We start from the raw sequence: 55437 nt of genomic DNA on the forward strand, positions 1-55437 counted from the left end.
GGATGGGGTCGTGTGAAGCACATCTCCCTCTCCCTTTAGGGGGAGGGCCGGGGTGGGGGCGACGTCAGTCTCGTTCTCACAAATTTATCGCCCATGCCCCCACCCTACCCTCCCCCTAAAGGGAGAGGGTTTTTGGCAGGTGCCAATCAATCCTTCGTAATGCGTTCCGTCGTCTGATCCGGTTCGGCGCTGCCGTAGATCTGCTGTTCGGCGCGGAAGGCGGCGATGGATTGGTCGACCTCCCGCTCGCCGCGGCCCATGCGTTGCAGCATGCTGGTGCCAAGTGCCAGGCCGATTTCGATATCCTCCGGGATCGCCTCGTTGACACCGCGTTCAGCCAGGCGCTTGGCGTGGCCCGCATCCCAGGCGCGGGCGACGATGGTGAGGTTGGGGACCGCATCACGCAAAGCTTCCGCCATGCGTTCGGCGATCGCGGGATTGTCCATGGCAATGACGGCAAGCGACGCGCGCTCGACGCCGGCGGCCTTCAGCACATCGAGACGGCCGGCATCGCCGAAATAGACCGGCAGGCCGCGCGATCTCGCATGCACCACGCGCTGGACGTTGAGATCGAGCGCCACATAGCTGATCTCGGCATTGTCGAGCAGGCGGCAGACGGCCTGACCGACGCGGCCATAGCCGGCCACCAGCACATGTTCGGCAAGGCGTTCCGATTCCGCTTCGATGCTGCTGGCCTTGCGGCCGCGGCGGTCGCGGATGATCCTGGCAAGGCGCGCACCCAAATAGGCCAGCAAGGGGGTGAGGCAGATGCTGAGCACGATGGCGGCGTTGAGAGTGAGGATGGTGGCGGGGGTGAAAATCCCGCCACCGCCGGCAAGGCCCGTCATGACGAAGCCGAACTCGCTGCCCTGGGCGAGCAGGAGGGCGGCGCGCAAAGCCGTTTCCGATTTGAGCCCGAAGGCCCGCGCCACCAGCGTGGTGAGAATGATCTTGACCATGACGAAGGCCGCCGTGAGCGCCAGGATCACGGCCAAATCGGCCGCAACGGCGGAGAGGTCGAAGGTCATGCCGACGGTGACGAAAAAGAGGCCGAGCAGCAGGCCGCGGAAGGGCTGGATGTCGGCTTCGATCTGGTGGCGATAGGGCGTGCCCGCGAGCAGCATGCCAGCGAGGAACGCCCCCAGGCTCATCGACATGCCGGCTTCGCGCGTCACCCAGCCCAGGCCCAGCAGGATGAACAGGCTGGCCGCGGTGAAGAGTTCCGAATTGCCGGTGGCGGCGATCTGGCGGAACAAGGGACGGATGAGGAAGCGGCCGGCCAGTACGATGAAGCCCAGGGCCAGCATCGCCTTGATGAAGGCAAGCCCCAAGGCGAACCACAGGCCGGCGCCGGTCCCGCCCAGCAAGGGAATGAGCGCCAGCATCGGCACCACCGCCAGATCCTGCAGCAGCAGGATGGCAACCGTGATGCGGCCGAACCGCGCCGCCGCTTCGCCGCGATCGACCAGCAGTTTCAGGACGGTGGCGGTCGAGGAGAGGGCAAGAATGCTGCCGATGACGATGGCAGCGCCTGGCGCCGCCCCCAGCGCGTAGGCGGCCCCGGCCAGCACCAGTGTGGTTGCCACCATCTGCCCTGTGCCCAGGCCAAAGACGTAATAGCGCATGGTCTTCAGCCGTTCGAGCGGCAGCTCAAGCCCGATCGCAAACAGCATGAAGACGACGCCAAGCTCAGCCAGCCAAGCTGCTTCCGCCGGATCGCCGATGGCCTTGAGGCCGGAGGGACCGATCACGACGCCGACGGCCAGATAGCCCAGGACCGAGGAAATGCCAAAGCGATGCAGCAGCGGCACGATCACCAGGGCCGCGGTGAGCACGATCAGGATGTCGGTGATGGCATCGCTGTGCAAAGAGGCTTCCTGCGGCTATGTGATCGTTGAAATACTCGGTGGTCTTATGCGGCAATCCGTGGATCCCCGGGCTTGACCCGGGGATCCGCACGACGAAAAAGACTCGGCACCCCATTAACCCGACCGCCGCCCACCCTGGCAAGCGGGGCTTGTCTTTTGCGCGCCTTTGTCCCAGCTTGCGGAACCTTGTGGCGGGACCCATCTATCAGGTCTTCGTCTCCCCCGTCCGTGCCCCAACTGATGAAAGCCCGCATGACCAGCCTCGATCAGGAAGCCCTTCTCGATACCGTGCTCACCAAGGCCAAGGCCGCCGGCGCCGATGCGGCCGATGCGTTGATCGGCCGCAGCATTTCGCTGTCCATCGGCGAACGCCTGGGCGCCAAGGAAAAGCTGGAGCGGGCCGAAAGCCAGGATCTGGGCCTCCGCGTGTTCGTGGGCAAGCGGCAGGCGATCGTCTCGACCAGCGACTTCACCCCCTCCTCCCTGGCCGATCTCACCGCCCGCGCCGTCGCCATGGCGAAAGCCGTGCCGGAAGATCCGCATTGCGGCCTCGCCGATTCCAGCCAATTGGCCAAGAACTGGCCGAAGCTCGACATGTGCGACAACACCGACCCTTCGGAAGCGCAGCTCACGGATCTGGTGCGGGCCGCCGAGGATGCGGCGCGCAGCGTCAAGGGCGTCACCAATTCCGAAGGCGCCGAGGCCGGCTATGGCCGCTCAGACGTCGCCATCGCCGCCACCAACGGCTTTCATGGCGCTTATTCCAGCAGCAGCTTCGGCCTCTCGGTCTCGGTGCTGGCCGGCGAAGGCACCGGCATGGAACGCGACTATGATTACAGCTCGACCGTCTATCTGGCCGACCTCGAAGACCCGGTGAAATTGGGCTTGGCGGCCGGCGAGCGCGCCGTGCGGCGATTGAATCCGCGCAAGGCCAAGACGGCGGTGGTGCCGGTGATCTTCGATCCCCGCATCAGCAACTCCATCGTCGGCCATCTGGTGGGCGCCATCAACGGGGCCGGCATCGCGCGCGGCACCTCGTTCCTCAAAGACAGTCTGGGCAAGGATATCTTTGCCGCCGGCATCGACATCATCGACGATCCGCATCGCGACCGCGGCCTCCGTTCGCGCCCCTTCGATGGCGAGGGACTGCCGACCACGCAGGCCAAGCTCATCGACAATGGGCGCCTTACCATGTGGCTGCTCGATTGCCGCTCCGCGCGGCAGCTGGGCCTCGTCTCCAACGGCCATGCCTCGCGCGGCACGTCGAGCCCACCTTCGCCCGCCCCCGCCAACGTGCATATGGCGGCCGGCAAGATCAGCCGGCAGCAGCTGATCGGCGAGATCAAACAGGGTCTTTACGTGACCGAGATGATCGGGTCGGGCGTCAATGGCGTCACCGGCGATTACAGCCGCGGGGCCGCCGGTTTCTGGATCGAGAATGGCGAGCTCACCTATCCCGTCTCGGAAGTGACGCTGGCCAGCAATCTCAAGGACATGTTCAAGGCGATCACGGCGGCCGACGACCTCACCTTCAAATACGGCACCAACGCCCCTACCCTGCGCATCGACGGCATGACCCTGGCCGGGGCCTCCTAGTTCGGGCAATTCTGATAAGGTGCGCATGGGGAACGCGTCCCCTCTCCCTTCAGGGGGGAGGGGCCCGTCGGCGAACGCCGACCTACGTCGGCGGTGTGGGGGCATGGGTGAAGATTGTGTGGGAGCGGGATTGAAACCGCCCCCACCCCGGCCCTCCCCCTGAAGGGAGAGGGAGAAGAATGCGGACCAAAGGACATGAAGCAGAACTCATCGCGCAGGATCTTGCCTGCCGGCGGTCCGAGCGTCTGCTGTTCCGCAACCTCAATTTTACGCTGGCGCCGGGTCAGGTCTTGTTGCTGCGCGGGCCCAATGGCAGCGGTAAATCGAGCCTGCTGCGGCTGCTGGCAGGGCTGCTGCCGCCCGAAGCCGGCACGCTCAATTGGCGTGGCAAGAATGTCGCACAGGACCGCGCCCTTTACCGTGGAGATTTGGCCTATCTCGGGCATCTCGATGCGCTGAAACCGCAGCTGCTGGTGCGCGAAAATCTGCAATTCTGGGCCGAGCTCATTGGTGCCACGGTCGCCGTCGAAAATGCTTTGACGAAAGTGGGCCTTGGCCCCTGCGCCGACTTTCCGGCACAACAGCTTTCGGCCGGACAGCGGCGGCGCTTTGGCCTGGCGCGCCTGCTGTTGAAGCCGGTGCCGATCTGGCTGCTCGACGAACCAAGCACGGCATTAGACACGGCCGGGCACAAGCTGGTGCTTGATCTTATCAGCCGCCATCGCGCCGCCGGCGGCCTTGCGGTGATATCGAGTCATGACGATCTCGACTTGCCGCAGGCGACAACGCTCCGCCTCGGCTCGGGTGACATGGGCCTCCGGGTGAGTGCATGAACGCATTTTCGGCACTCCTGCGCCGCGATTTGCGTCTCGGTTTCCGTCAAGGAATCGATGCGCTCGTCGTGGTGCTGTTCTTCCTTGCCGCCGGCGCGTTGTTCCCCTTTGCGCTGGGACCGGAGCCACAGCTGCTTGCCCGCATTGCCGCCGGCATCATCATGGCCATGGCGGCGCTATCGGCACTCCTATCGCTCGACCGGCTATTCGCCGGCGACTTCGAAGATGGCAGCCTGGATGGCCTTGCCCTCTCGCCTTTGTCCCTGGAGATGGTGGCACTGGCCAAGGTCGTGGGCCATTGGCTGATGACCGGCCTGCCGCTGCTGATCGCCGCCCCCATCCTGGGCCTGCTCCTCAACCTGCCCAGCCATCTTTACCCGATTCTGCTGCTCTCTCTCATTGCCGTGACGCCGGCGCTGTCATTGCTGGGCGGGCTGGGTGCTGCCCTGACGCTGGGCTCGCGCCGCGGCGGGCTGCTGCTGGCCTTCCTCATCTTGCCGCTATTTATTCCTATTCTCATCCTCGGCATGGGGGCGGTGAGCGCGGTCGCGATGGGTGAAAACCCAGGGAGCGCCTTGCAATTGCTGGCGGCCCTCGACCTTGCCTTCCTGGCCCTGGTGCCCTGGGCCATGGCAATGGCGCTCCGCCAGGTTCTGCGCTGAAACCTGGGCAGATGACTTGAACCGGAATGCCGGATGGGACGACAAACCGATCACCTCCCGCTGCTGCGGCAGTCTTGTGGCTTATCTGCAACAGCTGCGGGCATTTTGACACAGGTCGCGTAAGACAACCCGATTCAACGTGGATTCCTTAAGTTGAATCGGCTTATGCTTAATCATCCGGTATTTAAATGCCGGGCGGTCGCGATCCGCTGTCATCGCACCTCTTCACGTGAACGTCCCAGGGGGTTTCAAACCATGAACCGTTATTTCAAACTCGCGCTGCTCGGCACGGCTTTGCTTGCCGTCACCGCGTGCGCCGCACCGAACCGTGAACCGGACCTGTCGAACATTCAGGCGAATGTCGACAAGACCCGCGAAGGCGATTTCGGCGAACTGCTCTACAACTTGAACGAAGCCGGCGACAAGTCGCGCCGCGCCGAAGAAATCAAGGCCGATATCGACGCCGACGCGCCCTACCTCTACACCAACCTGCCGTTGCGTCAGGAAGGCGTGAAGCTCGCCGAAGAAGCCGCCGAGCACCGCGCCAAGGCTGAAGCCGCACTCAATCGTTTCCTTGATCCGATCCGTGCGCGTCTCGCCTATCTCGAATCGCTGCATGTCCCGCAGGATGTGGGCCCGCAGAAGACGTCGATCTACTTCGACACCGGTAGCGCCAAGGTTCGCGACAGCGAAGCCGCCGCTCTCACCGATGCCGGCAACTTCCTCAGCCAGTACCCGATTGCTCACGTGCAGATCGACGCCTACACCGACACCGTCGGTTCGGCGAATTCGAACAAGGCGCTGGCTCAGCGTCGCGCGAAGGCCGTCATGGCTGCCCTCGGCGATGCCGGCGTGCCGCTCGCGGCCGACGTCTCGGTGAAGGCCGTTGGCGAAGCCGACGGTGCCGACAACACGGAGAACCAGGAAAACCGTCGCGTCGACGTCATCGTGCAGCCGCATGGTACCTTCAACAAGGGCATGTAAGCGCACGACGATCCGACCGACCAATTTCTGGTCTATCGGTTGAAGTGTTAACCCAAGGGCGTCATCGCAAGATGGCGCCCTTGGCGTTTGTGGCCCCCTCTCCCTAACCCTCCCCACGTTGGGGGGAGGGAATTCCAGCCAGTTTGAACCCGATACCCGATCCAGACTCGATTGAGTCCCCTCCCCCCAACGTGGGGAGGGTTAGGGAGAGAGGGCTGCTACCTGCGCCACCGTGCCTCTGGCACTGGACTCCCTAGCCTTGTATAACCGCGGCCATGCATCGTTTTGCCAATCCCGGCCGGTTCCTGCGTCTGGCCACCCGGATCCAGCCCTGGCTTAAAGCCTTGACCGCGCTGGCTTTTGCCGTTGGCCTGTATTTGGCCCTGTGGAGCTCGCCGCCCGACTACCAGCAGGGCGAGACGGTCCGCATCATGTATCTGCATGTGCCGGCGGCCTGGATGGCGCTGCTGGCCTACCTGCTGATGGGCCTTGCCAGCGCCAGCGCGCTCATCTGGCGGCACCCTCTTGCCGATATCGCGGCGGAAGCCATGTCACCGGTAGGTGCCGCCTTCACGCTTCTCGCCCTCATCACCGGATCGCTCTGGGGCAAGCCGATGTGGGGCACCTATTGGGTCTGGGATGCGCGCCTGACCTCGTTCCTGCTGCTGTTCTTCCTCTATCTCGGCCACATGGCCCTTCTGGGCGCCTTCGACGATCGCAGTCGCGGCCGGCGCTCGGCGGCGGTCCTGGCCCTGGTCGGCCTCATCAACCTGCCGGTCATCAAATTTTCGGTCGATTGGTGGAACACGCTGCATCAGCCGGCCTCGATCGTGCGCATGAACGGGCCCAGCATCGATCCCAGCATGTTGTGGCCGCTGTTCATCATGGCGGCAGCCTTTCATCTGTTCCTGCTCGCCACCGTGATCGAGCGGATGCGCACGCTGCTRCTGGAAGCGCGATTGCGCAACCAGCGCCTCGCCGCCTTCGATCGCCTGCAACCGGATGGGCAGCAATGAACGATTTTGGCAGCTTCCTCGCCATGGGTGGTTATGCCGCCTATGTTTGGCCGGCCTACGGCGCGGGCCTGATCATCCTCGCTGCCATCTGGTGGGACGGCGTGCGCCGCCGCCGCGCGGTCGAACGCGCGCTCGCTGCCAGTTATGAAGCACGCCAGGACGATGCCTAGATCATGAAGCGGAAAACCCTGCGGCTTTACCTCGTCCTCATCAGCCTGGGGTTGCTCGGCATCGCGACGGCTTTGGTGTTGAATGCCTTCGACCGCGAACTGGTGTTCTTCTTCAGTCCCAGCGAGATCGCCGCGGAGACCCCGGTGCCCGGCCGGACTATTCGATTGGGTGGACTGGTCGAGACTGGCAGCGTCAAGAAATTGGGCGACGGTGCCACCGTCAGTTTCCGCGTGACCGACCTTAAGGCCAGCACCGAGATCGCCTATCGTGGTGTCCTGCCGGACCTGTTCCGCGAAGGGCAAGGCGTCGTCGTGCAAGGTGCCTTCAACCAGAGCGGCAATTTCGTCGCCACTGAAGTGCTTGCCAAGCATGATGAGAATTATCTGCCGCCGGAAGTGGCAAAGGCGCTGAAAGCGTCGGGCCGCTGGCAGGAAGGGGCCGGAACCTTGCCCACACCGGATAAGACGCCATCGACTGGTGCCACGAACGGTACGACAGGAGAGAGCCAGTGATCACCGAAATCGGCCATTACGCCCTGGTGCTGGCCCTGGTCCTTGCTATCGCGCAGGCAACCTTGCCGCTCATCGGTGCCCATCATGGCATCCGTGCCTGGATGGCGCTGGCCAAGCCTGCGGCCATCGGCCAGTTCGTCTTTCTGCTGCTGGCATTCACGGCCCTGGTCCATGCCTTCGTGGTGAGCGATTTCTCGGTGTCGGTGGTCTATCTGCATTCGCATTCGCAGACGCCGCTGATCTACAAGGTGGCGGCCGCCTGGGGCCAGCATGAAGGATCGCTGCTGCTGTGGGTGCTGATCCTCGCGTTCTTCGGTGCGCTGGTGGCACTCTTTGGCGATAATCTGCCGCCGCGCTTGAAGGCCCGCGCCTTGGCCGTGCAGGGCATGATCGGCGTCGCCTTCATGCTGTTCACGCTCTTCACCTCGAACCCGTTTGCGCGGTTGTTTCCGGCTCCCACCGAAGGGCAGGAACTCAATCCGCTGCTGCAGGATCCCGGCCTCGCCTTCCATCCGCCGATGCTCTATGTCGGCTATGTCGGCTTCTCGATGGCCTTCTCATTCGCTGTGGCCGCGTTAATCGAGGGCAAGATCGATGCGGCCTGGGCGCGCTGGGTGCGGCCCTGGACCCTCCTCTCCTGGACGTGTCTTACCGCCGGCATCGCGCTCGGCGCACGCTGGGCCTATTACGAATTGGGCTGGGGCGGCTGGTGGTTCTGGGACCCGGTCGAGAATGCGAGCTTCATGCCCTGGTTGATGGGCACGGCCCTTCTTCATTCGGCGATCGTCGTCGAGAAGCGCGACGCGCTCAAGGCCTGGACCTTGCTGCTCGCCATCCTCACCTTCGGCTTTTCCATGCTGGGCACGTTCCTGGTGCGCTCCGGCGTCATCACCTCGGTCCATGCCTTCGCACAGGATCCGGCACGCGGCCTCTTCATCCTGGCCATTCTTGCCATCGCCATGGGCGGGTCACTCACCTTGTTCGCCTGGCGGGCGCCTGGCATGAAGGCCGGCGGCCTGTTCGCACCGGTGAGCCGTGAAGGCGCCTTGATGCTGAACAATCTGCTGCTGGCGACAGCAACAGCCACCGTGCTCCTCGGCACGCTTTATCCGCTCGCCCTCGACATCATGGGCGGCGGCTCGGTCTCGGTGGGGACACCCTATTACACCGCGACCTTCGTACCGCTGGTGATGCCGCTCATTGCGCTTGCCGCCATCGGCCCGTTCCTCGGCTGGAAGCGGGGCGATGCGCTGGGTGCCCTCCAGCATCTGTGGGGCGCTGGCGCCCTTGCCCTCGTCGCCATGGGGATTGCGCTGTGGATCGATTTCGGCGCCCAGGCATTGGCTGCCGGCGGCATCGGCATCGGCGTCTGGCTGTTCACCGCCACGTTCCTGGAATGGGCCGAACGCATCCGCCTGTTCCGCATCGGGTTAGGCGCATCCTTGCGCCGCGCCATTCATCTGCCGCGCGCCGCCTATGGCATGAGCCTCGCGCATGCCGGCCTCGCCGTGGCCATCATCGGTATCACCGCGAGCAGCGCGTGGAAGAGCGAAGAAGTACGCCAGATGAAGCCCAATGACAGTATCGAGGTGGGCAACTTCACTTATGTGCTGAAAGAAGTAGGCCCGGCGCGGGGCGAGAATTACATCGCCGAGCGTGCGCATTTCCAGGTGCTGAAAGACGGCAAGCCCTATACCGATCTCTATCCGGAGCGGCGGCAATATATGGTGCAGCCGATGCCCACCACCGAGGCTGCCATCCAATCGCACATCTTCGGCGATCTCTATGCGGTCATCGGCGAAGGTGACGGCAAAGGTGCCTGGACCGTGCGCATCTACGAGGAACCGCTGGTGCCGTGGATCTGGTCCGGCTGCCTGCTGATGGCACTGGGCGGGGTTGTTTCGATCAGCGACCGGCGCTACCGCGTCGGTGCGCCGAACCGCACATCGGTGCCGCAGGCGGCGCCAGCTGCCGGCGAATAGCCCGCGATGAATCATTAGGAACCGTCGGTCATGCGTCGCTTGTTCTTCATTCTGCCGCTCCTATGCCTTCTTGGCCTGATGGCGCTCTTCTGGCGCGGCCTCGATCCGGCACGCAATCCGTCGAGCCTGCCCTCGGCTCTCATCGGCAAGAAGATGGCGGACATCGATCTGCCGGGCCTCGGCGGCCGGCCGGGCATCGCCACCAAGGAGATGGCTGGCCAGGTGACCGTGCTCAATTTCTTTGCGTCCTGGTGCGCACCCTGCCGGGCCGAGCATCCCTTGATCAAGGAACTGGCCACCATTCCCGGCATCCGCGTCATCGGCATCACCTTCAAGGACGCGCCGGCGGATTCGGAAAAATACCTGGCCGAGCTTGGCAACCCCTATGCCGCCATCGGCGTCGACGATAGCGGCCGCGCCGGCATGGAATTCGGCCTGACCGGCGTACCGGAAACCTATGTCATCGACCGGCAGGGCATCATCCGCTATCGCCTGGCGCAACCACTGGATCCTTCGCGGCTGACCAAGGAACTGAAGCCGCTGCTGGCGGAGCTGACCAAATGAAGATGGCCACATGAAGCAGGTCCGATGAAAAAAATCCGGCCGTTCATCCTGCTGTTGCTCTGCCTTGGCGCCTTTGCGGCCGTGGGCACGGTGACGTTGCCTCATATGGCTGTTGCCCAAGACATCAAGCCCGATGTGCCGCTTGCCGATCCTGCCCTGGAAGCGCGCGCGCGCAAGCTGATGAAGGATGTGCGCTGCGTGGTGTGCCAGGCGCAGTCGATCGATGAATCGGATGCCGGCATCGCCAGCGACATGCGCCGCCTGATCCGCACCGAAATCGCCGCCGGCAAGGCGGATGACGAGATCCTCACCTATCTCAGCGACCGCTACGGCGATTTCGTCTTGTTCAAGCCGCCGTTCAAGGCCAGCACGGCCCTGCTGTGGGCGGGACCGTTCCTGTTGCTGGCATTGGGAGCCGGGATCATCCTGGTGTTCTTCCGCAAGCGCAGTACGGCGCCGATCCAGGTCGGTCTCAGCGCCGAAGAATCGCGCCGGGTCGAGGCGGCCTTGCAAGATTCCGCGGAAGCCGGCAAAAGTCCGGATGGTGTGAGCCCAGAAGTTAGGGACAGGGTATGATTAGGAACTGGGCATGATTTTCGTCTGGTTGGTTTTTGCCGTGATGACGCTGGGCACGGCGGTGCTGTTGGCCCTGCCCTTGTTCTATACGCGCAAGATCAAGAATGAATCGGTGTTTGCGCTCGCCGTCTATCGCGACCAGATCCAGGAACTGAACCGCGATGCCGAGGCTGGCCTCATTGCCCCCGACCAGGCGAAATCGGCGCAGATCGAAATCGAGCGCCGGGTGCTGGCGCTGACCGAAAGCCCGCAATGGAAGCCCGGCCGGGCGCCCTCGCATGGCATGCTGATCACCGCTGCCGTGGCGTTGCCGCTCCTCGGCTTTGGCCTCTATTTGCTGCTGGGATCACCCGGCCTGCCGGCCCAGCCCTTCTCGGCCAGCCGGGCTGAAAAGCCCGTGACCAGCCCGGAACTCGCGGCACTTGAAGCACAGGTGACGGCCAAGCCCACCGATGCCAAGGCCTGGGCAGCACTGGCCGCCGGCTATGATGCCGCCGACCGCCCGCAGGATGCCGCCACCGCCTACGGCAAAGCCGTTGGCCTGGGTGCCCAGGATGCGACCACGCTTGCAGCCTTCGGCCAGGCATTGCTGCTCGCCAATCTGGGTGAAATGAACCAGGCCGCCGGCGATGCCTTTCGGCGCGCCATCGCGGTCGACCCCAGCAATCCCACAGCGCGCTTCTTCCTGGCGCTCGGCAAGGCCCAGGCCGACGATGTCGAAGGCGCCTTGACCGACTGGCTGGCGCTGGAAAAAGACACGCCGGCCGACGCCCCCTGGCGCGCAACGCTGGAAAGCCACATCGCCAAGGCGGCACAGCGGCTGGGCAAGGATGTGCCGGCTGCCACGGCAGGTGGGAACAGTGCGGCCACGCTCAACGCAACCCCCGGTCCGAGCGAAGCCGATATCGCCGCCGCCGAGGCCATGACACCGGAACAGCGCGCCGCCTTCGTCAACGACATGGTCGGGCGCCTGGCTGAAAAGCTGAAGGCCGATCCCGACGATCTCGACGGCTGGGTGCGTCTGGCGCGCGCCTATCAGGTGCTGGCGCGCATCGAGGATTCCCGGGCTGCCTGGGCGAAGGCCGCGGCCCTGGCCCCGGCCCGTCTTGACGTGCAGCTGGACTATGCCGATGCCATCATCGCCGGGCGCTCCGACCTTGATCGCTATCTGCCGCCGGAATTCGTCGAAGCAGTGGGCCGCGTGCGGACGCTCGACCCCAAGAACCCTCTCGGCCTCTATTATGGCGGCCTGGTCGCGCGCCTCGCCGGCGACAAAGCCGAAGCCCGGAAGCTGTGGCAACAGGTGCTCGACCAATTGCCGGCAGATTCACCCCAGCGCGCCGAATTAAGCAAAGAGCTGGATTCACTGCTGCCTTGAAATCCGCAAGGGAGACCAGCCCGCCGGATCTGGCGCAGCATTCGATTAGTCTTACAATAGTTCCGTGATTTCAGCGCGTTAAGCCTTAACCCCAACGCCTGCATTTAACCATTGCTTCACCATCTTTGCCGACAATGCGCTAGACATTGCGCGCGGGAACCGAGGCACGGATTGAGACGAGGCAAGACAGCGCATGCGCCAACCATCATCGGACAAGGTCATGCCTTCGCCCGCAATCGCGCTTGGGCGTGGGCTGCCGCCGTCAGCCTGATCGGCATCCTGTTTTGCGCCTATGTGGCGGCCCTGCTGCACAATCAGTCCCAGGACGCGGCGCTGCAGCGCTTCAACTATCTCATTGAACGGTTTGAAAAGCGGCTTGGCGACCGGTTCACCTCGTTCGACCTGGTGGTCAACATGGGCATGGGCATGGCGACGCTCGGCGATGATATTTCGCGCGCCGACTGGCAGCGTTTTGTCTCCGGCCTCAACTGGCGCGACATGTCCGGCGGCATGGGGCTGAGCCTCATCGAGCGCGTGAAGCGGACGGATCTGCCCAGCTTTCGCGAACGCGCCGCGCGCCTCAATGGCGAGCCGCTCGATGTCCGCAATTTCAGCAGCACCAACCTCGCCCCCATCGACGATCTTTATGTGCTGCGTCTGTCCGAGCCGATGTCGCTCATGCGCGTGGCCCTTGGGCTCGATCTTGCGAGCGAGATCAGCCGCCGCCGGGTGCTGGATTGGGCCATGCTCAACGGTGAAGTCACCATGAGCGGCATCATCCCGATCATCATCAACAAGCAGAGCCGCCCCGGCCTGCTGCTGGTGGCACCTGTCTATGAACGCGATTCGGCACCAGCCACCTATGACGAGCGGCGCGCGCATCTCAAAGGCTGGGTGGTGATGCCGATCGCCATCGGAACCGCCGTCGAAGGGGCGCTGCAGGATATCGGCAATGAGCTCGACGTCATCCTCTACATGGGTGCCAATACCGATTCCGACCGCCTGATCTTCGACAGCCGCCGCCGTGATGCCGTGGCCACCACGCCAAGGGGACCTCGCGACAGCAGCCTCTTTCGCCGCGCGCACACCATGATCTTCTCGGGCCAGAGCCTCAGTGTCGAATACCGCTCGCGCTCGTCGCTGCAGCCGGCGGGTGCGGCCCTCATTCCGTTGCTGGTGATGCTGGGCGGATCGGTCATTTCGATTCTGGTCGGTGCCAGCCTGTGGTTCATGGTGGCAGCACGCTACCGCGCCGAAGCACTCGCCCGTTCCATGACCAGCGATCTCCGGGCTGCCAAGGATGTGGCCGAGCAGGCCTCGATCGCCAAGACCCAGTTCCTCGCCATGATGAGCCATGAAATCCGCACGCCGATGAATGGCGTGCTGGGCATGGCGGGCCTGCTCTCCGACACGGCGCTCGACCAGCGGCAGCGCCACTATGTCGATGTGCTGCATCAATCCGGCGAGGCGCTGCTCGCCATCATCAATGACATTCTGGACTTCGCCAAGGCCGAGACCGGCAAGCTGGAAATGGAGCAGATCGATTTCGACATCGTTTCGGAAATCGATTCCGTCCTGGAACTGGTGGTGAGCCGCGCGCACGCCAAGGGCATTGAACTTGCCTGCTTCGTCGCACCCGACGTGCCGACGCGGCTCAATGGTGATCCAGGGCGCTTGCGGCAGATTCTCCTCAACCTGCTGTCCAACGCCGTCAAATTCACCGAGACCGGCGGCGTCAGCCTGATCGTCGAGCTGTCCGACAACAATGCGGACGGGGCGAAGCTGCGCTTTGCCATCCGCGACACCGGCATCGGCATTCCGGAGGAGGCGCATGGCCGCCTGTTCCATCATTTCAGCCAGGTCGACGCCTCGACCACGCGGCGCTTCGGCGGCACGGGCCTCGGCCTTGCCATCTGCAAGCAGCTGGTCGACCTGATGCATGGCGCGATCGGCGTCGAATCCCATACCGGCCCCCGCTCCGGGTCGACTTTCTGGTTCACAGCCTGGTTCGGCGCACCCCGCGGGCAGATGCTGACTGTCACCGCGACGCCGGACCAGGCGATGATCACCGCAGCCTTTGCCGGCCGGCTGGTGCTGATCGTCGATGACAATCAGATCAACCGCGAGATCTTCGAACGCTATGTGGTGAGCATCGGCGCCCGGCCGATGTCTGCAAGCGAGCCGGAAATCATCCTCGACGATCTCCGCAGCCATCCGCCAAGCCAGCCCATTGCCCTTGCCATCGTCGATCAGGTGATGCCCAACATGTCGGGCGTCGAATTTGCGCGGCGCCTGCGCGCCTTGCCGAATGTCGTGGTCGAGAATGTGGTGCTGTCATCCTCGGCCCTGTTCATCGACCAGCATGAAGTGCATGACGGGATCGATGCGCAATTGCCCAAGCCCGTGCGGCGGTCGAGCTTCCTTGCCTGCATGATGGGGCTGCTGAAGGGATCGCGTCACAATCTGGCGCGCCGCGGCCACGCTTATACCGATCTTGCCATCTTTGCCGATGGCGCCGCGCTTCGCATCCTGTTGGCCGAGGACAATCAGGYCAACCAGATGCTGGTGAATGCGATCCTCGCCCGTGCCGGTGCCCGCGCCGACATCGCCGGCAACGGGCTGGAGGCGCTGGAGGCGATGCGCAGCCGCGCCTATGACGTCATTCTCATGGACATGCGCATGCCCGAACTCGACGGGCTGGAGGCGACAAGGCGCATCCGGGAACTCGGCGGTGCCCCCGCCCATGTGCCGATCATCGCCCTCACCGCCAACGCCACCCAGGATGACCGGCGCCTGTGCCTGGAAGCCGGCATGAACGATTTCATGGCCAAGCCCATCGATGCCAACGAGCTCATCCAGAAGATCGCCCTCCATGCGAAGGTAGCATTGGTCGAGGGCGAGGCAGCCCGCATCAGTGCGGCCGAGCATGAGGCCGGGCCCGCCATCGCCCCCTTGTCCCTGGAGCAGCAGGATGCGCTGGAGAGCCTGCTCTCCTCGCTGGAAAGCGCCACCGCCGACGACCCCACCCCGCCCCAATCGCCCATCCCCAATTCACCGCCACGCCGGGCCGGGACATCCTGACGCCGCCAGATATGGCGCTGGAGACCCAAACAGGCTAGGAAAGCGGCGTCCGATCCTGACCCTGCGAAAGCCTTGCCACCGATGAGTGCCGATACCCTGACAACCTTGCGCGATGCGCTGATCGACGCCGCCTATGTGGCCGGACAGGCGATCCTGGAGATCTATGCCAGCGATTTCGCCACGACCCGGAAGACGGACAGCTCGCCGGTGACGGCTGCCGATGTCGCCGCCGAGAAATTGATCCTGGCGGCGCTCAAGGTGCGTGCGCCGGAGGTGCCGGTGGTGGCCGAAGAACAGGCGGCGGCCGATGGCCTGCCGCCCTCGATCGGGCCACGCTTCTTCCTGGTCGACCCGCTGGACGGCACCAAGGAATTCATCGCCCGCAATGGCGAGTTCACCGTCAACATCGCGCTCATCGAAAATGGCCAGCCGGTGCTGGGCATCGTCTACCTGCCGGTGCTCGATGAAATGTATGCGGGGCATGGCGATTTGGCGATCCGCCGTCGCGGCCGCGGTGCGCCGGAGACGATCCGGGCGCGGCCGCTGCCGGCGGCCGGCGCCACCATGACCATCAGCCGATCCCATGCTGCCCGTGAAGTAGTGAAGGCGGAGATGCTGGGCGAGCATGTCGCCGGCACCATGGTCGCCGGTTCCTCGCTGAAATTCTGCCGCATCGCCGAGGGAGTTGCCGATCTTTATCCGCGCTTCGGCCCGACCATGGAATGGGATACCGCAGCGGGGCATGCGGTCCTGCTCGCTGCCGGCGGCACTGTCACAAATCTCGACGGCACCGCACTCGCCTATGGCAAGCCCGGCTTCCGTAACCCGCATTTCATCGCGCGCGGCCAACGTTGAAACGGGGGCGCTGACGATGTCGAAGATCGTGCCGGCGGATCTCCAGCACATCACTGCGGCAGCAAAGGCGCTGCAGCGAGGCGAGCTGGTGAGCTTCCCGACCGAGACCGTCTATGGCCTGGGCGGCGATGCCACCAACGACCAGGCCGTGGCGTCGATCTATGAGGCCAAGGGGCGCCCCAGCTTCAACCCGCTCATCGTCCATGTCGGCAGCCTATCGGCCGCTGCCGATTATGGCGACCTGTCGCCGGAAGCCGTGGCCCTTGCGCGGAAGTTCTGGCCAGGCCCGCTCACCCTCGTCGTGCCGCGGCGTCCCAAATGCCGCCTGTCGCTACTGGTCAGTGCCGGCATGGACAGTGTGGCGCTGCGCGTGCCGGCCCATCCGACCGCGCAGGCACTCCTCATGCTGAGCGAACGGCCGCTGGCCGGCCCCAGCGCCAATCCGTCGGGACGCATCAGCCCGACGACGGCACAGCATGTCGAAGAGGGGTTGGGCGACAAGGTCGCCATGATCCTCGACGGCGGCCCCTGCAGCATCGGCGTCGAATCCACCGTCATCAGCCTGCTCGATGACACACCGTCGCTGCTGCGCCCAGGCGGTATCTCTGTGGAGGAAATGGAAGCTGCCCTTGGCCGCAAGATCGAGGTGGCACCCCAGGTGGGTGATGTCGATGGAGGCCTCCATGGCGCCCCGTTGCTCAGCCCGGGACGCTTGCTCAGCCATTATGCGCCGGACCGGCCGGTGCGGCTCAATGCCACGTCGGCCGCACCCGGCGAAGCGCTGCTGGCCTTCGGGCCGAACGCACCACAGGCCAAGGTCATGCTTAATCTGAGTACGACCGGCAACCTCAAGGAGGCCGCCGCCAACCTATTTGCGATGCTGCGCGCCCTGGACCGGCCGGATGTCACTGGCATCGCCGTGATGCCGGTACCAGCAGTGGGATTGGGCATCGCCATCAACGACCGCCTGACAAGAGCGGCGGCACCGAGATAGTGCGGAGAAGGCCCCCTCTCCCTAACCCTCCCCCACGTTGGGGGGAGGGGATTCCAGCAAGGGTGTTCTCAATATCGCGACCATACTCGCTCTAGTTCCCTCCCCCCAACGTGGGGGAGGGTTAGGGAGAGGGGGTAAGCGATGGCTGTCGCCAATCAGGCTGAGCTCAGAACCGCCCGTACCGGTAAAGATCGGTGCCGTGGTTTTCCAACCAGAGGCGGGCGGGTTCGACGGAGCGGCAGATCTCGCTGCACAGTTTCCAGAATTTCGGCCCATGGTTCATTTCGCGCAGATGGGCGACCTCGTGGGCGATGACGTAATCCATGACATGGCGCGGGGCGAAGATCAGGCGCCAGGAGAAGGCCAGCTCACCCTCGCTGGTACAGGAGCCCCAGCGGCTCTTCGTGTCGCGGATGGTGATCTTCTTGATCTTCTTGCCGATCGCCTCGGCCTTGGCATGGGCGCGCAGTTCGATCTCGCGCTTGGCCTCGATCTTCAGCCAATCCTGGACACGGCGCGGGACGTGTTCCTCATGTCCCGCGACATTGATCTCCTCGGACTCGCACCACACGACACCGCGCGCATTGGGCTTGTGGCGGATGCGATGTGGCGTTCCGAGAATAGGAATGACGGCGTTGTGGAGGAACGGCACCGGTTCGTGCAATTGGTCGAGACGCTGCTCGATCCAATCCTTGTTGCTTAACGCAAATCGCTTGCCTTCATCGCGCGAAGTGCGTTTCGGCAGCACCACGATGATCGACGAATTGCCATGATCGAGCCGCAGGATGATGCGTTGCGCGCGCTTGTTCTGCTTGAACACGAGCGGCACCTTGCGCGTTGCAAAATTGAGCATGTGGATGTCGGTTGCCTCAGACATCCGGCGGCGCTTCGGGCGCGCCTTTTCGATCGCCTTGGCCAAGGCGGCAGTGGCAGGTTTTGCCAGATTTTTCGCTACTTTCCGCATGGTGGTCAAAAACAATCCACATATCCCCAGGGTTACCCAAAATCCCCTGGCGACCACTTTACGGCCCCCTCCCGGTCCCTTTCAACCGGTTACTCTTTTTTTGCCAGCAGGGCGGCTATGCGTCGTTAACGAAGCGGATTCCGCCCTAATAAGAGCCTGTTTTCGTTCAGAACCCCAGGCGTAACCGCCAATTGCCCCATCGTTACGCAAAACTCGGTGACAGGGGATGGCAATGGCGACCGGATTGCGGCCGCAGGTATTGCCGACCGCCCGGGCGGCCGTTGGCTGGCCGATGGCCGCCGCGACCGCGCCATAGGTGCTGGTTTCCCCGGTGGGAATCCGCGACAGCGCCGCCCAGACCTGGCGCTGGAAAGCCGTCATCCGGATGTCGAGCGGCAAATCGGCCTTGGGCGCCTGGCCGGCGATCCGGCGCAGGATCTCGGCGATATAGGACCCCAGCGCCCTATCGTCCCGTTCGATCCGGTCGGCGCGAGGGAACTCAACGGCAAGATCCTCGATGAGGGCCGCTTCATCGTCGCCCATCTCGACCCGGCACAGGCCCTTACTCGTGGCCGCCACCAGCACGCGCCCCAGCGCGCAGGGCGCCAGGGCAAAGCGGATGTCGGCCCCCTTGCCGCCGCTGGCATAGCTGGCCGGCGTCATGCCGAGGGCGGCGTCCGAGCGTTCATAGACGCGGCTCGACGAGCCGAAGCCGGCATCGAACGTGGCTGCCGCGACCCCGGCGCCGCTGCGCAGGCCCTTCTTGAAACGCTTAAGGCGCAGGCTTTCCTCGTATTCGCGCGGGCTCACACCCATCACGCGTTTGAACTGACGCTGCAGATGCCAGGGGGACAGGCCGCAATGGCTGCCGAGTTCCTCAAGCGTGATCGGCCCGTCCGCCTCGCCTTCCTGGCGGGCTGCGATATAGGCTGCCGCCCGGCGCACGATTTCGGTGACGCTGGCTGGAACCTTGGCCTGGATCTTATGCGTCTTGGCGGAGCCGGGTTTCCGAAGGGGCATGGTCGGGTTCAGCATCATGATTGTTGCACCATCCTAGCTGGTCGCGCCCCCGGGCGATAAGCCCAACTATTTGGAGAGCGATAAGCCCAACACGTCGGGGGCGATAAGCTCAACAGATAGGCCCCTGCGGCCGACCTCGCTATCCGGGGCTTGCGGTGCCGGGAAATTGGCTGTTTACATGAAGTTAGCTCACCCGAGCGCAGGAAGATGCCGATGATCTCACCTGACCGCCTGCAGCGCTTCGTCGATGCCCAGGAGCCGGTCTATCCTGCCGTGCGCGCTGAATTGCGGCAGGGGCGCAAGACCAGTCATTGGATGTGGTTCATCTTCCCCCAATTGCAGGGCCTTGGCCGCAGCAGCACGGCACAATTTTATGCCATCGCCGACCTTGCCGAGGCAGGCGCCTATCTCGCGCATCCGGTCCTCGGACCACATCTTCTTGAATGCACGGCACTGGTGAATGCCATCCCGGGTGCCGCGATCCATGCGATTTTCGGCAGCCCGGACGATCTCAAATTCCATTCCTCGATGACGCTGTTCAGCAAGGCAGCTGACGACAAGACGATTTTCCAGGCAGCCCTCGACAAATACTTCGCCGGCGCACCGGACCGCGCCACTTTGGCGCTGCTGTGATTGCCCTCTCGTCCTGCGCCCTGCAGCACGCTAAGCTCATGCCCTGATCAGCGCTCTAGGGAGTTTGTGCTTCATGTCCCTTCCCCCGTTTCACCTTGCGTTTCCGATCCATGACATGGCCGCCGCCGAGGCGTTCTATGCGGGCCTGCTTGGCTGCAAGATCGGCCGCCGCGACGTCAAATGGATCGATTTCGATTTCTTCGGCCACCAGATCTCGGCACATTTGAAGCCCGAAGAGACGGCCATCGCCGGCACCAACCAGGTCGATGGCGACAATGTGCCGGTCCGGCATTTCGGCGCCATCCTGCCCTGGAGCGAATGGCATACCCTTGCTGAGAGGCTGAAGGAAGCGAAGGTCGATTTCGTGATCGAGCCCCATGTGCGCTTCAAGGGCGAAGTGGGCGAACAGGCCACCATGTTCTTCCACGACCCCAGCGGCAATGCGCTGGAATTCAAATCGTTCGAAGATCCGGCGCAGATTTTCGCGGTGGCGTGAGCTGCGCCGTTCCATCTAGTTGTCATCCTCCGCGAAGGCGGAGGATCCACGAGTTGCTTTTTTCGGTCGCCGACAAACTCGTGGATGGTCCGCCTTCGCGGACCATGACAAGCGGGGACCGACCTACAGCCTTCTATTCACAAACGCCACCCGCCAGGCGGCGCCGAAGCTTTTGCCTTCGATGTGATCGAGGCGTGTGACCGAGAGATTATCCACCGAGAAACCGAGTGCGCGTTCCGGTTCGATGTTGAGGGCGGCAGCCAGCGCCGCACGGATCGAGCCGCCATGGGCCACCACGACAATGTCCTTGCCGGCGTGCGCCAGCGTCAGGCGCAGCAGCGCCTTTTCGACCCGGTCCACCACATCGGCAAAGCTTTCGCCATTGGGCGGCCGTTCCGTCGCCGGCGCATGCCAGAAGCGGTGATAGGCGCCATCGCGGCTGGCATCGAGTTCGGCATAGGTGAGGCCCTGCCAATCGCCGAAATGCTGTTCCACCAGATCGTTTTCGATCTGCGGCAGGATGGGGTCCAGCCCGCGGCCGCGATGGACGGCGGCCAGGGTCTGATGCGTGCGCTTCAACTGTGTCGCCACCCAGACCGGTGCCACCGGCAGGAACCCCGCCAGGGCCTGGAAGGCCGGTTCGTCGGAACAATCGGCCTCGAGATCGTCCTGGCCATAGATGCGGCCCAGGCTGCCGATCACCGGCGCGTGGCGCACCAGCCAGATTCTGGTTTCAGTGTGGTCCATGGGTCGGGTCGAAACTTTACGTCAGGGTGACGAGGTTGATGAGGATCGCCATCTCCGCCACCTGCTCGACAGCGCCCAGCACGTCGCCGGTATAGCCGCCGAACTTCTTCTGCGCCAGCTTGGCGACGAGCCAGGTGGCGGCGAGTGCCGCAAGGAGCGCCACCAGCGCCGCGATGGGCGCCACCGCCACCACCGCGATCAGCAGGGCGATGGTGAGCGACCAATTGGCAGCGGCCTGGCTGGGCCGCCCGGCATCGACGGCAAGGCCATTGCTGCGCGCGAGGGTCATGCGTGCCATCACCAGCGGCAGGACACCGCGCGCCAGGGTATGGGACGCGACCATGGCGCCTGCCACCAGTTCCGGCGCACCCAGATTGGCGATGGCCGCGACCTTGATTGAGGTCGAGAAAATGAGGGCGAGGCCACCATAGGAACCAAGCCGGCTGTCTCGCAGGATTTCCAGGCGCTTTTCCACCCCGCCCCGGGCGCCCAGCGCGTCGCAGACATCGGCCCAGCCGTCTTCGTGAAGGGCGCCGGTCACGATGCCGGTCGCAGCCACAGCAAGCAATGCCGCCAGCAGACCAGAGAGGCCGATCTCCATGGCCACAAAATAGACCAAGGCGCCGATCAGGCCGACCACCAGGCCGGCCAGGGGGAAGGCGCGGGCGGCTTCGCCCAGGCTCCCGGTCACGGATTTGACCGGCAGTCGCGTGAAAAAGCCCAAAGCGAGCCAGAAATCGCGCACCCAATCCCCGAACGGATTGCTGCGCGGACCTGGATGGGGTTGCGGGTTGGCCGTGGTTTGGCCGTGCGAAGGTCCGGAATCGGCCCCGTTTCCCGCACCTTCAGCGGGCTCGTCATTGGGCGGGGGCTGGTTGGCTTCGCTCATGGATCACTCTCGGGGGATCACGCGGGGGATCGCTTGGGTTAGGGCTGGTTGATATGTGAGGCATTCGGGCGCCGCTGGCAAGCAGTGGCGCCCAGACTGTGGCGCCCAGGGAATGGCGCCCAGGGAATGGCGCCCAGGGAATGGCGCCCAGGGAATGGCGCCCAGGGAATGGCGCCCAGGGGGGCAGTGGCGCGGAAGCGGACCCCAGGCTATAGGACGAGTGGAATTCATCAGGCATCGGCGACGCCACAGGCGTCCCGGGTCGATTTTGGAGTAGGGCGTGATGTTGGACAACCAAGCGATTGCCAGTTTTGCCGAAATGCGGCGCATTGTGTCGGAGTTTCCGGGCCCGGATCTTGAGGCGGCCAAGGAAACCAGTGCGCGCGAAGGCCAATTGACCAAACCCGCAGGCGCCCTCGGCCGGCTGGAGGAACTGGCTGCCTGGCTTGCCACCTGGCAGGGCAAGGCGCCACCCGCCATCAACCATCCGCGCGTCGCCGTCTTTGCCGGCAATCATGGTGTCGCTGCCCTCGGCGTTTCCGCCTTTCCGGCGGAAGTGACGCGGCAGATGGTCTTGAATTTCACCCATGGCGGCGCCGCCGTGAACCAGCTGTGCAAGAACGCCGATGCGGACCTGCGCGTCTATGAAATGTCACTCGATCAACCGACGCAGGATTTCACGCAGGCGCCGGCGCTTTCTGAAGCGGAAACATCGAAGGCCATGGCCTATGGCATGATGGCGGTGGAACCCGGCGTCGATCTTTTGTGCCTGGGCGAGATGGGCATCGCCAACACCACATCGGCATCCGCGATGGCTGCAGCCTTGTTCGGCGGGACCGGCACGGATTGGGCCGGGCCCGGTACCGGCGTCCACGGTGCACAGCTCTCGCGCAAGGCCGAGGTGATCGACCTGGGTCTTGCCAAGCACAGAGCCAGCTTCAACGATCCGCTGGCGATCCTCTCCTGCCTTGGCGGGCATGAACTGGCAGCCATCACCGGTGCCGTCATCGCCGCGCGGGTTGCGCGCGTTCCCGTGCTGCTCGACGGTTTTGCCACCACGGTTGCAGCCTCGATCCTCCTCAAGCTCGACGCCGGCGCGCTCGATCATTGCGTCGTGGCGCACTGCTCGGCCGAGCCCGGTCACAAGCGGTTGTTGGAGAAAATTGCTAAAAAGCCGCTGCTTGATTTCGGCATGCGTCTGGGCGAGGCTTCCGGCGCTGCGCTGTGCATTCCGATTCTGCGCGCAGCAGCTCTCTGCCACAGCGGCATGGCGACGTTTGCCGAAGCTGGCGTGAGCGATAAGGGGTAAGCGTTTCTTCTGACCGTCATCCCCGGGCGAAGACCCGGGGATCCACTGCGGCAGTTGAAGGCGCGGATGCCCGGCCATTCTGGATTCACTAGAGTGGGCCCGGGCATGACGAGTTTAAAGAGGGTAAAGCGCATCTCATGAGCCAAGATCTCGCCCGCGCTTTCCTGCTCGACCGCCTGGGGTTGCGCGGTGCCCTCTGGCCCGCGGCGGAGGCCGCCAAACGCGCAGTCGGCCTTGGCATGATGCAGATCGACAGCATCCGCTCGACCGGCTTGCGCAATCACGAGATCGCCTGGATCTCACGCACCGATGCGCCCATCACCCAGCTCTACGAGCTCTATTACCGCGATCGCGCGATGCTGGAGACGCACTACCCGCTGTTTGCCACACGGCGCGATTGGGTGCCCTTCTTTCTCAAGGACTTTGCCAAGGCGGTCAATCAGGAGCGCCTCAAGGAAATGCGCCCGATGATGCGCAAGGTGAAGCAGCACATCGCCGACAATGGCCCGGTGTCGCCGGCGGATCTCGAAAGCGAGCGCGTCATCGGCGGCTTCAACACCATCAAGGCGACGACGCGGGCGCTGGAATATCTCTATCACACCGGCCAGGTGCAGATCAGCGGACGCAGCAAGAACTTCCACCGCCTGTTCGACCTCACCGAACGCGTGGCGCCCGAGCTGCTGGTGCCGGTCCCCGACTACCGCGCCAGGCATAAGGAATTCTTCGTCCACTCGGCGCTCTCGGTGCTGAAGATCGCGACGCCGCAGCAATTGGCCGAGCGCGTCTCGCACCATGTCGGCACCTGGCGCGGCGGTGGCCTGCCTGTTGCGCGCAAGCTCATTGAAGATGCGCTCGACCACCAGCTCATCGATTGGATCGAGGCGCTGGAAGGCGACACGCATCACCGCTATCTCGCCTTGAAATCCGATCTCGATCATTTCAAGACCAGCTTCCAGCCGCAGGACGAGACCGTCCGCCTGGTGCCGCCGCTCGACAATCTGATGTTCAGCAGGCGGCGCTTCACCGAACTCTTCGGCTTCACCTACAAGTTCGAGGCCTATACGCCGGAAGCGCAGAGGCGCTTCTATTTCGCCATGCCGATCCTCTATCGCGATAAAGCGGTGGGGCTGGTCGACGGCAAGAAGGAAGGCGACGATTGGCGCATCACCGGGCTCGATCTTTATGCCGACGTGCCGGTCGCATCCTTGCGCGCCGCCATCCACCGCTTCGCCCGCATCGCCGGCTGCGCGCGTATCACCGGCAACCGAGGTGTGCCCAAGGCCTTGCGCGCGGGCCTCACGGGCAAGATCGATGGCTGAGGTCGTCGACATCGCGTCGTTGGCAGTGCCGGGCCAGACCCTCCGCACCCGCGACCGGCGCGATGTCGCCATCACCTCGGTCGATCCGGTGAGCGGTCGGATCAGCGGCTTGGTGCCGATGGTGGGGCCTTGTCATTGGCGCCGCGACGGGCAATTCGAGGGGGCGAACAGCGCCGGACCGCTCGACCTGATGCCCCCTAAATCTGCTGCAATTCAGACGCAATCGCACGCATCCCTGGTCGAAAAACTGGGCGATCCGGCGTCCAAGAACGCCTGCTGCGATTGACGGAATCTTTCCGACCTCACCCTCCGATGTGATTATTTCCCTAGCCCGTCATCCGCCTGTCACACATGCCGTGGCACAACCCGGCCCATGTTGCAGACGAAGGTGGATATGAAGCCGGAGCCGCAGGAACGTAGCGAAGCTGAGCTGCGCCCCGCGGACATCGCGGTACCGGAACTGCCGCTGAAGGTGCGCGCCTTCACGCTGACGGCGCGCGACCTTGCCTCCGACGCCCCGACCATCGGACCGGAAACGACTGGCGCCAAGGTGCTGGAGCTCTTCCGCAGCAACAGCGCGCTGCCTCTGCTGGCCGTTACCGATTCTGAGGGCGTGGTCTATGGCGCCGTCGAGCGCGACCGGCTGCTGTCGGTCTTTGCGCAGCCTTTGTGGTTCGATGTCTATTTCAAGCGCTCGATCCAGGCGCTGATGAACCGCCAGCCCTTGGTGGTCGACGCGGAAACACCGCTGGATGAGATCAAGCATCTCATCACCTCAGCGCATCCGGAGGCGATCCAGTCCGGCTTCCTGGTGACTAGGGGCGGCCGGTTCCTCGGCATCGGCACCATGGCGAAGCTCCTTGAGCTTACTGTCGAGCAGAATCAGCGCCGGCTGCAGCAGTTGGACGAGGCGCGGCATGCGGCCGAGTTCGCCGCGAGCTCCCGCGCCCGGTTCCTTGCCACCATGAGCCATGAACTCCGGACGCCGCTCAACGCCATCATCGGCTTTTCCGAACTGCTCCTCGGCCTGCCGGGATCGGGGCGCGATGCGCCGCAGTTGGGCGATTATATCGGCGACATCAGGGGCAGCGGGCAGCATCTGCTCAGCCTCATCAACGACATCCTGGATTATTCCAAGCTTGAGGCGGGTGCGCTGACGCTCAATCCGCATGAAGTCGACCTCAACGGCATGCTGCAATCGGCACTCGGTGTTGCACGCGGCCAGGCGGCGGCGCGCGACATCAGGCTGGAGCTGGCACCGATGCCGCCTTTGTCCATCACCGCGGATGAAAGGCGCCTGCGCCAGGTGGTGATCAATCTTCTCTCCAACGCCATTAAATTCTCACCGAACAATGCGGTGGTCATCTTGCGTGCCCATCGCGATCTTGCCGGATCGCCGGTGATCGAGGTCGAAGACCATGGCATCGGCATCAAGCCGGAAGATCTGGAGCGGGTGTTCGAACCCTTTGTGCAGGTCGAGAATCATCTCAACCGCAAGAATGACGGAACCGGCCTCGGCCTCCCCCTCTCACGCCAGATCATGGCGCTCCATGGTGGTGAGCTGCGGCTGCAATCGACGCCAGGTGTGGGCACCGTTGCCATCATGACCCTGGCGCCGGACGCGCGCTTGGCCCCAGATGCTTTGCCAGGGGTTACTCGCCGACCTGCAGCAGCAGACCCAGCTTGCGCGCCCGCGCAAAGCTGAAGAGATAGATCCCGATGCCCAAGAGGCAAAGGATGGCGTTGAGGCCCACCGCCGCCGCGAAATGATCCCAGCGAAAGATGCCGTCGAAGAGGGCGGCGCGCATGCCTTCGAACACATGGGTCGAAGGCAGGGCGTAGGCAATCATCTGCGCCCAGCCAGGGAGCACCGTGATCGGGTAATAGACGCAGGAAAAGGGCGCCAGCAGGAACACGAGGAACCAGGCCATGTTTTCGGCCGCGAGGCCAAAGCGCAGGATCATCGCCGTCACCAGCAGGCCCAGCGCGCAGCCCATGAACAGCAGGTTGAAGAAGAAGGCGAGCAGCGGGACGCCCAGCGTGAAGATCGAGAAATCATAGAATGGGATGGCAAGCAGCATCGCCGGCAGGACACCGATCGCCGCCCGGATGAAGGCCATGCACAGGAGTGCCAGGATATGTTCGAGCGGTGTCAGCGGCGAGCAATAGAGATTGGCAAGATTGCGCGACCAGAGCTCCTCGAGGAATGAGAGGGAGAAACCGAGCTGGCCGCGGAACAGCACGTCCCACAGCATGACGCCGGCCAGCAGCACGCCGAACGCACCGGCGATATAGGAGCTGTTGGTCGCAAGAAACTGCGAGAGGAATCCCCAGATCACCATCTGCATGGTCGGCCAATAGGCCATCTCGACCAGGCGCGGCCATGAGCGGCGCATGACGTAGAAATGCCGCTGGCACATGGCCCCGACGCGGTTGAGGGAGATGGTGGTCATGCGGCACCGACTTGAGCGGTTGCAGACGCCCCCTCACCCCAACCCCTCTCCCGCGAGGGGAGAGGGGCTATCGGCAAGTTTGGGCAGGCTAGTGCCGCGGCGCGGTGAAAACTCCCTCTCCCCTCGCGGGAGAGGGTCGGGGTGAGGGGGAGCGACTGAGCATACATGGCGAGCATCACGACGCCACCCCAGATACAGATTCCGGCACATCACCGACACGCCGGTCCCGCGCGATATCCAGGAACACTTCTTCGAGGTTCTGGCGGCCGAAGCGGTAGATGAGGTCGTCGGGCGTGCCGCGGTCGACGATCTTGCCTTTGCGCATCATCAGGACCTCGTCGGCGAGGCGCTCGACCTCGCCCATATTGTGGGAGGCGAGCAGGATCGCAGCCCCCTCCTCGCGCTGATAGTTCTCGAGATATCGGCGCACCCAATCGGCCGTGTCGGGATCGAGCGAGGCCGTAGGTTCGTCAAGCAGCAGGAGTTCCGGACGGTTGAGGAGTGCCTTGGCCAAGGCCACGCGCGTCTTCTGCCCCGCGGAAAGGGAGCCGGTCCGGCGATCCAGCAGCCCGTCGAGATCGAGTGCCTTCGCCACCTCCTTGATGCGGCCGGCGACGTCCTTGATGCCATAGAGCTTGGCAAAGATGATGAGGTTCTCGCGCGCCGACAGGCGGTGCGGCAAATCGACATAGGGCGAGGAGAAATTCATCCGCCCCAGCACGCGGTGGCGGTGCCTGGCGATGTCGAGATCAAAGAGCGCGATGTGCCCATTGGTCGGAATGAGCAGCCCGAGGAGCATGGAGATGGTGGTGGTCTTGCCGGCGCCGTTGCCACCCAGCAACGCCACCGTGCGGCCGGCTTCGACCGTGAAGCTCAACCCATCGACGGCTTTCACCGTACCGAAATGCTTTTCCAGCTGTTCGACGCGGATGATGGCACCGGCGATGGCATTCATGTGGGGCATGGACTCGGAAGACTTGGGGAAACGTGCATGAAGACACGGGATCACTTGCCTCTTGATAGCCCATTCCGGCCACTTGTGTAAAATAGGCGGGTTGCAAATCGGCGAGAGGACGCCTTTGATACCCCGCTATGAGTGAGGTTATTTCAGATCCCATGGTAAATCCCGATTCCGGCGGCAGCGAGTCAGGTAGATTCGCCGGCGGCCGCCGGTCGCAGCGCGGTCGCGTGCGCCTGCGGACACTGCTCGCCATCCGCTGGGTGGCGGTGGTGGGCCAGGCCGGATCGCTGTTCTTCGTCAACCTGTTCCTCGGCTATCCCATCCCGCTCGCGCCTGCGATCCTGGTGGTGGCAGCACTCGCGGTGGCGACCCTCGTGCCGCAACTCAGGCGCAAATCCAATGCGCGCCTCACCGACCGCGAATCGGCGCTCTATTTCGCCTTCGACATGGTGCAGCTCACTGTGCTGCTGGCGCTGACCGGCGGTCTCCACAATCCCTTCTCGCTGCTGCTGCTGGCGCCCGTCACCGTTTCGGCCGCGGCCTTGAGCTTTCGCAGCACACTGGGCCTTACCGCACTTGCCATCACCTGCATCAATATCCTGGCGCTCTTCCATCTGCCCCTGCCCTGGCCGCAGGTGCGCTTCGATCTGCCGCCGATCTTCGTCTTTGGCCTGGCCATCGCACTGGGTCTCGCAGCCGTCTTCATTTCAATCTATGTGTTCCAGATTGCCGAGGAATCACGCCGTGTCGCCGATGCGCTGATGGCGGTGCAATCGGCACTCGACCGGGAGCAGCGCATCTCGTCGGTGGGTGCCTTGGCCGCCGCCGCCGCCCATGAGCTAGGCTCACCCTTGGGCACCATCTCGCTCATCGCCAAAGAGCTGACCCGCGACTTGGCCCCCGACTCGCCTTACCGCCCGGATGCCGAATTGCTGCTGAGCCAGGCCGACCGCTGTCGCCTTATCCTCGCGGAGATCGCGGCCCGGCCGGAGCAATCCTCAAAGGACCATTTTCATGTCCTGCCCGCCCCCCTGCTGGTCGAGGTGGCGGCGGAACCCTTCCTGCGCCCATCGGTCGCACTCCGCATCGAAGCCCAGGGCAGCGAAGGCGAACAGGACCCGCCCTTGATGCCCCGCCGGCCCGAAATCATGCACGGATTGGGGAATTTGTTGCAGAACGCCATCGAATTCGCCAAGGAAGAGGTGCAGGTCGCCATCCATTGGACGAAGCAGGAACTCAGCGTCACCATCACCGATGACGGGATCGGCTTTCCGCCCGACCTTCTCGACCGGCTGGGCGATCCCTATATTTCGGCAGCACTCGGCCGGTATGGTGGCAAGCTGGTGGGGCGCGGCGGCGGCTCATCGCAGCAGCGCCAGAACAGGAGCCGCGCCACCAATCGTCGCGAAGGGGATCATATGGGGCTGGGCATTTTCATCGCCCAGAATTTGTTGGAGCGGTCGGGTGGCAACGTCCAGTTCAGCAACAACGATTTCGGCGGTGCCGAAGTGAAAGTGGTTTGGCCGCGCGGCGCCCTGATGAGCGACGCGGCGTAAAGGAATAAGGGACAGAGGCAATGAACGAGACGCCAGATAAAGCTGCCGACAAAGCCGCGGCAACGGTTGGGGTGACGGGTGGCGAAAAGACGCTGCTGATCATCGACGACGATGCGCCCTATCGCCAGCGCCTGGCGATGGCGCTGGAAAAGCGCGGCTTCCAGGTGACCCAGGCCGAAAGCGTCGATGCCGGGATCGCGGCTGCCAAGGCGCATCCGCCGCGCTATGCCGTGGTGGATTTGCGCCTCGCCGATGGCAGCGGCCTCGACGTCGTGCCGGAGATCAAGAAGAGCCGCCCCGATTGCCGCGTCGTCATCCTGACCGGCTATGGCAATATCGCGACCGCCGTCGCCGCCATCAAATCCGGCGCCATCGATTATCTGCCCAAACCCGCCGATGCCGATCAGGTCGAAGCGGCGTTGCTGGAGCATCGTGATGCGCTGCCGCCACCGCCCGAACAGCCGATGACCGCCGACCGCGTGCGCTGGGAGCATATCCAGCGCGTCTATGAACAATGCGACCGCAACGTCTCGGAAACCGCCCGGCGCCTGCGCATGCATCGGCGCACCCTGCAGCGCATCCTGGCGAAATATGCGCCCAGGGCGTGAGGTTTTGTCTCTTGGTCCGCACTCTTCCCCCACGCCTCATGCCCGGGCCCACTCTTGAATCGAGAATGGCCGGGCATCCACACTCTCAACTGCACCAGTGGATCCCCGGGTCTTCGTCCGGGGATGACGATGAGGTTCGGGTTGCATGCTCGGCAAAGGCAGCGCGTTCATGAGTTTCGCTGAGAGCTATGTGGGCAAACTGCGGCAGAAGGTCGGCAATGACCTGCTGTTGTTGCCCGGCGCCAGCTGTTTGTTCGTGGATAAAGACGGCCGCTTCCTGCTGGAACGGCGCAGTGATTTCGGCATCTGGGGAATCCCTGGCGGCAATCCGGAGCCGGGTGAGGATATCGCCACCCTCATACGCCGCGAGATGCAGGAAGAGACCGGCGTCCTCATCGACACGCTGATCCCCTATGGCTTTGCCTCGGATCCCGCCACCAAGACCATCACCTTTCCCAACGGGCATCGCTGCCAGTTCTTCGTGATGCTGTTCTGTGCCGACTGGCCGGCCGGAGTCGTGCCGGTTGCGTCCGCCGAATCCCTGGAGTTTGGCTGGTTCACAGAGGAGAGCTTGCCGGAGGATTGCATGCCGGCCACACGGGCGAGCCTTGCCGCCTATCAGCGCTTCAAGACGACCGGCGTTTTTCAGTTGGTGTGAGGGAACGTCCCTCCCCCTGAAGGGGAAGGGACGACCATGTGGTCTTAGTGATCCTTGCCCAGCTTCGCATCCACGCTCCACGGCCCGGGGCCGGCGAAGATGAAATAGAAGAACACGAAGCAATAGAGGATGGCGGCATCGCCGCCGTTGACGGCCGGATAGAGGCTCTGCGGCGCATGCACCATGAAATAGGCGACGGCCATGGTGCCGGAGGCGAGGAACGCAGCCGGCCGCGTGAAGAGGCCGATGCAGATCAGCGCACCGCAGATGAGCTCGACCCAGCCGGCGATCCAGGGCGGCGAACCGGCGTCGAACACCATGCCGAGATCGGGCACACCGAGATGCTTGCCAAGACCGTGAACCATGAAAACGAGACCCGCGACGATGCGCAGGATGCTCAGGACACGCCCCTCATATGGGCCGAGTTTGTCGCGAAGTGCCATTGGACAATCCCCTTTGTCGTTCGTTGAGACAGGCGGCCCAGATCAGCCGCGTGCTGGCAACCGCCGACAGGCGGGCTCAGACGACCATAGGTGAACGACTCCGACGCTGCCAAGGTGGGCCGAATTGGGTGCACCTAAACCCCTAATAAAGCTGCGACTTCTTTCATGTCGCCGACCACGCTGCTGGCGCCGGCTGTATGCAGGCGGGCAGGCAGGTCGGGCCTTGCATGGCTGCCGCCGATGAAGCCGATCGCCGGCATGCCGGCCGCCTTGGCGGCAGTGACGCCGGCGATGCTGTCCTCGATCACCACGCAATCCTGGGGTTTGACACCCATTTCCCGCGCCGCGTGAAGGAACAGGTCCGGTGCCGGCTTGCCATGCTCGACCATGGTGGCGCTGAAGATATGGGGGGTTAGACGATCATAGAGGCCGGCCAATCCTAAGCTGTGCTGCAGCCGTTCCGGCGAGCTCGAGGAGGCGACGCAGCGTTGGTAGGGCAAACGGTCGAGGAGATCGCTGATGCCGGCGATGGCCTGCAGTTCCGTTTCGAACACAAGGGATGTTTCGGCGTGAACCGCCTCGGCACAGCCGGCCGGCGCAATCCAGTTGAAATGGCTCTCGATCAGCTTGAGGCTGCTGGTCCAGCTCAAGCCGATGCAATGGCTGACGATGAAATCGTCCGCCATGTCGAGGCCGAGGCGGCGGAACACGCGCGTCTCGGCAACACAGGCGAGGTGCTCGCTGTCGATGAGGACGCCGTCGCAGTCGAAGATCACCAGCCGCGGCTTGAACATGGCGCTAGAGCTGCCCGGTCATAGCTTCTGGCCGCGCACCAGGCGCGGCAGATCACCCACGACACCCATGGCATGGCGCATGGCGACGCGCTTCAAGGGCATTGCCTTGTTGAAGAGAAAGAAGCCGAGATCGCGCAGGAGCCGCACCGGCGGCAGATCGTTGGAGAAGAGGCGCGTGAGACCGTCGGTCACCGCCACCATCATCAGATTGTCAAAGCGCCGCCAGCGCGCATAGCCTTCGAGGACGGCAAGGCTGCCGATATCGAGGCCGAGGCGGTGTGCATCAACCAGCACCTCGCCCAGCGCCGCCACGTCGCGGACACCCATGTTGAAGCCCTGCCCCGCAATGGGATGCATGCCATGGGCGGCATCGCCGGTCAGCGCCAATCCCTCTTTGATATAGGTATCGGCCAGCACCATCTTGAGCGGATAGTTGAAGCGCGGGCCCACCGGCAGGATGCGCCCCAGCGTTGACCCAAAGCGGCGCTCGATCTCGCGGCCGAGATCGGCGTCGGTCAGTGAAAGCAGCATCGGAATGATGCGCTGGTCCTCGGTCCAGACGATCGAGGAGCGATGGCGCACAAGACCTGCGGCATCGACATCATCCTTCATCGGCAGCATGGCGAAGGGGCCGATGGGCAGGAAATGCTCATGCGCCACACCGTCATGCGCCAGCTCGTGGTGGACGGTGCAGACGATGGCGCTGTGCTTGTAGCCAAGTTCCTGCGCACCGATGCCGGCCATGCGGCGCACGGCGGACTGCCTGCCATCGGCGCCGATCACGAGGCGCGCCTGGACCTGCCGCCCGTCGCTCAGTGTTGCGAGGCGGGGGGTCGCCTCGCGGTTCTTGCTGGCAAAATCGATGTCGGTCACGGTCATGGCGCCAAGATGCGTGACGCTGGGGAGTTCCTGCAGCCGCCGGATAAGCCCCTGGCGCACGGCGCGGTTCTCGATGATCCAGCCGAAGGGCGGCTGGCCGTTCTTGATGCCGGGCACGGAGCCAGGTGGCAGGTCGGCAAAATGATAATGGACGAAGAAGGGGCTTGCCGCCTTGAACTGCCAGCCGCCGTCGGAAACCCGGATGTCGTGGATCGGCTCGGCATGCGCTGCCAGATAGTCCCAGGCTCCGATGCCGTGGAGCACTTGCTGCGAGCCATAGGCGATGGCCGAGGAACGGCCGTCGAACGTCTCGCCGGCCATATCGGGGAGCTTTTCGGCTTCGACCAGGACGGTCGGGACCCCGGCACCGCCCAGGGCCGCCGCCATGGCCATGCCGACCATGCCGCCGCCGACGATCAGGACATCGGTTTCGAGGGTTTCGGGGCCGGAAATCGAGGTTAACAATGCCGCACTCATGGGCCGCACAATCCCGGTTTACGCCGCTCCTGTCCAGCGGCTATAAGGCCGCATGAAACTGGCCCCCGATTGGAATAGGACCGCCCAGGATTACGCCCGCCACCGGGCCGGCTTTCCAGACTGGTTTTACGACCGGATGGCTGAACGTGGCCTGCTCCGGGAAAACACCCAGATTCTCGATATTGGCACCGGGACCGGATATCTGGCGCGGGGCTTTGCCCTGCGTTCGACTCGGTTGGGGGGCTGCACGGTGACCGGTCTCGATGTGGCGCCCGGCATGATGGAGGCGGCCCGCAGTCTCGATGCCGAGGCAGGGGTCTCGATTCGCTACGTGCAAGCGCCGGCGGAAGCGACCGGCCTGGCGGACGGCGCCTTCGACCTGGTAACGGCCGGCACCTGCTGGCACTGGTTTGACCGGCCAAAGGTGATGGCTGAGGCGATGCGGCTCCTCAAACCCGGCGGTCATCTGGTCATCGCCAATCTGGTCTGGCTGCCGCTCCCCGGCAATGTGGTGGCTGCCACCGAGGCTTTGATCGAGGCGCATAATCCGTCCTGGCATCTGGGCGGATGGCAGGGCCATAGCGCCGACCAGCAGCGCGACCTCATCGAGGGCGGCTTTATCAACCGCGAGAGCGCCTCGCTCGATTACGACATTCCTTATAGTCCTGAGGCCTGGCGCGGCCGGATCCGTGCCTCGGCCGGGATCTCGGCGAGCCTCGGCCCGGATGAGGTGGAGAGGTTCGACGGCGAGCTCGGTGCCCTGCTCGCCCGGGATTTTCCCGGTGATCCGATTCCCGTGCCGCACCGGCTGGTGGCGCTGTGGGGGCGCAAGCCGATATGAAGATTCGCACCGCCACAGCTGCCGACCTGCCCATCATCGCGGAGATTCATCTGAAAGGCTGGGAGCTCGCCTATGGCGATTTCATCTCGGCGGATCAGCTGGCCGCGATGCAGCCTGACCGGCGCTTGGCCCTGTGGCATGCGTGGCTGGCCGATGAGAAGAAGCTCATCCTGGTCGGTGGCATCGGTGACGATATTGACGGTTTTGTGCTGGGTGGCCCGGTCAAGGATCACGAGATCACCGACGGCGCCAGCCTTGAGGATTTCGATTGCGAGATCTATTCGCTCCATTGCCGCGCCGCTGTGCAAGGCAAGGGATTGGGCCGCGCGCTGCTGGGTGCTGCCGCAGCAGCCTGGGCTGCCGAGGGCCGCACGGCACTGATGCTCTGGGCCTATGCCGACAATGCCTACCGCAAATTCTACGAACGCATTGGCGGCGAGATTATCGCGCACGGCATCGACGACGGCATCCCGGACGTCGCCTATGGCTGGCGGGATTTGGCGAGATTGACGGGCGAAACCAGTTTGCCGCTCTGTGAAAGAGCGCGCGTGTAGACGATTAAACAAGCCCCTCGCCCCTGGCGGTGGAGGGGCTGGGGTGAGGGGCATCTCTCATCCACTCGAATGGTAAGTAAGGAGACCGAATGACCGACCGCATTCTTATTCTCGATTTCGGCTCGCAGGTGACGCAGTTGATTGCGCGGCGTCTGCGCGAGGCTGGGGTCTATTGCGAGATCTTCCCGTTCAGCGCGGATGCCGCGCGGATCAAGGCGTTTGATCCCAAGGGCATCATTCTTTCCGGCTCGCCGCATTCGGTGACGACCGACGATGGACCGCGGGCACCGGAATATGTCTGGGAATCGAAGCTACCGGTCCTTGGCATCTGCTATGGCGAGCAGACCATGTGCGCGCAATTGGGCGGGCGGGTCGAGGGATCGGATCACCGCGAGTTCGGCCGCGCCGAGCTTCAGGTGCAAAAGGACGTGCCGCTGTTCGAGGGTGTCTGGGTCAAGGGCGGATCTTACCAGGTATGGATGAGCCATGGCGACCGCGTCGCTGCCATCCCGGCCGGCTTCGAAGTGATCGCGGTCTCCTCGGGCGCCCCCTATGCCGCCATCGCCAATGTGAAGGACAAGCGCTACGCGGTGCAGTTCCACCCGGAGGTGGCGCACACGCCCGATGGTGCAAAGCTGCTCTCCAACTTCGTCCACAAGATCTGCGGCTGCAAGGGCGACTGGACCATGGCCGCCTTCCGCGACCAGGAGATCGCCAAGATCCGCGCGCAGGTCGGCAAGGGCAAGGTCATCTGCGGCCTGTCCGGCGGTGTTGATTCGGCGGTGGCGGCTGTCCTCATCCACCAGGCGATCGGCGATCAGCTGACCTGCATCTTCGTCGATCATGGCCTGCTGCGCGCGGGCGAAGCTGACCAGGTCGTGGCCTTGTTCCGCGACAGCTACAACATCCCGCTGGTGCACCGGGATGCATCCGACATGTTCTTAGGGCAGCTTGACGGCGTCTCGGACCCAGAGACCAAGCGCAAGACCATCGGGCGCCTGTTCATCGAGGTGTTCGAGGAGGAAGCCAAGAAGATCGGCGGCGCCGATTTCCTGGCGCAGGGCACGCTCTATCCCGATGTCATCGAAAGTGTCTCCTTCACCGGCGGCCCGTCGGTCACCATCAAGAGCCACCACAATGTCGGCGGCCTGCCGGAACGCATGCGCATGAAGCTGGTCGAGCCGTTGCGCGAATTGTTCAAGGATGAGGTGAGACTGCTCGGCCGCGAGCTGGGCCTGCCGGAAAAGATGATCCGCCGCCATCCCTTCCCGGGCCCGGGCCTTGCCATCCGCATCCCTGGCGCGGTGAGCCGCGAGAAATGCGACATCCTGCGGAAGGCCGACACGATCTATCTCGAGGAGATCGACAAGGCCGGCCTCTATGAAAAGATCTGGCAGGCCTTCGCGGTCCTCCTCCCCGTGCGCACGGTGGGTGTCATGGGCGACGGTCGCACCTATGATTTCGTCTGCGCACTGCGCGCCGTCACCTCGACCGACGGCATGACGGCGGATTTCTATCCGTTCGAGCCGGCGTTCCTGGGACGAGTTGCCACACGCATCGTCAACGAGGTCAAGGGCATCAACCGCGTGGTCTACGACTACACCTCAAAGCCGCCGGGAACGATCGAGTGGGAGTGAGAGGGCTCCAGCGAGCGATGCTGGCCGGTTACCTGACCTCCACCGCCTCCAGCACCCACGCCGTTCGCTCGGCCAGTTCGGGCACTTTTGCCAAATAGTCCTGATAGTGCGGCGTCTTGCGATGCGCCTCGACGGCGGCACTGTCCAGGTAGAGTTCGTCCAGCACGTAGCGCTCGCCATGTGCCCGGTCCTGCCAGACATCCCAACGCAGGTTTCCGGGCTCGGCTCTACAATGCGGCGCCATACCGACAAGGAGTGCTCGCAACTCAGCGGCCTTACCGGGATGTGCAGTCAGCACGGCAGTGATCTTGGACGACGCTTGCGTCATGCGAAGGCTCCAGTGGAATGCACAAGTACTCAGTGGCTAAGTCTCGCGCGTGCCATTCTATACCGCACGCCCGAAATGCTTCAGCCGGCGGCTCACCAATTCATGCCGGAACGGCCACCCGTTTGAGGGCAGCGACCAGCTCTTTCCCCAGCTGTCCGGCCGAGGCGGGATTCTGGCCGGTGATGAGGCGGCCATCAACGATGACGTGAGATTGCCAGTTGGCTGCAGAGGAATACTCGGCACCCTCCGCCCTCAACGCATCCTCGAGTTCGTATGGCACGTCTTCGCGGGCGTAGTCATACTCTTCCTTTGTCGAAAACGATGTGAGCTTCTTGCCGCGCACGAAGGGCGTTCCATCACCGAGGTCGACGCCGAGCAACGCGCATGGACCGTGACAAACAGCGGTCACGAACTTCCCCGTGGTCCAAGCGCGCACGACGGCCTTCTGGACATCTGCATTGCGCTGGATGTCGACCATAGGCCCGAGGCCGCCGGGCACCAGAATGGCGTCGTAGTCCGCCGCGTCCACTTCGGACAACTTTCGGCTATGATTCAACCGGCGAAAGGCCTTGCTCTCAAAAAACTCCTTCTGGGCGGGGTCATTCTCGTCATACGCGTCATAGGGCGTCCATCCGCCGGCGGGAGACGCGAACTCTACCGCGATCCCTGCCTTGTCGAGTACCTCGAAAGGATGAGCGATCTCGGCGAAAAAGAAGCCGGTCTTGCGATTGTGCGGACCGATCACGGATGCGTTAGTGACGATGAACAGGACATGTTGGGTCACGGCTTGCTCCTTGATTGTATGATGATGCGTTCAGGGTTTCGGCATATCTGAGCCGTCAGGTCCTACACGGGCGACCTGCTGCGGCAGCAATCTGGTCTCGTTCCGGTTTTGCATTGTCAAAACTTCACCACGGCTCTGCCGACGATTTCGTTGCCTCTCATGAGATCCAGAAATTCGTTGATCTGCCCGAAACCAATGGTCTTGATGGTGTGCTGGATCTTGCCCTCGGCGGCGAGGGCCATGACTTCGCTGAGGTCCGCATTGTTTCCCCAGAAGGAGCCATGGAACGTTTGCTCGCCCGACACCCGCGGGAACAGCGGGACGTCGATGCGATCGCCGACGAAACCGACATCGGCATAGTGTCCGCTGATCGCCAGCAGAGCAAAACCTAGCTGCATCATCTCCGTCGCCCCAGCGCAATCGATGATCGCATCGAGCTTGTTCTGTCCGGTCGCCTTCTTGAGCTCCTTGCCGATATCGCTCGCGGACTTGCCCTTGATATCGATGGTGTGGTCGGCGCCATATTTCTTTGCGACGGCAAGCTTGTCCGGATTGCGGGCGAACGCGACGACGGTCGCACCAGCGCCGAGCAACTTGGCATATTGGACCGCGTAAGCGCCGAGGCCGCCGACGCCGAACACGCCGATCACTCGGTCCGGGCCGAGCCCGCCAGCGTCGCGGATCTTCTTGAGGCCGCGATAGGGCGTCAACCCTGCATCGGTGAGTGGGGCGAGCTCCTCGAATTTCAGGTGCTTCGCTACCTTGATCACGTAACGTGCTGGAACGGGGATATACTCCGCGAACCCGCCATAGGTACCGAAGCCAGGCCAGCGTACATTGGGGCAGATGTGCGTGTTGCCGACCTGGCAATGGCGACATACGCCGTCACCCCATCCGGGCGCGACCACCACATGGTCACCTTCCTGCAGGCTTGCGGCTTTTGGAACGACGCTGCCGATCTTCTCGATCGTGCCGGTGATCTCGTGGCCCGGGATGACCGGCGGCGGGATATCGCCATAGTTCTGGAAAAATCCGTCAACCAGGAGCACATCGGATCGGCACATCCCGCACGCCGCCACCTTGACAAGCACCTCGTCCGCCTGAATATCGGGAACCGGAATGTCTTCAAGGACAAGCGGTTTGTGATATTCGAGTATGCGCGCGGCTTTCATGTGCTTCTCCTTTCCTTGATGGCTCTTGCTTCATTGCCGGCCGCCACGGCCGCCTCTGCCACGGCGATATTCTGTTCAGCCGCTCTCAGCCCAGCCCCCTGAGCGGTCAGGCCAAAAAAAACGAGTATTTCTATCGCCGGATACTTGCCGCCGGCATGCCCGAACCTGCGTTCTCGCCATCGTGGCTCAGGGCTTACGTATCATCGGAGGCGGCCCATGGGTGGTTAAACGAGGTAAAAAGAGGATCAAAATTACCTGGAGAGGCTGAGCCCGACATGGGTTTCGTCCAGCGGCTGAGGGGCGGCAAGGAGCGATTCGTGATGCGGAACGGCTGCAACATCCGTCGCGGAGGAAGAGCGTGAGGAAGGACGAACCGATCAGGTGGCGGTACTGACGCTGGGGTCTATCGTTTCGGCGAGAGCTGTTTCATGGCTAGCCGACAGCGCTCGCCGAGTGCAGCAACTGCGAGGCGGTACGGAGATCCTGTGTATCAAAGCCTTCGCCGAACCCTCGATAAAGCGGTTCGAGTAGCGCGATAGCCTCGCCCGAGCGGCGCGTGTCGATATAATGCGCTGCAAGGTCGCTTGCGGCGCGCAATTCGAACGACTTTGCGCCGATCGCATGCGCTTCAATCACCGCGTCTTTCCAAATCCGCTCAGCCGCGGCGTGATCTCCGGCCCGGTGTCGAATGGCAGCATCAACCCGCATCAGTTCGCAGCGACACCACCGTTCACCCTGCCGCTCCTGAAACTGGAACGCGAGGCTGATCGTGTCGGCCGCCTCGGCCAGCAGACCGCGATGCAAGAGGACCCGAGCGAGGCCGGCGATATACATGCCGATACGCAACAGGTACCGACATTCGATCATGTGGTCGATCGCGTCCCTTACTTCGCGATAGGCCTCACCATTTCCCTTCAAGTAACTAAGCATACCTGTGAAATAGTGATGAACCGGGATCCAGCGGGGAATGATTTCCCGCTTCATATTGCGTTGCATCAGCACGGAATAATGTTCGAGAAGGGCAATGTTCCCTGTCTCCAAGGCCAGCGGCAGCGCGGCCAGTCCCAACGCGTTGGATTGTGACAGCCAATGTCCAGCGCGCCCAGCCTGTTCGACGGCGTCGCGCGTGACAATGTCGGCATAGTCGGCGCGACCGGTCATCCAGGCGATGAAGGTGAGGTAACACCGGATCGACACAAATCGAATGACGTCCTGCCCTGCCATGGTTGCGCGCTTGCCGGCAAAGGAATGTTGCACCGCGAGACGGTCGAGGACCTGCCCGCTTTCGACAAAGTCACCGCGATGCGCTTTAGCCCAGGCCAACGCGCGATCGCCTTCGGGAGCGGCCGACCAGTCCCGGTGGTGGGCCGACAATCTCTCGGACTCCTCCAGGCAGCCGATGGCCTTATCGATTTTGCCGACCTCCATCAGATAATATGCGAGACCCTCCAGGCCGCGCTGTTCATATTCGAGACTTTGGGCGCGCCGCGCAAAGCCAATGGCGTCGAGCCAAGCGTCCTCAATTTCCTTGCGCATCTTCGAGTAGAACAGGCTCCAGGCCCGCGAGCAGGCAAGTTTAGCCTTGAGAAGATCGTCGCACGGCACGCTACCTGCGAGCTTCAGCGCCACTTCCGTGCGTTCCTGAGCTTCGGAGAGGATCGAGGTCTCCGACCAGAGCGGAATTGCCGCGACGGTCAGTTTGATGCCGAGCGCGATATCGCCGTCAGCGCCGAAAGCCCAAGCGAGCGCGGCGCGCAAATCGGCGAGCCGGTTCACGTAGCGCATGGTCCAATCGCCGGTTTCCAGCCAGTGCCACTCGTCTTCCGATCTCGTGAAGAGATCAAGGACACGCTGCGCATGATATTTGAGGATCAAGGCGTCGGTTTTGTCGGCGCGCCGTTTCTCGGCGGCGTAATGTCGGGTGCTGTCGAGTTGTCGGTAGCACAGCCCCGGCCCATTGACTTCCGCGCTCAGCAATGATTTTGCGACCAGGCTGCCAAGGCCGATGACGACGTCAATGGGATCCAGACCCACCGCTCGGGCTACGTGAACGGCATCTTCCAAATCGAAGGAATCGGCAAAGGCTGACACCAGGCGGAAGATGGCCGCCTCTCTCTGCGGAAGAAGCCGGTAGCTCCAGTCTATCGTTGCAAGCAGCGTTTCATGGCGACGCGCCACGCCGTGAGGACGAGGATTGGCGAAGCTGGTGTGCCGATCGAGCATCGCCAGCAGTTCTGAAGGTGAATAGTTCTCGAGCTGCGCCGCCGCCAGTTCGATCGCCAGCGGCAATCCTTCAAGCGAGCGGCAGATCGACACGACCGCGTCACAATCAACATCGCTGATTGGATATCCTGCCCATTCCAGCGCCCGAGATACGAACAACTCCACGGTCGGGAATGCGATAGCGCGTTGCAAGGGCAAACCCGGTTCATCATCAGGAACGGCAAGCGGTCCGATCCTGATCAAAAATTCCGGGGCGAAACCCAGTGGTTCGCGGCTTGTCGCCAGAACCTTCGACAATCCCTTCCTGGATGCCATGCTGCGGGCAAAAATTGTTGCGGCGGGCAGCACATGCTCGCAATTATCAAGGATGATGAGCATCCGGCGCGAAAGTAGGTAATCGAGTATGGCGGTGAAGCTGTCGTCTGGATTGCCCCGAATACCGAGCGCGGTCACGAGCGCGATTGGAAGAAGAGTCGGGTCGTCTATTGTCGCCAGATCCACGAGGCAAAGGCCGTCGAGGCATATGTCGGCATAGGCATGGGCTGCGGCAATGGCCACGGTTGTCTTGCCGATGCCGCCGGCGCCCACCAACGTCACATGCTGTTCGCGGTGCAACGCAGCCAGTACGTCGGCAATCTCTGCCTCCCGGCCCACGATATGACCCTGCGGCGGCAAATGACCCGAGTTGGGCATTTCCGCAAGGGCGTCGCCTTCCTCGAACGCCCCGATTCCAGCATGCACCGGCGCGATGAACCGATATCCACGGCCCACGACCGTCGCGAGATAGCTGGGGTTCAATTTGGTGTCGCCCAGCAGACGCCGAAGGTTGGACATGTTCACCTTGAGATTGCTCTCATGGACAAAGATCCCGGGCCAGGCAGCGGCCATCAGCTCCTCTTTGCTGACGAGTTCGCCGCCGCGCTGCACGAGGAGTCGCAGCAGTTCGAAGACCCGACCACCGAGTTTTATCGAGTGATTATCGAGGAGAAGCAGTTGGCGGCTCGGAATTAGCCGATACGGTCCAAAGGAGAATACGAGCTCCGCTTTTGGGCGCTCTGCAGCCTCGTCCATGATGCAGCCTCCTTGCAACCCGATCGGCCCTACGGTCCTGGTCCAGCGGACCGCGATCCAAGACTGGCGCACCTCGGACTGGCGCACCTCGGCACGCCGCTCATGCGCTTTTTGAGCTCATGCATCGAGCCTGCTCGGAAATCAATGACCGCTTTCAGCTAATCATTTTAGACCACGCACACTTGGATGATGACTGGTTTGAAGCGGCAATTGTGGAGGAATGGCGCCGTGGCAAATTCCTCATTCCGCCCGAATGCGATTTGCCTCGGCCTTCTCTGAATCAGAGCACCAAGTGTAATGCGTTGCGCTTAGCTGGGGAGCCGCGAACAAGACCATGATATTACCGAAACAAAATAGCATTGACTAATGCATTAGTATTTGCTAATTAATAACCCATGACCCAACCCACACTCATCGACGCCGTGATGAAAACCCTCGCCGACCCGACCCGTCGGGCGGTGTTCGAGCGTATCGTCGGCTCTGACGAGATCACCGTCGTCGAACTCACGCGGGGGAGTGGGGTGACACAGGGCGCCATCTCGCAGCATCTTAAATCGTTGAAGCAGGCGGGGCTCGTTGCCGAGCGGGCGCAGGGGCGCAATGTTTATTACCGGGCTGAGCCGCAGGGCCTTGGCCCCCTTGTCGATTGGATGAGCCATTACGGCGCCTTCTGGCGCGAGCGGTTCGACAATCTTCGCATCCTCCTCAAGGAGATCGATCATGAGTGATCCCGCGCTGAAAGCTCGAGGACAAGGTCCCCAGGCACAAGGCCCGCAAGCACACGGCCTCCAGGCGCCGGTGCCGGATAGGGCCGGGCAGGCCATCGTGCTCGACGAGATCTTTCCGCATGCACCTGCGGTCATCTGGAAGGCGCTGACCACCGGCGCGCTCATTGCCCGCTGGATGATGGAACCCACCGGGTTCGAGCCGGTCGTCGGCAAACAATTCACGTTCAAGACCACGCCGGCCGGTGCCTGGGACGGGTTCATCCGCTGCGAGGTGCTGGAAGTGGTGCCGAACGAGCGCTTTGCCTATGCCTGGCGTGGCGGGCACGAGGACAATGTCGGCTATGGCTCGCGGCTCGACACCATCGTCACCTTCATGCTCACCAAGGTCGAGACCGGCACGTCCCCTGGCACCCGCCTGCGCCTCATCCATGCAGGCTTCGTGCTGCCGACGAACGATACCGTCTATAAGAATCTGGGCGGCGGGTGGCCCAAATGCTTCGTCAATCTCCGCGGCATTGCCGACGAAGAAGACGGCGGCAAATCCACGTGACCTGATTGGCAGGGTGGCCCCCGCCTTGGGTCATCCTGCCAAAGCGCCCTCTCGCAGTCGGGCAAATGACACTGGCATTTTCTCGGATTTTAGGTTGATATCAACATAATAACTGTCAGGCGAGCAAGAAACAGGCGCTGGAAGGAGATCTCAATATGACCAATGCCACCTATCGCTGGATCATCGTCGCAGCGGGCGGCCTGCTGAGCTGCGTCGCGGTCGGCGCCATGTTTTCACTGCCGGTCTTTCTGCGGCCGATCGCGGCGGAGACCGGCTGGTCGGTGACCGGCGTCTCCAGCGCCATGACGATCGGGTTCCTCGCCATGGCTTTTGCCAGCATGATCTGGGGGCCCTTGTCCGACCGCATAGGTCCCCTGCCCGTGCTGCTGGCCGGGTCGATCCTGCTGGCGGTGAGCCTGGCGCTTGCTGCCCGTGCGACATCGCTCCTTGAATTCCAGCTGGTGTTCGGATTGCTGGTGGGCAGCGCCATTGCCGCCATCTTTGCGCCGATGATGGCCTGCGTCACCGGCTGGTTCGACACCCATCGCAGCCTTGCCGTCTCGCTCGTCTCGGCCGGCATGGGCATGGCGCCGATGACCATGGCGCCGCTCGCGGCATGGCTTGTCACCATCCATGACTGGCGAACCTCGCTCCAGATCATCGCCGTCATCGTGGCCGCGATCATGATCCCCGTGTCGCTGCTGGTCCGCCGTCCGCCGGCTTTGGCGGTTGGGCATGCGGCTGCCTCTTCAGGCGAGGCGCCACAGGCCGAGATGTCGGTAGGCGAAGCCGTGCGGTCGCCGCAATTCATCATCCTGCTGCTCACCAACTTCTTCTGCTGCGCCACGCATTCGGGACCGATTTTCCACACGGTGAGCTATGCCGTCACCTGCGGGATACCGCTTATCATCGCGGTCTCGATCTACAGTGTGGAAGGGTTGGCCGGGATGGGCGGGCGCATCGTCTTCGGCCTCCTCGGCGACAAGTTCGGTGCCAAGCAGGTTCTGGCCGCGGGCCTGCTCTTTCAGGCGTTCGGCGCGCTGGCCTATGTGTTCGTCAGCCAATTGGCGGCGTTCTACGCCGTGGCGGCATTGTTCGGCTTCATCTATGCCGGCGTCATGCCGCTCTATGCGGTGCTGGCGCGGGAGAATTTCCCGCTGCGCATGATGGGCACCGTCATCGGCGGCACGGCCATGGCCGGCGGCTTAGGCATGGCGACGGGGCCGGTGGCGGGTGGGTGGATCTACGACACCTTCGCCAGCTACGCCGGGCTCTATATCAGCGCCTTCGGCCTTGGCATCGGCGCCTTCCTGATCGCGCTTACGTTCAAACCCTTCGCCAAAACCCAACCGGCACCAGTACCTGCCTAAGGAGAGATGAGATGAGCAAGACCTATACCGGCGGCTGCGCCTGTGGTGCGATCCGCTATGACATCGCCGATGATCCGCTGGTGATGGGCGATTGCCAATGCCGCGACTGTCAGCACAAGAGCGGCACGGGGCACGGCTCCTATCTGACCTTCCCGAGCAAGAAGGCCGTGACGCTCAAAGGCGCCGCCACGCATTGGGACATGGTGGGCGACAGCGGCAATGTGAAGACGCGCGGCTTCTGCCCCATTTGCGGATCGCCGGTGTACCTGACGTTCGCGGCGATGCCCGATCTTTTTACCATCCACGCGGCAAGCCTCGACGATCCCAGCCGCTATAAGCCGCAGATGATAACGTACCGCGTGCGCGGCTATGCTTGGGACCAGATCGATCCGACCGTGCCGGCATTCGACAAGATGCCGCCGATGTGAGAGGCCGAACCACCCGCCCTCACTTCGGTCCGCGATAACGCAGCGCTTCTATAAGAAGGGCGAAGGCCGGTGCCATCTGGCGGCGGCTGGGATAATAGAGGTGAAAGCCTGAGAAGGGCGGGCACCAATCGGCGAGCACACGCACCAGCCTGCCATCGGCGATAAAGGGCTTTGCCTGGTCTTCCAGCACGAACGCCAGGCCGAACCCCTCGGCCGCCGCCTTCAGCATCATGGATGAGTCGTTGAACACAAGCTGTCCATCGACGCGCACATTGAGCTCGCGGCCATCGCGCCCGAACTCCCAGGCATAGAGACCGCCCAGAGTCGGCAGGCGCAAATTGATGCAGGCGTGGTGGGTGAGATCGTGCGGTGTCTTGGGCTTGCGCCGGCCGGCGAAATAGGCCGGCGCGCCCACGACGGCCATGCGCATGTCCGGCCCGATGCGCACGGCGATCATGTCCTTGGCCACCTGCTCGCCCAGGCGGACACCCGCATCGTACCGCTCAGCCACGATGTCGGTCAGCGCCTGGTTGATCGAGAGCTCCACCTTCACATCCGGATAGTGCGGCAGCAGCCGCGCCATGGCAGGCCACAGGATCGCCTGGGCAGCGTGATGGCTGGTCGTGATCCGGATGGTGCCGGCGGGTTTCTCGCGCAAGGCGCTGAGCGCCGTCAGCTTGGCGTCGATGTCAGCAAAGGCCGGCCGCAGGGTCTCGATCAGCCGCTCGCCCGCCTCGGTGGGGGCGACACTGCGCGTGTTGCGCGCCAGAAGCCGCAAGCCCAGGCGCGCTTCGAGACGCCGGACGGTGTGGCTCAGCGCCGATTGCGACGTACCCAGCTTGGCCGCTGCGCGCGTGAAGCTGCGCTCGTCCGCCACCGCGAGAAAGGCCGTCAGGTCGCCAAGCTCGTCCCGCTTCATTCATGAATCCTAAGTATAAGTGCATGCCGATCTTAGCGTCTAATCGCTAGGCGATACAGTTCCTAAATTGAGGCTGCGCGGCGATGGACCGGCCGACGACCCGTGGGCCGTCGCGCTGATTTGGCTGCCGCACCGATCCCCCGCCCCACCCAGGAGAACAGATATGCAGAAGCGCAAACTCGGCCGCAGCGGCCTCGAGGTCTCGGCCATCGGGCTCGGCTGCATGGGCCTCAGCTATGGCTACGGGCCGGCCACGGAGCGCACGGTCGCCATCGCCCTGATCCGGTCGGCCGTCGAGCGCGGCGTCACTTTCTTCGACACCGCCGAAGCCTACGGCCCCTTCACGAACGAAGAGCTCCTGGGCGAAGCCCTGGCGCCGTTCCGGGGCCAAGTGGTCATCGCGACCAAGTTCGGCTTCCAGGATGGAGACGTCCAGCGTGGCCTGGACAGCCGGCCGGCGCATATCAAGGACGTGGCCGAGGCCGCGCTCAAACGCCTCAAGGTCGATTCCATCGATCTCTTCTATCAGCATCGCGTTGATCCCAATGTGCCGATCGAAGATGTCGCCGGTGCGGTCAGGGATTTGATTGGCCAGGGCAAGGTGAAGCATTTCGGCCTCTCCGAAGCCGGGGTGGATACCATCCGCCGCGCCCACGCGGTCCAGCCGGTCGCAGCACTCCAGAGCGAATATTCGCTGTGGTGGCGGGAACCCGAAGCGGAGATCCTGCCGACCCTGGAGGAACTCGGGATCGGCTTCGTTCCCTTCAGCCCCCTGGGCAAGGGTTTCCTGACGGGTGCCATCAGCGAGAATACCAAGTTCGACAGCAGCGACTTCCGCAACATCGTGCCGCGCTTTGCACCGGACGCGCGCAAGGCGAACCAGGCGCTTGTCGATCTCCTTGGGGAGATCGCAACGCAGAAGAAGGCGACACCGGCCCAGATCGCGCTCAGTTGGCTGCTGGCCCGGAAACCCTGGATCGTGCCGATCCCGGGGACCACGAAGCTGCATCGCCTTGAGGAGAATCTCGGCGCGGCAAGCATCGAGTTCTCGCCCGGTGACCTCAGCGACATCGAACGCGCTGTCGCGAAGGTCGATATCCAGGGCGCGCGCTACCCGGCGCATCTGCAGCAGCGGGTCAATCGCTGAGCCCGCGCAGTTTAAAAGTCTGATATATGCTGCCAGCTTATGGCGCCTGGCGCCTTCCCCTGTCGGAGAAAAGCGATGCAGCTCTCGAACTACCTCTTCTTCACCACCGCCTGCGAGGCGGCACTCGCTTTCTACACGCAATGTGGCCTCGGCCGGGTCGTCGACATGTTGCGCCATGGCGAGAACGGCATGCCGCTGCACAATGAGGCGATGCGCGGCAAGATCATGCATGCAAAGTTCGAGGGGCCAGGCGTGCTCTTCTACGCCTCCGACAATCACGATGCCGAGCCGATGCGTGGGTCGGCGCATATCATCATGCTGGAGGATCGCGCAGAGACAAAGCAGCTCTTCGAACGCCTGAGCGAGGGCGGCAGGATCACGACGGCGTTGGGCATGCAGCCCTGGGGCGCTTATTACGGCAAGCTCACCGACCGCTTCGGCGTGCAGTGGATGCTCAATTGCGCGTCGTGACGCGGGTAAGATATTGAATTGCGCGTCGTGACGCGCCGGGGATTTATTTGCTAAGAGAGTGGGCATGAGGCTGGCGCTGTGAGAGCGCCGGCAGAATATCCATGCCCACCCTAGGGAGTCCCCATGCCCGATCTGTCCAGTTTCCCGATCACCAAACGCTGGCCCGCAAAGCACCCGGACCGGCTGCAGCTTTATTCACTCCCCACCCCCAACGGAGTGAAGGTGTCGATCATGCTGGAAGAGATCGGCCTGCCTTACGAGCCGCACACGATCGACATCGGCAAGAACGAGAGCTGGATTCCGGAATATCTCGCACTCAACCCCAACGGCAAGATCCCGGCGATCATCGATCCCAACGGACCCGGGGCTAAGCCGCTGGGCCTTTTCGAATCCGGCGCCATCCTGCTTTATCTGGCCGAGAAGACGGGCAAGCTCCTGCCGGCTGATCCGGCACTGCGTTACGAAACCATCCAATGGGTGTTCTTCCAGATGGCGGCGGTGGGGCCGATGTTCGGCCAGGTCGGCTTCTTCCACAAATTCGCCGGCCGTGAGTATGAGGACAAGCGTCCATTGCAGCGCTATGTCGACGAATCAAAGCGGCTCCTCGGCGTGCTGGAGACGCGCCTTCAAGGCCGGCAATGGCTCATGGGCGATGATTATACAATCGCCGATATTTCGATGCTGGGATGGGTGCGCAACCTCGTCGGATTCTACGGCGCGGGCGATCTCGTTCAATACGACACGCTGAAAGAGGTGCCTGCGTGGCTGGCGCGCGGCCTCGCCAGGCCGACCGTGCAGCGCGGGCTGGAGATACCCAAGCGCCCCTGAGCCATCCAAAGGCCACAGATAGGGGTGTTGACAATTTTACTAATCCTTTACGGATCGAGGTCATGCTCAGCCAAGGGACTGCCATTCAGGCAGTTCCAGGGATGGATCTATTGCCGGGCCGGCGATGGCGTGCAGCAGCTTCAGTCTTCAAGGATCGGCAGGCGCGGCGGCCCAGTGGAATGATGTCCAGTGGAATGACGTCCTGTGGATTGGCGCCCCGCCCATAGCGGATCCGGCGAGAGGTGATCTTGCGCCGATGCAGTGTGTTTCATGCGCATCGGTTTAGGGTTTCATTTGTTTCTGCTGCTGGTCGGCGCCATCGTCCTCGGCCTTGCCTGGCGAATTCTGAGCGACGATTACCGGCAGTGGAACAATGCCACCCTGGCGCGCGACCTCACCGCGGCCCAAGGCGACCTGTTGCAGCTGGTCGAACGTCTTGGCCTGGAGCGCGGCGCCCATAACGAAGCGCTGCTGCGCGAAGATCGTGTTGATCCCAATAGTGAAACCCTGCAGCGCGTGCGGCAGGACACTGACGCGACCATCGCCGCAGCCCTGCGCCACGCACAGGCGGCGCAGCACGGAATCATCGACCTCGGCGCCCTCGATCATCTGCAAGGCGCCCTGCGCGCGTGGCGGCAGCGGACGGCACTGGCCCTCGGCCAGAAGCGGGCAGACCGGTCCACCGACACTGTCCACGACTATGTGCCGGCGATGGTCGGGCTGGTCGGCGGAATCCGTCCGGTCCTCAACAGCATCGATACAGCGATCGGCTTGGCCGATGGCGCCGTGGCGACGCCGGTCTCCATCGCCAGATTAGCTGCCGATATGCGCGCCGAAGGCAGTGTGCGAGGCACCACCATGGTCAATGTCGTTGCCTCAGGCGCACCCATCCCGCCGGCGACATTGCTACGGCTGGCCGAGCTTGATGGGCGCATCGACGCCATCTGGGCGCGGATCGACACATTGCTGGGCATGACCGACACGACACCGGCCATGTCGCAGGCGGTAGCGCAGACCATGGACGCCTATCAGGTCGCGTTGCCGAAGCTCCATGGCATCGTGCGCGCCGCCAGTGCCGCGGGTGCCCCCTATCCCTTTTCCGTGGCCGAATTCCGCGCCTTGCAGACCCCCTTGCATGCCACTGTCGGCCAGTTGCGCGATGCAGCCGTCGCCGCCGCACTGGCCATTGCCGAGCGCGCCATAGAGACCCGCCAGCGCGGTTTCTGGCTCGCGGTCGGTGTCACCGTGGCTGCCCTGTCGCTGCTGGTGATCGGTGCCAGTCTCTTCCTGCAGCGGGTGGTCAATCCGTTGGGTGCCATCACCGCGACACTGACCCGCATCGTCAAGGGCGAACCAGCCACCATCGACTTTACGGCGCGCAAGGATGATATCGGCGACGTGGCGCGTGCCCTGGTGGAATTCCAGCGCTATGTGGAGGAGCGCGGCCGGCGCCAATCCGAGTATGAGATGCGGCAATTCCTGGAAACCATCATCGACGCGATGCCGGTCGCCATCAGCGTCAAAGACACATCCCTCCGCTATCGCTACGTCAACCGCTATCGGCGCCAGCTGATCACGGATGACGAAATCGACCTCATCGGCAGAACTCTGAGCGAAGTAACGAAGCCTGAACTGGCGGCGACGGTCGAAGAAGCCGACCGGCAAATCCTGGCAAGTGGCGAATCACAACATCTGGAACAGGTCTGGCCGGATCGTGATGGAAGACCGCGGGTGATCTGGTCGCTGAAGGCGCCGTTCAAGGATAGCGACGGTATTGCCCACGGTATCATCACCTGCGGCGTCGACATCACCCGGCTGAAGGAAGTCGAAGCGGAGCTGATCGCGCAGCGCGAAACCGCCGAGAGCGCCAATCGCGGCAAGACCAATTTCCTCGCCAATATGAGCCACGAATTGCGCACGCCCCTAAATGCCATCATCGGCTTTGCCGAGATGCTGGCGGGTGGCTATCTCGGCAAGCTCAGCAACCATCAACAGGACTATGTCGGGCACGTCTTGCAATCCGGCCAGCATCTCCTGCATGTGGTCAACGACCTTCTCGATCTGTCGCGCCTCGAAACTGGGCAGATCGATTTGCGGATCGCGCCGTGCAGCTTCGATCAGATCGCCGTTGCGGCCCTGGGACTGGTGCGACCGCAAGCGGACAAGTCCGGCATTTATCTGAGTTTCGCACCCAACGGTCTCAAATTGCTGGCCGACGAGCGAGCGCTTACCCAGATTCTCACCAACCTTCTCGGCAATGCCATCAAGTTCAACAAGGCCGATGGTCGCGTCGACTTGCGTGCCGAAAAGTGCAAGGAGGGCGTGCGTATTGCCGTCACGGATACGGGTATCGGCATGTCGGTGGCGGATTGCGGCAATGCCAGCCAGGCACTGGTCCCCACTGATGCCCATCACGCCCGGCCGAACGGCGGTGCTGGCCTCGGCCTTGCCATCTGCCGCCGTCTCCTGGAACGGTTGAACGGATCGCTGGAGATCGAGAGTGAGATCGGCGTCGGCACGACGGTCACCGTCATCCTGCCGGCCGAGCGCCGGTTGCCCGCCTCTTTGTCCCTTGCAGAAGCCCCTCTTGCAGAAGCCCCTCTTGCAGAAGCCCCTCTTGCAGAAGCCCCGGGCAGTTTGTCCTAAGGCCTGCTCAGATACTTCATCCCCGTATCGCACATCACGGTGACGATGGTGGCGCCGGGTGGCATCTGTTCGGCAAGGCGTAATGCTGCCACGACGTTGGCGCCCGTAGAGGTGCCGGCGAAGAGGCCTTCTTCGCGGGCGAGGCGCGGTATCATGGCCTGGGCTTCTTCCGTCGAGACACGCTCGATCGCATTGACGATGTCTGGCCGCCACAGGGGCACAACATAGCCTGCACCTATGCCGTCGATCTTATGGGCACCGGTTTTGCCGCCGGAAAGGACGGGAGACTCGGCCGGTTCGACGGCAATGATCTTGACAGCATTGTTGTAACGCCGCAGCGTTTCGCCGGTGCCGCGCAAGGATGCGGCCGTGCCGACGCTTTGCACAAAGGCATCGACCCGGCCATCCGCCTGCTTCCGGATTTCATCGGCCATCTGGTGATAGGCCGTGAGCTGGTCGCGATTGTTCATCTGGTCGGTCCAGAAGCTGCCGGTCTCAGCAGCGATGATCCGGGCGGCCTCGATCATGTCACGGGTGAGTTTCTCGGTCATGCGACCGCTGTCGCTCTTCACGATCTTCAGGCCAGCACCCAGCATTTTCATATGCGCGAGTTTTTCCGGAGCGAAGGCGTCGGAGGTCACGATATGAAGGGGGTAACCCTTGACCGCGCAGACAAGTGCCAGCGAGACGCCGGTGCTGCCGCCGGTATACTCGACCACCGACCCGCCTGGTTTCAGGCGGCCATCAGCTTCCGCCGCCGCGATCATGGCCAGCGCCATGCGATCCTTCATGCTGCCGGTCGGATTCTCGCCTTCCAGTTTGAGGAGGATGCGGGCGCCATTCGCGGGCGCGATCCGGCGCAGGGGCAGGAGACTGGTATGGCCGATGCACTGCAGGATATCCGAGGATAGGTCGCTCATGAGGACCCGCCTGTCTTTTCCTGCCGTGCCAGCCAGGCTTTGAGGGCGGCGGCATTGTTCCGCGCCTCATCGCGGGCGGCATAAAGAAGGGTGACGGCGCCCGCACGCAAATGGTCCCGCAGGATTTCGGCGGCGGCTTGCGCGGTGGTACTTTCCAGCTCCGCCGCATAGGCCGCGCAGAACCCATCCCAATCGTCCGACTTGCCGTGAAAACGCTGGCGCAGCGCGTGGCTGGGGGAGATGTCCTTCAGCCACAGATCGATCCTGGCCTTCTCCTTGGTGAGCCCGCGCGGCCACAACCGGTCGACCAGGATGCGTATCCCGTCAGCCGCCGTCGGTCTTTCATAGACGCGTTTCAGGTTCGGCAGTTTCATCTGGCACCTTCAATTCCAGAAAACCTATTTCCCCAGAAAGCTATTTCAATGTATCTACATATAATGTATATACATACATGTATGAGCCCAGCAAAACAACCCCACAAGACTCCTGCCGGCAAGCCACCGGCCCCAAAGACGCTGCACAGGGACGCCCGCACCCTGGTCACGGCCTGTGCCGGCTGGAACAGCCGGTTGGCCGCGCGGCGCATTACCTTGTTCCTCGACCGGGAACTGGCGGAAACCGGCCTGACCTCGGCGCAGATCGGCCTCATGGCGGAGATCGCCACCCTGGCCGACGACACGCTGGGTGCCTTGGCGCGGCGCACGGGGCTTGAGCAATCGACCCTGTCGCGCAATCTGCGCACGCTGGAGGGCGATGGGTTGATCGAGATCACGATCGTCGAGAGCGATCTGCGGCGGCGTGCCGTGTGGCTGACCGAGACGGGTGCCAGGCGGCTGGAGGCCGCCATCCCGGTCTGGCGACGGGCACAGGCAAAGCTCGCCAAGCACCTTTCCCCTGCTTTGCCGCAGCGTCTTGCCAAAGCGGCCGAGGCGCTTTCGATCTGACCAGCAAACTGATATGACGGTTCGGCGCAACTGGCTGGAATAGACGGCGTGCCGAATTGACATGAGAGTCTTCATCCTGACCGCCCTGGCGATCCTCGCATTCGCCGGCAATTCCCTGCTCACGCGCTGGGCTCTTGCGGGTTCCGACATCGGGGCTGCGGAATTTGTCGGACTGCGGCTGCTGTCAGGGGCTGTCATGCTGGCTTTGCTGGCGCTTCGGCACCGCGCGCGCCCAGCTATCCTGCCGCGCCGGGCCGATCTCGGCGGCATCATGGCCCTCCTCGTCTATGGCGAGGCCTTCACCTTTGCCTATTTGAGCCTGGGTGCCGCAACCGGCGCCCTCATTCTCTTTGCCACGGTCCAGTTGACGCTGGCCGTCATCGCCACCTTGCGCGGTGCACCGCCATCGGGCCGCGACCGTATCGGTCTCATCATTGCCTTTGCCGGCATGGCCTGGCTGCTGGCACCGGGCGCCACCACGCCACCCTTGGTCCCCGCCTTGCTGATGGGGCTGGCCGGCGTGGCCTGGGGTATCTACACCATGTTGGGGCGGGGTGCTGCAGATCCCTTCGCACGGACAGCACGCAACTTCATCGGTGCGGCACCCTTTGCACTTCTTGTCCTGCTGGCTGTGCCGCTGACCGCGCCCACGCGCGACGGCGTGCTCCTTGCTATCGCGTCTGGCGCCATTACCTCGGGCCTCGGCTATGTCATCTGGTATGCTGTCCTGCCAGACCTTAAAGTGGCCACCGCGGGTGCCGCGCAGTTGCTGGTGCCGGTGGTGGCAAGTGCCGGCGGCATTCTGTGGCTGGGTGAATCCCTGTCGCTGAAACTGGCGGCCGTCACGATCGTGATCCTGGGCGGTATCTGGCTGACGACTGGCGCCCCGAAGAAAACAGGCTGATAGCGGAACAATGACGCAGCACACCCTCCAAAAAGATAAATTGTTCTTCGCCCTCCTGCCGGACCCGGATGCCGGCGAACAGATGGCCGATCTGGCCAAGGACTGGCAATGGAACTTCGATTTGTCCGGCACGCCGGTACCGGTCGAACGGCTGCATGTCTCGCTCAAAGGCGTCGGCCGGTTTGATGGCCTGCCGGAGTCCGTCGTCAACGCTGCCAGGGAGGCAGGTACTGCGGTCCAGGGCGCGCCCTTTGAAATCACTTTCGATCAGCGCCTGAGTTTCAAGGGCGTACCCCATCCGCTCGTCCTGACGTGCAGCAGCGTCCCGCCCGCACTGCTGGCGTTGCGGGAGACATTGATGAAGGCCATGGCACAGGCTGGGCTCGGGGCAAGCAAGGCTGCGGCCTTCGTACCCCATGTGACACTGCTGCGCGATCCCAAGCCGCTCGCCCCCGCCCCTGTCGATCCGTCGATCAGCTGGCTGGTGCGCGAATTCGTCCTCATTCATAGCGTCGACGGTCAGGGGCACACGCATCTCGCCCGCTGGCCGTTGTAAAACCGACGCCGGGAACCAGCATCCATGATCCTTATCGGCCAGTATGATTCGCCCTTCGTGCGGCGCGTCGGCATTGCGCTTACACTTTATGGCCTGCCCTTTGAACACCGGCCCTGGTCGGTGTTCGGCGACGCGGACAAGATCCAGCCCATCAATCCGCTGATCCGTGTGCCGACCCTGGTGCTGGACAATGGCGAGGTGCTGATCGACAGCCATATCATGCTCGATTATCTCGACAGCCTCGTGCCAGCGACGCACGCGATGTTCCCAAGGGCCGAGCCCGCCCGGCACCAGGCACTCAAGGTCGCCAGTTTGGCGACGGGCCTGGGCGAAAAGGCCGTCAGCCTCTTTTATGAGAAGCGGCTGCACACTGTGGCATCCGATATCTGGACCAATCGCTGCCGCAGCCAGATCGAGGCGGTGCTCGGCGCCCTTGAGGCCGACCGGGCCCAGCGTCCCGGCGCTTACTGGTTCGAGGACCGCATCGGTCATGCCGACATCGCCGTGGCCGTCGCCCTGCGGTTCCTGACCGAGGCACATCCGGGACTGATATCCATGGCAGCCTTCCCGTCTCTTGGCGCTCATGCAGCGCGGCTGGAGGCGCTGCCGGTCTTTCAATCCATCGCCCAGGCCTTCATCGCGCCGGCATAACAGGAACCGTTCAATGGCCACGACGCTCTATGGCATCAAGAATTGCGACACCATGAAGAAGGCCAGGACCTGGCTCGACGATCGCGGCATCGCCTATGATTTCCATGACTACAAGGTGTCCGGCATCGACAAAAAGCATCTGGAAGGATGGTGCAAGGAGCTTGGCTGGGAAACCGTGCTCAACCGTGCCGGCACCACTTTCCGCAAGCTGCCGGAAGCCGACAGAGAAAATCTCACCACTGCCAAGGCGATCGGCTTGATGCTGGCGCAGCCCTCAATGATCAAGCGCCCGGTGCTGGAGCACGGCAACCAGCTATTGATCGGCTTCAAGCCGGATCTCTACGCGGCCAAGCTCGCCTGACACATAAATACGCTCAATCCCGGTCCGGTGCGCCCAGCGGGAAATACGAGCGATAGGGCCACGCCTCATCGACAGCGCGTGCAAAGGATGGCCGTGCCAGCAGGCGCTTGCGGTAAGCATGAAGAT

The 55437-nt window shown here is 63.4% G+C and carries 57 protein-coding genes and 1 pseudogene (1 of these 58 only partly in view); 40 read left to right on the forward strand and 18 right to left on the reverse strand.

From position 1 onward, the window contains the following. Nucleotides 1-146: 146 nt before the first annotated feature. On the reverse strand, nt 147-1868 hold the full coding sequence (locus AC1DWZ_RS18510) for a monovalent cation:proton antiporter-2 (CPA2) family protein (RefSeq protein ID WP_477170418.1): 1722 nt from the start codon (nt 1866-1868) through the stop codon (nt 147-149). Between the two features lie 252 nt (nt 1869-2120). On the opposite strand from AC1DWZ_RS18510, the gene AC1DWZ_RS18515 reads away from it, so the two are divergent. The 14 genes from AC1DWZ_RS18515 to AC1DWZ_RS18580 all read left to right on the forward strand — a co-directional run bounded on the left by AC1DWZ_RS18515 (nt 2121) and on the right by AC1DWZ_RS18580 (nt 17072). Further along, nucleotides 2121-3464: a TldD/PmbA family protein gene (locus AC1DWZ_RS18515; RefSeq protein ID WP_477170419.1), complete on the forward strand. Its 1344-nt coding sequence runs from the start codon at nt 2121-2123 to the stop codon at nt 3462-3464. A 179-nt stretch (nt 3465-3643) separates the two neighbouring features. After that, a complete protein-coding gene (ccmA, locus tag AC1DWZ_RS18520) occupies nt 3644-4297 on the forward strand; it encodes a heme ABC exporter ATP-binding protein CcmA (protein ID WP_477170420.1) in 654 nt (217 codons plus the stop codon). Next, a complete protein-coding gene (gene ccmB, locus AC1DWZ_RS18525; protein WP_477170421.1) occupies nt 4294-4959 on the forward strand; it encodes a heme exporter protein CcmB in 666 nt (221 codons plus the stop codon). The genes ccmA and ccmB overlap by 4 nt, the downstream gene beginning before the upstream one ends. A 255-nt stretch (nt 4960-5214) precedes the next feature. Next, nucleotides 5215-5943: an OmpA family protein gene (locus AC1DWZ_RS18530; RefSeq protein ID WP_477170422.1), complete on the forward strand. Its 729-nt coding sequence runs from the start codon at nt 5215-5217 to the stop codon at nt 5941-5943. Between the two features lie 275 nt (nt 5944-6218). Then, nucleotides 6219-6959, forward strand: coding sequence for a heme ABC transporter permease (locus tag AC1DWZ_RS18535; protein WP_477170423.1), 741 nt, complete (start codon nt 6219-6221; stop codon nt 6957-6959). Next, complete coding sequence (gene ccmD / locus AC1DWZ_RS18540; RefSeq protein WP_477170424.1) at nt 6956-7129, forward strand: heme exporter protein CcmD; 174 nt, start codon at nt 6956-6958, stop codon at nt 7127-7129. Before AC1DWZ_RS18535 ends, ccmD begins: the two co-directional genes overlap by 4 nt. Before the next feature lie 3 nt (nt 7130-7132). Beyond that, nucleotides 7133-7642: a cytochrome c maturation protein CcmE gene (gene ccmE, locus AC1DWZ_RS18545; protein WP_477170425.1), complete on the forward strand. Its 510-nt coding sequence runs from the start codon at nt 7133-7135 to the stop codon at nt 7640-7642. Continuing rightward, nucleotides 7639-9624: a heme lyase CcmF/NrfE family subunit gene (locus tag AC1DWZ_RS18550; protein ID WP_477170426.1), complete on the forward strand. Its 1986-nt coding sequence runs from the start codon at nt 7639-7641 to the stop codon at nt 9622-9624. The genes ccmE and AC1DWZ_RS18550 overlap by 4 nt, the downstream gene beginning before the upstream one ends. A 30-nt stretch (nt 9625-9654) precedes the next feature. Further along, nucleotides 9655-10188: a DsbE family thiol:disulfide interchange protein gene (locus tag AC1DWZ_RS18555; RefSeq protein ID WP_477170427.1), complete on the forward strand. Its 534-nt coding sequence runs from the start codon at nt 9655-9657 to the stop codon at nt 10186-10188. A gap of 24 nt (nt 10189-10212) precedes the next feature. Next, nucleotides 10213-10764, forward strand: coding sequence for a cytochrome c-type biogenesis protein (locus AC1DWZ_RS18560; RefSeq protein ID WP_477170428.1), 552 nt, complete (start codon nt 10213-10215; stop codon nt 10762-10764). A 13-nt stretch (nt 10765-10777) separates the two neighbouring features. Continuing rightward, a complete protein-coding gene (ccmI, locus tag AC1DWZ_RS18565) occupies nt 10778-12142 on the forward strand; it encodes a c-type cytochrome biogenesis protein CcmI (protein WP_477170429.1) in 1365 nt (454 codons plus the stop codon). A gap of 171 nt (nt 12143-12313) precedes the next feature. Continuing rightward, nucleotides 12314-15223 carry a response regulator gene (locus AC1DWZ_RS18570; protein WP_477170430.1) on the forward strand — a complete coding sequence of 970 codons (2910 nt, stop codon included), beginning with the start codon at nt 12314-12316 and terminating at the stop codon, nt 15221-15223. Nucleotides 15224-15304: 81 nt separating this feature from the next. Further along, nucleotides 15305-16078 carry a 3'(2'),5'-bisphosphate nucleotidase CysQ gene (cysQ, locus tag AC1DWZ_RS18575; RefSeq protein WP_477170431.1) on the forward strand — a complete coding sequence of 258 codons (774 nt, stop codon included), beginning with the start codon at nt 15305-15307 and terminating at the stop codon, nt 16076-16078. 16 nt (nt 16079-16094) lie between these two features. Further along, on the forward strand, nt 16095-17072 hold the full coding sequence (locus AC1DWZ_RS18580; protein WP_477170432.1) for an L-threonylcarbamoyladenylate synthase: 978 nt from the start codon (nt 16095-16097) through the stop codon (nt 17070-17072). A gap of 166 nt (nt 17073-17238) precedes the next feature. Here the strand turns inward: AC1DWZ_RS18580 and AC1DWZ_RS18585 are convergent, their stop codons facing one another. Together AC1DWZ_RS18585 and AC1DWZ_RS18590 are read right to left on the reverse strand one after the other, a co-directional pair. Further along, nucleotides 17239-18051, reverse strand: coding sequence for a M48 family metallopeptidase (locus AC1DWZ_RS18585; protein ID WP_477170433.1), 813 nt, complete (start codon nt 18049-18051; stop codon nt 17239-17241). Nucleotides 18052-18117: 66 nt separating this feature from the next. Next, entirely contained in the window at nt 18118-19074 is a 957-nt protein-coding gene (locus AC1DWZ_RS18590; RefSeq protein WP_477170434.1) for a methylated-DNA--[protein]-cysteine S-methyltransferase, read from the reverse strand. A gap of 195 nt (nt 19075-19269) precedes the next feature. Here AC1DWZ_RS18590 and AC1DWZ_RS18595 point away from each other — a divergent pair, with 195 nt between their 5' ends. Both AC1DWZ_RS18595 and AC1DWZ_RS18600 read left to right on the forward strand, forming a co-directional pair. After that, a complete protein-coding gene (locus AC1DWZ_RS18595; protein ID WP_477170435.1) occupies nt 19270-19689 on the forward strand; it encodes a DUF1810 domain-containing protein in 420 nt (139 codons plus the stop codon). 73 nt (nt 19690-19762) lie between these two features. Beyond that, nucleotides 19763-20185: a VOC family protein gene (locus AC1DWZ_RS18600; RefSeq protein ID WP_477170436.1), complete on the forward strand. Its 423-nt coding sequence runs from the start codon at nt 19763-19765 to the stop codon at nt 20183-20185. A gap of 123 nt (nt 20186-20308) precedes the next feature. On the opposite strand, the gene AC1DWZ_RS18605 is transcribed toward AC1DWZ_RS18600, so the two are convergent. Both AC1DWZ_RS18605 and cobS read right to left on the reverse strand, forming a co-directional pair. Further along, nucleotides 20309-20932, reverse strand: coding sequence for a histidine phosphatase family protein (locus AC1DWZ_RS18605; RefSeq protein ID WP_477170437.1), 624 nt, complete (start codon nt 20930-20932; stop codon nt 20309-20311). A 16-nt stretch (nt 20933-20948) separates the two neighbouring features. Then, a complete protein-coding gene (cobS, locus tag AC1DWZ_RS18610; RefSeq protein ID WP_477170438.1) occupies nt 20949-21821 on the reverse strand; it encodes an adenosylcobinamide-GDP ribazoletransferase in 873 nt (290 codons plus the stop codon). Between the two features lie 283 nt (nt 21822-22104). Between cobS and cobT the strand changes: the two genes are divergently transcribed. The 4 genes from cobT to AC1DWZ_RS18630 all read left to right on the forward strand — a co-directional run bounded on the left by cobT (nt 22105) and on the right by AC1DWZ_RS18630 (nt 26154). Further along, nucleotides 22105-23130, forward strand: coding sequence for a nicotinate-nucleotide--dimethylbenzimidazole phosphoribosyltransferase (gene cobT / locus AC1DWZ_RS18615; RefSeq protein WP_477170439.1), 1026 nt, complete (start codon nt 22105-22107; stop codon nt 23128-23130). 137 nt (nt 23131-23267) lie between these two features. Continuing rightward, entirely contained in the window at nt 23268-24449 is a 1182-nt protein-coding gene (locus AC1DWZ_RS18620; RefSeq protein WP_477170440.1) for a DNA glycosylase AlkZ-like family protein, read from the forward strand. Continuing rightward, nucleotides 24442-24735 (forward strand): hypothetical protein, encoded by a 294-nt coding sequence (locus AC1DWZ_RS18625; RefSeq protein ID WP_477170441.1) that lies wholly within the window; start codon nt 24442-24444, stop codon nt 24733-24735. The genes AC1DWZ_RS18620 and AC1DWZ_RS18625 overlap by 8 nt, the downstream gene beginning before the upstream one ends. A gap of 87 nt (nt 24736-24822) precedes the next feature. Next, nucleotides 24823-26154 (forward strand): sensor histidine kinase, encoded by a 1332-nt coding sequence (locus tag AC1DWZ_RS18630; protein ID WP_477170442.1) that lies wholly within the window; start codon nt 24823-24825, stop codon nt 26152-26154. Here AC1DWZ_RS18630 and AC1DWZ_RS18635 read toward each other — a convergent pair. Continuing rightward, complete coding sequence (locus tag AC1DWZ_RS18635) at nt 26102-26902, reverse strand: ABC transporter permease (protein ID WP_477170443.1); 801 nt, start codon at nt 26900-26902, stop codon at nt 26102-26104. The two genes, AC1DWZ_RS18630 and AC1DWZ_RS18635, sit on opposite strands and share 53 nt — an antisense overlap. Before the next feature lie 175 nt (nt 26903-27077). After that, nucleotides 27078-27857: an ABC transporter ATP-binding protein gene (locus AC1DWZ_RS18640; RefSeq protein ID WP_477170444.1), complete on the reverse strand. Its 780-nt coding sequence runs from the start codon at nt 27855-27857 to the stop codon at nt 27078-27080. Nucleotides 27858-27994: 137 nt separating this feature from the next. On the opposite strand from AC1DWZ_RS18640, the gene AC1DWZ_RS18645 reads away from it, so the two are divergent. The 3 genes from AC1DWZ_RS18645 to AC1DWZ_RS18655 all read left to right on the forward strand — a co-directional run bounded on the left by AC1DWZ_RS18645 (nt 27995) and on the right by AC1DWZ_RS18655 (nt 30685). Further along, complete coding sequence (locus tag AC1DWZ_RS18645) at nt 27995-29419, forward strand: ActS/PrrB/RegB family redox-sensitive histidine kinase (protein ID WP_477170445.1); 1425 nt, start codon at nt 27995-27997, stop codon at nt 29417-29419. 20 nt (nt 29420-29439) lie between these two features. Further along, a complete protein-coding gene (locus tag AC1DWZ_RS18650; RefSeq protein ID WP_477170446.1) occupies nt 29440-30027 on the forward strand; it encodes an ActR/PrrA/RegA family redox response regulator transcription factor in 588 nt (195 codons plus the stop codon). Nucleotides 30028-30196: 169 nt separating this feature from the next. After that, entirely contained in the window at nt 30197-30685 is a 489-nt protein-coding gene (locus AC1DWZ_RS18655; protein WP_477170447.1) for an NUDIX domain-containing protein, read from the forward strand. 44 nt (nt 30686-30729) lie between these two features. Here the strand turns inward: AC1DWZ_RS18655 and AC1DWZ_RS18660 are convergent, their stop codons facing one another. The 3 genes from AC1DWZ_RS18660 to AC1DWZ_RS18670 all read right to left on the reverse strand — a co-directional run bounded on the left by AC1DWZ_RS18660 (nt 30730) and on the right by AC1DWZ_RS18670 (nt 33278). Further along, a complete protein-coding gene (locus AC1DWZ_RS18660) occupies nt 30730-31128 on the reverse strand; it encodes a DoxX family protein (RefSeq protein ID WP_477170448.1) in 399 nt (132 codons plus the stop codon). A gap of 134 nt (nt 31129-31262) precedes the next feature. Beyond that, complete coding sequence (locus AC1DWZ_RS18665; RefSeq protein ID WP_477170449.1) at nt 31263-31922, reverse strand: HAD family hydrolase; 660 nt, start codon at nt 31920-31922, stop codon at nt 31263-31265. An 18-nt stretch (nt 31923-31940) separates the two neighbouring features. Beyond that, nucleotides 31941-33278 (reverse strand): UbiH/UbiF/VisC/COQ6 family ubiquinone biosynthesis hydroxylase, encoded by a 1338-nt coding sequence (locus tag AC1DWZ_RS18670; RefSeq protein WP_477170450.1) that lies wholly within the window; start codon nt 33276-33278, stop codon nt 31941-31943. 52 nt (nt 33279-33330) lie between these two features. Here AC1DWZ_RS18670 and AC1DWZ_RS18675 point away from each other — a divergent pair, with 52 nt between their 5' ends. From AC1DWZ_RS18675 to guaA, 3 genes are all read left to right on the forward strand, one after another. Then, nucleotides 33331-34119, forward strand: a complete 789-nt coding sequence (locus tag AC1DWZ_RS18675; RefSeq protein ID WP_477170451.1) for a class I SAM-dependent methyltransferase — start codon at nt 33331-33333, stop codon at nt 34117-34119. Beyond that, the gene (locus AC1DWZ_RS18680) at nt 34116-34673 is read left to right on the forward strand and encodes a GNAT family N-acetyltransferase (RefSeq protein ID WP_477170452.1); all 558 of its coding nucleotides are present in this window, start codon (nt 34116-34118) and stop codon (nt 34671-34673) included. Before AC1DWZ_RS18675 ends, AC1DWZ_RS18680 begins: the two co-directional genes overlap by 4 nt. Nucleotides 34674-34762: 89 nt before the next feature. Next, on the forward strand, nt 34763-36310 hold the full coding sequence (gene guaA, locus AC1DWZ_RS18685) for a glutamine-hydrolyzing GMP synthase (RefSeq protein ID WP_477170453.1): 1548 nt from the start codon (nt 34763-34765) through the stop codon (nt 36308-36310). 28 nt (nt 36311-36338) lie between these two features. Here the strand turns inward: guaA and AC1DWZ_RS18690 are convergent, their stop codons facing one another. From AC1DWZ_RS18690 to AC1DWZ_RS18705, 4 genes are all read right to left on the reverse strand, one after another. Beyond that, on the reverse strand, nt 36339-36638 hold the full coding sequence (locus tag AC1DWZ_RS18690) for a putative quinol monooxygenase (protein WP_477170454.1): 300 nt from the start codon (nt 36636-36638) through the stop codon (nt 36339-36341). A 100-nt stretch (nt 36639-36738) separates the two neighbouring features. Further along, nucleotides 36739-37422 (reverse strand): type 1 glutamine amidotransferase domain-containing protein, encoded by a 684-nt coding sequence (locus AC1DWZ_RS18695; protein WP_477170455.1) that lies wholly within the window; start codon nt 37420-37422, stop codon nt 36739-36741. Nucleotides 37423-37538: 116 nt separating this feature from the next. Next, entirely contained in the window at nt 37539-38594 is a 1056-nt protein-coding gene (locus AC1DWZ_RS18700; RefSeq protein ID WP_477170456.1) for an NAD(P)-dependent alcohol dehydrogenase, read from the reverse strand. Nucleotides 38595-39026: 432 nt separating this feature from the next. Next, on the reverse strand, nt 39027-41888 hold the full coding sequence (locus AC1DWZ_RS18705; RefSeq protein ID WP_477170457.1) for an ATP-binding protein: 2862 nt from the start codon (nt 41886-41888) through the stop codon (nt 39027-39029). Nucleotides 41889-41989: 101 nt separating this feature from the next. Between AC1DWZ_RS18705 and AC1DWZ_RS18710 the strand changes: the two are divergent. From AC1DWZ_RS18710 to AC1DWZ_RS18730, 5 genes and pseudogenes are all read left to right on the forward strand, one after another. Further along, a pseudogene (locus AC1DWZ_RS18710) lies at nt 41990-42226 on the forward strand (DUF3732 domain-containing protein); the annotation flags it as partial. Nucleotides 42227-42283: 57 nt separating this feature from the next. Continuing rightward, nucleotides 42284-42616, forward strand: coding sequence for an ArsR/SmtB family transcription factor (locus AC1DWZ_RS18715; protein WP_477170458.1), 333 nt, complete (start codon nt 42284-42286; stop codon nt 42614-42616). After that, entirely contained in the window at nt 42609-43166 is a 558-nt protein-coding gene (locus tag AC1DWZ_RS18720) for an SRPBCC family protein (protein ID WP_477170459.1), read from the forward strand. Before AC1DWZ_RS18715 ends, AC1DWZ_RS18720 begins: the two co-directional genes overlap by 8 nt. Nucleotides 43167-43321: 155 nt before the next feature. Continuing rightward, on the forward strand, nt 43322-44536 hold the full coding sequence (locus AC1DWZ_RS18725) for an MFS transporter (RefSeq protein WP_477170460.1): 1215 nt from the start codon (nt 43322-43324) through the stop codon (nt 44534-44536). Nucleotides 44537-44547: 11 nt separating this feature from the next. Beyond that, nucleotides 44548-44964 carry a GFA family protein gene (locus AC1DWZ_RS18730; RefSeq protein ID WP_477170461.1) on the forward strand — a complete coding sequence of 139 codons (417 nt, stop codon included), beginning with the start codon at nt 44548-44550 and terminating at the stop codon, nt 44962-44964. Between the two features lie 19 nt (nt 44965-44983). Here AC1DWZ_RS18730 and AC1DWZ_RS18735 read toward each other — a convergent pair whose 3' ends face one another. Beyond that, on the reverse strand, nt 44984-45883 hold the full coding sequence (locus tag AC1DWZ_RS18735) for a LysR family transcriptional regulator (RefSeq protein WP_477170462.1): 900 nt from the start codon (nt 45881-45883) through the stop codon (nt 44984-44986). Nucleotides 45884-46046: 163 nt separating this feature from the next. Here AC1DWZ_RS18735 and AC1DWZ_RS18740 point away from each other — a divergent pair, with 163 nt between their 5' ends. From AC1DWZ_RS18740 to AC1DWZ_RS18755, 4 genes are all read left to right on the forward strand, one after another. After that, a complete protein-coding gene (locus AC1DWZ_RS18740; RefSeq protein WP_477170463.1) occupies nt 46047-47030 on the forward strand; it encodes an aldo/keto reductase in 984 nt (327 codons plus the stop codon). A 75-nt stretch (nt 47031-47105) separates the two neighbouring features. Further along, entirely contained in the window at nt 47106-47501 is a 396-nt protein-coding gene (locus AC1DWZ_RS18745) for a VOC family protein (RefSeq protein ID WP_477170464.1), read from the forward strand. A gap of 123 nt (nt 47502-47624) precedes the next feature. Further along, nucleotides 47625-48329, forward strand: coding sequence for a glutathione S-transferase N-terminal domain-containing protein (locus tag AC1DWZ_RS18750; protein WP_477170465.1), 705 nt, complete (start codon nt 47625-47627; stop codon nt 48327-48329). Between the two features lie 270 nt (nt 48330-48599). Then, complete coding sequence (locus tag AC1DWZ_RS18755; RefSeq protein WP_477170466.1) at nt 48600-50975, forward strand: sensor histidine kinase; 2376 nt, start codon at nt 48600-48602, stop codon at nt 50973-50975. Here AC1DWZ_RS18755 and AC1DWZ_RS18760 read toward each other — a convergent pair. Together AC1DWZ_RS18760 and AC1DWZ_RS18765 are read right to left on the reverse strand one after the other, a co-directional pair. Beyond that, complete coding sequence (locus AC1DWZ_RS18760; protein ID WP_477170467.1) at nt 50972-51895, reverse strand: PLP-dependent cysteine synthase family protein; 924 nt, start codon at nt 51893-51895, stop codon at nt 50972-50974. The genes AC1DWZ_RS18755 and AC1DWZ_RS18760 overlap by 4 nt on opposite strands. Next, nucleotides 51892-52269, reverse strand: a complete 378-nt coding sequence (locus AC1DWZ_RS18765) for a DUF488 domain-containing protein (RefSeq protein WP_477170468.1) — start codon at nt 52267-52269, stop codon at nt 51892-51894. Before AC1DWZ_RS18765 ends, AC1DWZ_RS18760 begins: the two co-directional genes overlap by 4 nt. Nucleotides 52270-52350: 81 nt before the next feature. On the opposite strand from AC1DWZ_RS18765, the gene AC1DWZ_RS18770 reads away from it, so the two are divergent. From AC1DWZ_RS18770 to AC1DWZ_RS18790, 5 genes are all read left to right on the forward strand, one after another. Beyond that, a complete protein-coding gene (locus tag AC1DWZ_RS18770) occupies nt 52351-52839 on the forward strand; it encodes a MarR family winged helix-turn-helix transcriptional regulator (protein WP_477170469.1) in 489 nt (162 codons plus the stop codon). 61 nt (nt 52840-52900) lie between these two features. Continuing rightward, the gene (locus AC1DWZ_RS18775) at nt 52901-53743 is read left to right on the forward strand and encodes a DMT family transporter (RefSeq protein ID WP_477170470.1); all 843 of its coding nucleotides are present in this window, start codon (nt 52901-52903) and stop codon (nt 53741-53743) included. 10 nt (nt 53744-53753) lie between these two features. Further along, nucleotides 53754-54299 carry a 2'-5' RNA ligase family protein gene (locus AC1DWZ_RS18780; RefSeq protein ID WP_477170471.1) on the forward strand — a complete coding sequence of 182 codons (546 nt, stop codon included), beginning with the start codon at nt 53754-53756 and terminating at the stop codon, nt 54297-54299. Between the two features lie 24 nt (nt 54300-54323). Beyond that, complete coding sequence (locus tag AC1DWZ_RS18785) at nt 54324-54950, forward strand: glutathione S-transferase family protein (RefSeq protein ID WP_477170472.1); 627 nt, start codon at nt 54324-54326, stop codon at nt 54948-54950. Nucleotides 54951-54963: 13 nt separating this feature from the next. Further along, entirely contained in the window at nt 54964-55311 is a 348-nt protein-coding gene (locus AC1DWZ_RS18790) for an ArsC family reductase (RefSeq protein WP_477170473.1), read from the forward strand. A gap of 13 nt (nt 55312-55324) precedes the next feature. On the opposite strand, the gene AC1DWZ_RS18795 is transcribed toward AC1DWZ_RS18790, so the two are convergent. Next, nucleotides 55325-55437 carry the 3' end of a glutathione S-transferase family protein gene (locus AC1DWZ_RS18795; RefSeq protein WP_477170474.1) on the reverse strand. It continues 544 nt past the right edge of the window, so 113 of the gene's 657 nt are visible here — the last part of the coding sequence; its start codon lies off the right edge, out of view — the gene reads right to left on this strand; the stop codon is at nt 55325-55327.

The organism is Dongia sp. P2_B8 (assembly GCF_056404715.1).

Coding starts and splice junctions, on each gene's coding strand:
- AC1DWZ_RS18515 (WP_477170419.1), top strand. CDS start 2,121: ATGACCAGCCTCGATCAGGAAGCCCTTCTCGATACCGTGCTCACCAAG.
- ccmA (WP_477170420.1), top strand. CDS start 3,644: ATGCGGACCAAAGGACATGAAGCAGAACTCATCGCGCAGGATCTTGCC.
- ccmB (WP_477170421.1), top strand. CDS start 4,294: ATGAACGCATTTTCGGCACTCCTGCGCCGCGATTTGCGTCTCGGTTTC.
- AC1DWZ_RS18530 (WP_477170422.1), top strand. CDS start 5,215: ATGAACCGTTATTTCAAACTCGCGCTGCTCGGCACGGCTTTGCTTGCC.
- ccmD (WP_477170424.1), top strand. CDS start 6,956: ATGAACGATTTTGGCAGCTTCCTCGCCATGGGTGGTTATGCCGCCTAT.
- ccmE (WP_477170425.1), top strand. CDS start 7,133: ATGAAGCGGAAAACCCTGCGGCTTTACCTCGTCCTCATCAGCCTGGGG.
- AC1DWZ_RS18555 (WP_477170427.1), top strand. CDS start 9,655: ATGCGTCGCTTGTTCTTCATTCTGCCGCTCCTATGCCTTCTTGGCCTG.
- AC1DWZ_RS18560 (WP_477170428.1), top strand. CDS start 10,213: ATGAAAAAAATCCGGCCGTTCATCCTGCTGTTGCTCTGCCTTGGCGCC.
- ccmI (WP_477170429.1), top strand. CDS start 10,778: ATGATTTTCGTCTGGTTGGTTTTTGCCGTGATGACGCTGGGCACGGCG.
- cysQ (WP_477170431.1), top strand. CDS start 15,305: ATGAGTGCCGATACCCTGACAACCTTGCGCGATGCGCTGATCGACGCC.
- AC1DWZ_RS18580 (WP_477170432.1), top strand. CDS start 16,095: ATGTCGAAGATCGTGCCGGCGGATCTCCAGCACATCACTGCGGCAGCA.
- AC1DWZ_RS18590 (WP_477170434.1), bottom strand. CDS start 19,074: ATGATGCTGAACCCGACCATGCCCCTTCGGAAACCCGGCTCCGCCAAG.
- AC1DWZ_RS18595 (WP_477170435.1), top strand. CDS start 19,270: ATGATCTCACCTGACCGCCTGCAGCGCTTCGTCGATGCCCAGGAGCCG.
- AC1DWZ_RS18600 (WP_477170436.1), top strand. CDS start 19,763: ATGTCCCTTCCCCCGTTTCACCTTGCGTTTCCGATCCATGACATGGCC.
- AC1DWZ_RS18605 (WP_477170437.1), bottom strand. CDS start 20,932: ATGGACCACACTGAAACCAGAATCTGGCTGGTGCGCCACGCGCCGGTG.
- cobS (WP_477170438.1), bottom strand. CDS start 21,821: ATGAGCGAAGCCAACCAGCCCCCGCCCAATGACGAGCCCGCTGAAGGT.
- cobT (WP_477170439.1), top strand. CDS start 22,105: ATGTTGGACAACCAAGCGATTGCCAGTTTTGCCGAAATGCGGCGCATT.
- AC1DWZ_RS18620 (WP_477170440.1), top strand. CDS start 23,268: ATGAGCCAAGATCTCGCCCGCGCTTTCCTGCTCGACCGCCTGGGGTTG.
- AC1DWZ_RS18625 (WP_477170441.1), top strand. CDS start 24,442: ATGGCTGAGGTCGTCGACATCGCGTCGTTGGCAGTGCCGGGCCAGACC.
- AC1DWZ_RS18630 (WP_477170442.1), top strand. CDS start 24,823: ATGTTGCAGACGAAGGTGGATATGAAGCCGGAGCCGCAGGAACGTAGC.
- AC1DWZ_RS18635 (WP_477170443.1), bottom strand. CDS start 26,902: ATGACCACCATCTCCCTCAACCGCGTCGGGGCCATGTGCCAGCGGCAT.
- AC1DWZ_RS18640 (WP_477170444.1), bottom strand. CDS start 27,857: ATGAATGCCATCGCCGGTGCCATCATCCGCGTCGAACAGCTGGAAAAG.
- AC1DWZ_RS18645 (WP_477170445.1), top strand. CDS start 27,995: ATGAGTGAGGTTATTTCAGATCCCATGGTAAATCCCGATTCCGGCGGC.
- AC1DWZ_RS18650 (WP_477170446.1), top strand. CDS start 29,440: ATGAACGAGACGCCAGATAAAGCTGCCGACAAAGCCGCGGCAACGGTT.
- AC1DWZ_RS18655 (WP_477170447.1), top strand. CDS start 30,197: ATGAGTTTCGCTGAGAGCTATGTGGGCAAACTGCGGCAGAAGGTCGGC.
- AC1DWZ_RS18660 (WP_477170448.1), bottom strand. CDS start 31,128: ATGGCACTTCGCGACAAACTCGGCCCATATGAGGGGCGTGTCCTGAGC.
- AC1DWZ_RS18665 (WP_477170449.1), bottom strand. CDS start 31,922: ATGTTCAAGCCGCGGCTGGTGATCTTCGACTGCGACGGCGTCCTCATC.
- AC1DWZ_RS18670 (WP_477170450.1), bottom strand. CDS start 33,278: ATGAGTGCGGCATTGTTAACCTCGATTTCCGGCCCCGAAACCCTCGAA.
- AC1DWZ_RS18675 (WP_477170451.1), top strand. CDS start 33,331: ATGAAACTGGCCCCCGATTGGAATAGGACCGCCCAGGATTACGCCCGC.
- AC1DWZ_RS18680 (WP_477170452.1), top strand. CDS start 34,116: ATGAAGATTCGCACCGCCACAGCTGCCGACCTGCCCATCATCGCGGAG.
- guaA (WP_477170453.1), top strand. CDS start 34,763: ATGACCGACCGCATTCTTATTCTCGATTTCGGCTCGCAGGTGACGCAG.
- AC1DWZ_RS18690 (WP_477170454.1), bottom strand. CDS start 36,638: ATGACGCAAGCGTCGTCCAAGATCACTGCCGTGCTGACTGCACATCCC.
- AC1DWZ_RS18700 (WP_477170456.1), bottom strand. CDS start 38,594: ATGAAAGCCGCGCGCATACTCGAATATCACAAACCGCTTGTCCTTGAA.
- AC1DWZ_RS18705 (WP_477170457.1), bottom strand. CDS start 41,888: ATGGACGAGGCTGCAGAGCGCCCAAAAGCGGAGCTCGTATTCTCCTTT.
- AC1DWZ_RS18715 (WP_477170458.1), top strand. CDS start 42,284: ATGACCCAACCCACACTCATCGACGCCGTGATGAAAACCCTCGCCGAC.
- AC1DWZ_RS18720 (WP_477170459.1), top strand. CDS start 42,609: ATGAGTGATCCCGCGCTGAAAGCTCGAGGACAAGGTCCCCAGGCACAA.
- AC1DWZ_RS18725 (WP_477170460.1), top strand. CDS start 43,322: ATGACCAATGCCACCTATCGCTGGATCATCGTCGCAGCGGGCGGCCTG.
- AC1DWZ_RS18730 (WP_477170461.1), top strand. CDS start 44,548: ATGAGCAAGACCTATACCGGCGGCTGCGCCTGTGGTGCGATCCGCTAT.
- AC1DWZ_RS18735 (WP_477170462.1), bottom strand. CDS start 45,883: ATGAAGCGGGACGAGCTTGGCGACCTGACGGCCTTTCTCGCGGTGGCG.
- AC1DWZ_RS18740 (WP_477170463.1), top strand. CDS start 46,047: ATGCAGAAGCGCAAACTCGGCCGCAGCGGCCTCGAGGTCTCGGCCATC.
- AC1DWZ_RS18745 (WP_477170464.1), top strand. CDS start 47,106: ATGCAGCTCTCGAACTACCTCTTCTTCACCACCGCCTGCGAGGCGGCA.
- AC1DWZ_RS18750 (WP_477170465.1), top strand. CDS start 47,625: ATGCCCGATCTGTCCAGTTTCCCGATCACCAAACGCTGGCCCGCAAAG.
- AC1DWZ_RS18755 (WP_477170466.1), top strand. CDS start 48,600: ATGCGCATCGGTTTAGGGTTTCATTTGTTTCTGCTGCTGGTCGGCGCC.
- AC1DWZ_RS18760 (WP_477170467.1), bottom strand. CDS start 51,895: ATGAGCGACCTATCCTCGGATATCCTGCAGTGCATCGGCCATACCAGT.
- AC1DWZ_RS18765 (WP_477170468.1), bottom strand. CDS start 52,269: ATGAAACTGCCGAACCTGAAACGCGTCTATGAAAGACCGACGGCGGCT.
- AC1DWZ_RS18770 (WP_477170469.1), top strand. CDS start 52,351: ATGAGCCCAGCAAAACAACCCCACAAGACTCCTGCCGGCAAGCCACCG.
- AC1DWZ_RS18775 (WP_477170470.1), top strand. CDS start 52,901: ATGAGAGTCTTCATCCTGACCGCCCTGGCGATCCTCGCATTCGCCGGC.
- AC1DWZ_RS18780 (WP_477170471.1), top strand. CDS start 53,754: ATGACGCAGCACACCCTCCAAAAAGATAAATTGTTCTTCGCCCTCCTG.
- AC1DWZ_RS18785 (WP_477170472.1), top strand. CDS start 54,324: ATGATCCTTATCGGCCAGTATGATTCGCCCTTCGTGCGGCGCGTCGGC.
- AC1DWZ_RS18790 (WP_477170473.1), top strand. CDS start 54,964: ATGGCCACGACGCTCTATGGCATCAAGAATTGCGACACCATGAAGAAG.